We start from the raw sequence: 53,365 nt of genomic DNA, 5'->3' as shown, positions 1-53,365 counted from the left end.
GGTCACGCGGCTGATCAAGTCTGGCGAAACTTGCAGGCCATAGACGTCCTCAAGATGAGCACGGATGTCGCGGACGGTCAGACCGGCGGCGTAAAGCCCGATAATCTTGTCATCCATCCCATCAATGCGGGTCTGCCCCTTCTTCACCAGTTCAGGCTCGAAGCTGCCGTCTACTACCCGGCAGGCGATTGCAAAGCAATCTGCCGAGAGGGCCGGTCCCGCGGCACAGCGATAGGCAGTTCGCAGTCTTGCCCCTTCAATCTCTTGGCAGATGAGCCGTTGCGACGGTTGGCCTGATCAGGCGGGGCATCCTTGCCGTCTTCATAGCCCAGATGTGCCGTCAGCTCAGCACCGAGCATCCGCTCCATCAGCTTGATCTTGAGCTCTTTCATTAGCCCGGCATCGCCAAGCAGGTCTTCAGGCCGCTCGCAGCCCTTCAGTAGTTCGCCCAGCAGTTCCTTGGATATGGTCATCGTCCTTGCTCCTCTCAGGAAGCATGGACCAGTTCGCAGTTACACAAAAGATCGGACACTCTCTTGGGCCGGGATGGTAAACCTGTTGTAGCTAAAGCAGTTCGGTCAGCACCGTCGAACTCCGCTCCAACGTCCGATGCACCGGGCATTTATCCGCGATCTCCAACAACCGCTGGCGCTGTTCCTCACTCAAATCCCCTTCTAACCGGATACGCCGCCGCCACGTGTCAATCTTCTCCGCAGCCCCGGTGCCCGCGTCCTGCGCATGGACCTTGTCATGGCAGACATCCACGCTGACACCCGTCAGCGGCCAGCCCTTGCGCCGCGCATACATGCGGATCGTCATTGACGTGCAAGCGCCCAAGCCCGCAGACAAAAAACCATAGGACGACATGCCGCGATTGGTGCCGCCATAAGCCATCGGCTCATCCGCCAAAGCGTGGTGGTGGGGGCCTGCGTTCACGTCTTGCAAGAACCCATCGGCGTCGGCTTCGGTCACGCGCACGATCCCCTCCGGCGCGCCGGGGGGCGGGGCGGGGGATTTCAGCGTCATATAGCGATCCGCCCATGTGGCGATGATCTCTGCCGCATATTCGGCATCGCCCGCGCGGGTGATGAGGTGGTCGGCATCGTCCAGCGTGACAAAGCTTTTGGGATGTTTCGCGGCCAAGAAAATCTGGCCCGCGTTGTCGATGCTTACAATCTCATCGCGCGGGGCATGGAGCACCAGCAGCGCGGCTTTCAACTTGGCGATATCAGGGGCGAGGGTGGCGCCCTGCACATCGTCGATAAAGCCCTGACTGATGGTGAAAGGCCGCCCGCCAAGATTGACTTCGGCGCTGCCATTGGCCGAAATCTCGGGCAGGCTCTCGGCAAAATTATGGGTGACATGGGCCGGATCGAAGGGCGCGCCGAGTGTGGCGACCGCTTTGACATGGGCCAGTTGCGCTGCGGCTTTCAGCACCGCCGCTCCGCCCAGAGAATGACCGATCAACAGCGCAGGCGCCATGTCGCGGCTCGATAGATAGCTGCAGGCAGCGATCAAGTCGTCGACGTTGGAGGAAAAAGACGTGTTCTCAAATTCACCGCCCGAATGGCCCAGCCCGGTAAAATCAAACCGCAGCACGGCGATGCCCATCGCCGCCAACCGCCCGGCGATACGCCGCGCGGCGGGGATGTCCTTGCCACAGGTAAAGCAATGCGCAAACAGCGCGGTCGCCAGATGCGGCCCTTCGGGCATGTCCAGCCGGGCGGCCAGTTCCGTGCCATCCGGGCCGGGGAATGTGATACGTTCAGTGGCCATGGGGCGCTCCAGTTTGGGGTGCGTCAAAGGTGACATGTTCTGCCGGTGGATCAAGGGCCGCGGCTCTCTGCTCACCCAAGCGTTACGTGAAAGCACTGGCCGTGATCCCATTTGCCCCGGCTTGTTGCTTTGTATACCACTTGGAAAAACATCTGTTGGAGAAACCACTTGGCACAGCCTCCCAAATCGCAATTGCACCCTGCCACCATCGCGGCCCAAGCCGCGGGCGCCGTCGATCCCGCCTCGGGCGGGGTGGTGCCGCCGGTGCAATTTGCCACCACCTATCTGCGCGATGAGAACTACGAACTGGTCAATCCCGACAACGTCTATCTGCGCTCTCACAATGAAAACACCCGCGTGGCGGAGCGTATTCTGAATGCGCTCGAAGGGGCCGAAGGGACGTTGATCTTCCCCTCGGGCATGGCGGCCATCGCGGCGGTCTTCCGGACCGTGCCCAATGGCGCGAGCGTGGTGGTGCAAAGCCAGATTTACTGGGGCACGACGAAATGGATTCGCGATTTCTGCACCCGTCGGCAGATTGCGCTGCATGAGGTGGACGCGAGCGATCTTGATGCCTTTGCAGCACTTTGCAGGGCCGAAAAGCCTGACCTGTGTTTGATCGAGACCCCTTCGAACCCATGGCTGCGGATCACCGATATCTCTGGGGCCGCCGCCGCCGCGCATGAGGTCGGCGCGACGCTGGTGGTCGACAGCACGGCGGCCTCGCCCGTGCTGAGCCACCCGCTGGAGCATGGCGCGGATATCGTGATGCATTCGGCCACCAAGGGGATCAACGGCCATTCCGACGTTTTGGCCGGCTCGCTTGCCACCAATGACGCAAGCGCGCCGCGCTGGCAGATGATCCGAGATGACCGGAACGAGGCAGGCGCGGTGATCGGCCCGATGGAGGCGTGGTTGCTGGCGCGCGGCATGCGCACCCTGCCGCTCAGAATGCGCGAGATGTCTCGCAATGCCATGACATTGGCGGAGTTTCTGGCGGATCATCCGCAGGTCGAACAGGTGATGTATCCCGGCCTGCCGGACCATCCCGGCCACGCCCTTGCTGCGCAGCAGATGAGCGGGGGCTATGGCGGGCTGTTGTCATTTGTCGTCAAAGGCGGGGCGGGAGCGGCGCTGAAAGCGGCAGGGCGGTTGGAGCTTTTCCACCGCGCCACGTCGCTTGGCGGGGTGGAAAGCCTTGTCGAGCATCGCCACACGATTGAGCCGCACACCGGGATCCCCGAAGGGCTGCTGCGGCTCTCGGTCGGGATTGAGGATGTCGAAGACCTTGGTGCTGATCTGGGGCAAGCGCTCGGCCAGTAACCTCATTGGCCGCGGGCCTCCGCGGCCAATCTCGCCCGAGGCACGATGTTGTGCCCGTCCCGGTGCGCGAAAGATAACCGCTAGCTTTCAGACCAAGCCTGCAGCTTCTTGATCACCCCATCGGTCAGCGATTGCAGATCGTCTTGCACCGCCAGCGCGGGGCAGGGCCGATCCAGCCGCGCGGCGATATCGCCCATGCGGAACCCGTTGGCATTGTCGAGGTTTTCCAATTCCTCCCATGTCACCGGCACGGCGACCGGCGCACCGGCGCGCGCGCGCAGGGAATAGGGCGCGATGGCCGTAGACCCGCGTTCGTTGCGCAGCCAATCGATGAAAATGCGGCCCTTGCGCTTGGCCTTGGACATGGTCGCGACATAGCGATCAGGGTTCTGCGCCGCCATGACATGGGCAAAGGTCTTGGAGAACAGCTCGACCGTCTCCCATCCGCGTGTCCGGCGTAAGGCCAGCCAGACGTGCACGCCCTTGCCGCCGGTGACGATGGCACCCGACTGCAGGCCCAGAGCCGCCAGCGCGTCGCGCAGCTCAAAGGCTGCCGCGCGGACGTCGGGCCAGTCCAGCCCCTCATCGGGGTCAAGGTCAAAGACCAGCCGGTCGGGGCGGTCCAACCGGTCGACCCGCGCGCCCCAGATATGATATTCCAGACTGCCCATCTGCGCCGCCGCGATCAGGCTTTTGGGCCGCGTGGCATAGAGGTAATCCGCTGCATCGCCATCGCTTTGTTCAATCGACACCCGCGACAGCGCATCAGGCATCCCGCCACTGTCGTGTTTTTGAAAGAAACATTGCCCGTCGATCCCCGAGGGGCAGCGGAACAGCGACAGAGGGCGATGGCCCATGAGTTCAATCATGCGCGGGCCGACACGCGCGTAGTGCCGCGCCACGTCACCCTTGGTGCAACCGGCGTCGGGGAAAACCTTGCGGTCGGCGTTGGTGATCTTCACGCCGCCGATCTTGCTGTCATCGCCCATCTTCGGCTCCTCCTGCGGTTCCTCCAATGTCACTTGGGCGGCGTCCTTGTCCTGACGCAGGCCCAGAAAACTGCCGTGGCGGATCACGCCATCGGCGGTGAACTCGGTAAAGTCGACCTCGGCCACCAGATCGGCCCGGACCCATTTCGCATCCCGCGCAACCTCGGCTGGCACGTCGCTGGCGGGCGGGGTTTTGCGGGCGGTCATGGCACGGGCAAGATCGGCCATCACCGCTTCGGAAAACCCCGTGCCGACACGGCCTTTATAGCGTAATTCACCCCCCTCATGACTGCCCAACAGGAGCGAGGCAAAGGCGCGGCCCTTTTTGTCAGAGGGGGAATAGCCGATGATGACGAATTCCTGCCGCCGGGTGCATTTGACCTTGAGCCAATTCTTGCTGCGTCTGCCGGAGTAGGGCGCGTCGATACGTTTGCTGATGATCCCCTCGGCCCCGGCTTTGCACGCGCGGTCAAAGACTTCGGGGCCATGACCCACAACATGTTCGCTCAGCCGCAATGGCCCGCCCGCTGGCACGCCGGAAAGCAACTTTGCCAGACGCGCGCGGCGGTCTTTTTGCGCCTCGCTCCGGAAGTCATCGCCATCAAGCGACAGCAAATCGAAAGCGTAAAAAACCAGCGGATGCCCCTCTTTCAGCGCTTTTTGCAGCGATGAAAATGCAGAGCCGTTGATCTTGGCCGCCATGACTTCTCCGTCCAGCAGGGCGCGGTCGCAGGGCAGCGGATCAAAAGCATGACCAAGTCCGTTGAATTTGTCGGTCCAATCCTTGCCCGAGCGGGTATAGAGCCGCGCACCGCCCTTGCCGAGAGAGACCAGACAGCGGTAGCCGTCAAATTTCGTCTCATGCATCCAATCCTCGCCCTCGGGCGCGTCGGAAACGAGCGTGGCAAGCTGTGGTTTGACAAAGCTGGGGTTCTTGCCCCTGCGCTTGGGCTCTGGGTCCACGACATCTTTCGCGGGGGCATCCTTGGCGATTTCCGCCATGGTGCGGCCTGTGGTGATCGACCGGGCGGTGCCCTTGGTCAGCCCCTCTGGCACATCGCGGGCATAGTCGTCGCGTTCCTTGATCAGCAGCCAGTTCTCCCGCTTTTCCTGGCCCCGCATCCGCACCAGTGTCCAACCGCCCTGCATCTGTTGGCCTTGCAGCGTGAATTTGAGCTTGCCGTCCTTCAACCCCTTGGCGACATCGCCCTGCGGCATCCAAGTGCCCCGGTCCCAGAGCATCACCGTACCGCCGCCATATTGCCCCTTTGGGATCGTCCCTTCGAACCCGCCGTAGTCAAGCGGGTGATCCTCTGTCCGCACGGCAAGACGCTTTTCGGATGGGTCGGGAGAGGGGCCTTTGGTGACGGCCCAGCTTAGCAGCACCCCCTCCCATTCAAGACGAAAGTCATAGTGCAGGCGGGTTGCGTCATGTTTTTGGACAACGAAGCCTTGGCCCCCGCCGCTGCCGATCTGGCCACGGGGTTCGGCTGTCGTCTCGAAATCACGCTTGGCGTTATAATTGGCAAGCCTGTCGGGGGATTTGGCCATCACGAGGCCTTCTTGCGCGGCGCCTTCTTCTTGGCGCCGGATTTACCGCCCGCTTCCTTCAGGCTCTCTTTCAACGCGCCCATCAGGTCTATGACATTCTCGCCCTCGGCAGGGCCGTCATCCCCGGTTTGCACGCGCGGGGTTTTCTTGTTCTTCACCTTCGCATCCAAAAGCTTTTGCATCGCCTCGGCGTATTTGTCGGTATAGGCGGAGGCGTCGAAGGGGGCTGTTTTCTTGTCGATCAGCGATGTCGCCACATCGAGCAGGTCTTTGTCAGTCTTCTCATCTTCGATATCGGTGAAAATCTCATCCGCTTCGCGCAATTCATCGGCGTAGTGCAGCGTCTCCATCAGCAGCCCGTCGCCACAGGGTTTGACGCAGGCCAGATATTCTTTGCCGCGCATGGTGACCTGCCCCAAACCGACCTTGCCCGCTTGGCGCAGCGCGTCGCGCACCACGCGGTAGGCATCTTGGGCCAGATCGTCAGAGGCGGTGATGTAATAGGGTTTGTCAAAATATAGCGGAGAGATTTCGCAGGCGTCGACGAATTGCACCAACTCAAAGGTCTTTTTTGTCTCCAGCTTGATCTCATCGACCTCATCAGGATCGAGCAGGATATATTCGTCGCTGCCGACCTCATAGCCTTTGACGATATCCTCGGCCTTGACCGGCCCGATGCCGGGCACGGATTTCTCATAGCGCACCCGCTTGCCCGAGGGTTTGTGAATCTGCCGAAAAGAGACCTTGGAACTGGTCTTGGTGGCCGAGAATATCTCGACCGGGATCGACACCAACGACAGGCGAAGCTGACCTTTCCAGAGTGCGCGCGGTGCCATTGGGTCCCCTCCTATTTACCCTTGGCGCGGCCCAGCCTGTCGGCCTTTACCGCGTCGCGGTGGCCCATCGGTTCTTCTGGACCGGTGGTGCTGTCCTTACGGGTCTGGGCTTCCATTTCGGAGTTGAACTCGGCCCCCAAGAGCACGATGAAGGCCGAAATCCACAGCCACATCAGCAGGATGATCGCCCCGGCCATGCTGCCGAAACTCTCGTTATAGCTGCCGAAGTTGCTGACGTAGATCGAAAAGCCGACAGAGGCGACGATCCACAGGATGCAGGCGATGACAGAGCCGGGGGTGAGCCATTTCCACTCTGCATCATCGCGGGCGGGGCCATAGCGGTAAAGCACGGCCAGCGCGAGCGTTGTGAGCGCGGCAAGCAATACCCAACTGCCATAGGTAAGCAAAGTCTCAACCCAATCCGGCAGGGCGAGGAAGGCGACTACCGCAGGCACCGCCAGTGTCGCGGCAAGACCCAAGAGCAGCACACCGATCAACATCACAGTGAGGCCCAGTGTCCAGATCAATTTGGTGACGAAACCACGGGTTTCATTCTCATCATAGGCCACGTTGAGACCTTCCATCAGGCTGCCAACGCCCTTGGAGGCAGAGTAGAGCGCAAGACCCAGACCGATAAGAAAGGCCCAGCCGAGCCCCGTCTCTTCCGATCCGGTCACAGCAACGGCCTGATCGAGAATGATGGTGGCGGCTTCTTTGGGGATGAGGTTTGTCAGTGCTTCAAGCTGGGCGGTGACCTGAGCAGGCTCCATCACCAGCCCGGCCAGCGCCATCAGCGCGGTAACAGCGGGAAAAATCGCCAGCAGCGCATAAAAGGCGACACCGGCGGCAACGAGCGACACGTGATCGGCGGCGATTTCGTCCTTGACCCGAAACAGGATGTCTTTCCATCCGGGGGCCGGTATCTCCATCGGCGTTTCCGCTTCACGTCCGCGCGCCATAATCGTACCTCTGACTTGCAATTATTGTCGTAAAAAAGGAGCCCACCCCCGGATGCCGGGAGCGGGCAATGGTATCGCTTAGCTCTTCACGTCGCCGAGCTTTTGCTTGTCGGCTTCGTTTTTGGCAGCATCTGCAACGCGCTGACCGCTTTCCTTGGCCTTTTTCACGGCGGCGTCGGCGGCGGTCTCTTCGTCGGCTGCGGCGTCGGCGTTGGCTTTCGTCTCTTTCAAGACTTTACCTGCCTCATCCGTCGCGGCCTTGGCCACTTTGCTCAGCTTGTCACGCTCTTCCACATAGATACGCTCGGCTTCGTTAAAGAGCGCATCGCTGTGCTCGCCCAGATAGGCGTCTTCGGTGCGGCTGCGGGGCAGGGCGGCACCGATGGCGGCACCCACTGCGAGAGCCAATGCACCAGCGACCATCGGATGCTCTTCGAACATGTCCGAGGCACGCTCACCGCCCTGACGGGCATAGCGGCCACCGGCATTCCACGCATCGACGGCACGAGCACGGGCCATCACGATGCGCTCACGCGCTTCGGCGGTCATGTTCTCGGTGCCTTCCGACAGACGGTCGCGCAGCACATGGGCGCGCTCGTTGGCAGCATTGGCGCTGTCACGCACGCTATGGGCGGCGCCACTGGCGGTGCTGCGGATGCTGTCTACGGCAGAGCTTGCACCATAAGACGCGCGGTCACGGGCATAGCGGGCACCGCTGGCAACCGACGACCCGGCAGAGCGGGCACGACCAGCAGCCGAGCTTGCAGCGCCTTTGACGCTACCGGCGGCGGAGCCTGCGGCACCGGACACACCACTCGCGGCGGAGCCTGCGGCCCCCTTTACGCTACCAGCGGCAGAGCGGGCACGGTCGCCCAAGCCACGGCTGTCATCGTCGTCATGGTGCACGTCACGAGCCCATGCGGGTACATTGTCACCTGTGCCTCGCTCGGAGCCATAGCTGGACGCGTAGGCGCTTGCAGGGGCTGAAGAGCGGCGTGCGTCGCGCACGGCGGGACGGTTTTCGGTGTTGGTCACCGGCACCGGCACGGGATGTGCGCGGTCGCGGTCCAGCCCTTCGTAGCCACGGCGGTCACGGCTGTTGCCGCTGCCGAACATCATCCACGCCAGACCAGCACCCGTCAGCGCCAGAGCAACTGGGTTGCGCTTGGCCGCGTCAGAGATGGAGCGACCCCAGTCGCCGCCATGTTCGCGGAACTGGTCAGAAAACTGACGCGCGATGCCTTCGACCGAGAAGCGGTCTTGCAAATCGTCCAGCGTGTCGGCCAGACCGGCGCGCTCCCGTTCGATTTCGCGTTCAATTTCTTCGGGGTTTCTGGAGTCATTTGTCATCGTAGACCTCCTTCATGGTTGCTGCGTCACGCTTGACGTTTTTGGCGGTGCGGGTCGGCGCAAGGCTGCTGAGTTTCAGATCATTGGTGCCTTTCTGGACCATCACATAGGCGACGATGGCCAGAAGAACGCCGACGATCACGGCGGACCAGCCAGCGGCGATGCCAGCTTCGGTCAGGGCGGCGACGAGAGCGGCGCTCAGCACATTCAGTGCAGTGAGGGCCACGACAACGGCGCCGACGATCAGCCCAATGGCCACGCCCGCATGTTTCAGGTTCTCGTTCACTTCGGCGCGGGCCAGATCGACCTCTTTGCGCATCAGGGAACTGACGTGGGAGAGTGCTTCGGTCAGCAGGCTCCCGGCGGATTTATTGCTTTCGGTGGTCATGCTTTCTCTCCTGTTACGACGTTGGGCGCGGCAGGCTGCGGGGTCGGCTGTGCGGCGGTGCGGCCGGGCACGGTGCTTGCGGCGCCTGTGGGCGGCGTGCCGGGCATGGGCCGGTCGATACGGTCGTCGTCGTCATATTCGACGCCGCTGCCGCCATAGCCGCCCTGAGGCCGGTCGCTGGACGCTTTGGCAAAGCGGGTCGCCACAAAGCCCAGAAGGGCAGCGCCACCAAGGAAGACCAGCGGGTTGCGCTTGGCAAAGCCATTGAGGTCGCCCATCATCTCGCCCAGATCTTTGTCGCGCATCGTGTCGGAAACATCGGCAAGGCCATCGGCGAGTTGGCTAAAGCTGCGCTCCTGCGGGGAACCGCTGCGCAGCTCATCGGCTGCGGTGCGCAATGCGGATGCGAAGCCTTTGACTTCGTCGGCGGCGGTGTCACGCGCTTGGTAGGCATAGTTGGTAGCTTCGGCAGATACAGTGTCGGCCACGTCCCGGGCCTGTGCCTTGGCGCTCTCGGCAGCACTGCTGGCGGCAGCGGCGGCTTTGTCTTTTGCAGCGGTCGCCTGCTCTTTTGCGGCGGCGCTTTGGGTCTGTGTGTTTTTGTCGTCGGGCATGGTGACCTCCTTTAAAATACGAGATTCAGGATCGCGAGAACGACCACGATCAGGCCGATGAGGTAGAAAATTCCGTGCATGGGTCCCTCCATTCGTCTGCAGTAATTATCTTATCTACAGTCCAACGACTGACGCTGCGGGCGGTTCCCCAGACGGGCCAAAAGATTGCAGGGAACCCGTTGACCTGTGGGAATTAAACGGGCTCAGAGGCCCGCCGAGCCCACAAACGCAAGCGGCGCGCCCCAAGGGGACGCGCCGCGGCTTAACAAAGGTTAAGTGGCTCTTAGCCGTCGATGCGGCTGGCCATGATGGCGATGGCCTTTTGATAGACGCCCGCCGCGTTCCATGCCTGAATGACGCGGAAGTTCGGCTGCCCCTCCTGATAGCCAGCCCCCGGCTGCCAGCCTTTCTGGCGCAGGAAATTGGCGGTCGAAGCCAGCGCGTCGACTTCGTTATAGAAATCCACGCGGCCGTCACCATTGCCATCGACACCATAGGTCAGCGCGTTGCCGGGCAGGAATTGGGTGTGGCCAAGCTCACCGTGTTTCGCGCCTTGGGTGTTGGGCGTGATCGCGCCGCGGTCCACCAGCTTCAAGGCACCGATGGCATGGGGCACGAAAAAGTCGGAGCGGCGGCAATCATAGGCCAGCGTGGTGATCGCCGAGACGACCGCGCTATTGCCCATGAAACCGCCAAAGCCTGTTTCCATCCCGTGAATCGCCAGCAAAACCCCCGCGGGCACGCCATAGCGCTGCTCAAGCGCGTTAAAGAGCCCCGCGCTGCGGGCTTTACGCTTGCGGCCTTGGGCTACAATCGTATCCGCGCCACGCACCTGCATGAACTTGGACAGGGAATACTTAAAGGATTTCTGGTTCCGGTCAGCGGCGATGGTCCCATTGGCGTAGCGGGCGCTGGCCAAGGCATCCAGTCCGCGCTGGCCTACTCCGGCGGCGCGGGCCTCTTGGGCGAAAGCGCCTTTCCAGGCCTCAAAGCCATTGGCCGTATTGCCGCATTGGGCTGCCAATGCGGGCGCGGCCATAAAGGTGCAGATGGCCGCGGTGGTGGTGAAAAGTGATTTGAACATGAGTTTGACCCTCTGCGTCTGTGTGCCGATCAGAGGTTAGCCCATATGGACAACGGTTCAACTGAGTTGAAGAAGGAAAGGTAAAATCTTTGACCCTCAGCGCGGCAGCAGGGCGCGGACATATTCGATCGCAGTGCCTGCCCAGGCATTGACCTGCGGGGCACTATCTTGGGCAAAACTCGCCCCGCCGAACAGCAAAGCGAAGGTCACCAGAAACATCAGCCCTTTTCGGCTGCGTTTGGCGCGGCGGTGCTTGCCTTCCGCGCGTTTTGCGCGCTGTTCAATGCGGGTCAGCCGCTCGTTGAAGGTCGTCGTGGAAGTCGCCATCTTATCTGCTTCCTTTGCAGGGTCTCGTTAAAGATTGCTTAGGTCCTGTGGCCCTTTTATGGCGATGGTGGGGCGGGTTGCGGTCAGCCGCCCAGAAAATAGGACGCGCCCGCAAATCCCGCGATACCCGCCCCAATAAAGGCCAGCAACATCAGCAGGCCGTCACGGTAGAGCAGCGCCAGCCCGAAGATTGAGATCACGATCATCGGGGCCGAGGTGGCAAAGGGCACCACCTCAAGCGGCGGGACGGAGAAGCAAAGGCAAAGGATGACGACACAGGCGACCTTTTGACCGGTGGGGCCCGCAAAGCGGGACAGCCGGGCATGCAACTTGTCGTCGATCCATTCGGACACGGGCCGCAGCCACTCAACCGACTTTAACACCTTTTCGGATTTCAGAGATCGTTCGCGCAGCCAGTTCGGGGCCCAAAAATGCTCATAGCCCAGCAGCAGCCGCAACGCGAGGATGCCGACCAACAGCGCCAGAACGGTTGGGAAACCGGGAATGCCGCCCAAGGGGGTAAGCTCCATCAGCGGAATGACAGCAAGGGCAGGGCCGTAGCCCCGTTGGTCTAGCGCGTCGATCAATTGGCCGACTTCAACGGTGTCTTTCCCCTGGGAGGCGTCTTTCAGCTCGTCAACAACATCCGTCAGCGCCGTTGAATCCTCGGCCATGATCCGCACCCCTCTCTCGCTGCTCTGCCAAGCCAACGCGGCACGGGAGGCTCTGTTCCGGGGGGGGGGGCCATGCAAAAGGGCGCGGAATGAACCGCGCCCTTTCTAATTTCTCCAATCGCCCGGTAGGGCGGGGATGGATCAGCAGCTGTAGTACATGCCGAATTCGACGGGGTGTGGGGTCTGTTCGAATTTCAGAACCTCTTCCATCTTCAGCCCGATATAGCCTTCGATCTGGTCGCGGGTGAACACGTCACCGGCCAGCAGGTAGTCCATGTCCTTGGACAGTTCGTCCAGCGCTTCGCGCAGCGAACCGGCCACTGTCGGGATGTCCGCCAGCTCTTCTGCGGGCAGGTCATAGAGGTTCTTGTCCATCGCCTCGCCCGGATCGATCTTGTTCTTGATGCCGTCAAGGCCAGCCATCAAGAGGGCCGAGAAGGCCAGATAGGGGTTCGCCGCCGGATCGGGGAAACGGGCCTCAACGCGCTTGGCTTTGGGGCTTTCGGTCCATGGGATACGCACGCAGCCCGACCGGTTGCGCGCGGAATAGGCGCGCAGAACGGGGGCTTCAAAACCCGGGATGAGACGCTTGTAGCTGTTGGTCGTCGGGTTGGTGAAGGCGTTGAGCGATTTGGCGTGGGTCAGAATGCCGCCGATGAACCACAGCGCTTCTTGGCTGAGGTCGGCGTATTTGTCACCTGCAAACAGCGGCTTGCCGTCTTTCCAGATCGACATGTTCACGTGCATACCAGAGCCGTTGTCGCCAAAGATCGGCTTGGGCATGAAGGTGGCCGACTTGCCATAGGCATGAGCCACGTTGTGGACCACGTATTTGTATTTCTGGATTTCGTCCGCCTGCTCGGTCAATTCACCAAAGATCAGACCCAGTTCGTGCTGGCAGGACGCAACTTCGTGGTGGTGCTTGTCGACCTTCATGCCAAGGCGCTTCATCGTCGAAAGCATCTCGGCGCGCAGGTCTTGGGCTTCGTCCACCGGGTTCACCGGGAAGTAGCCGCCCTTGAGGCCCGGGCGGTGACCCATGTTGCCCATTTCATAATCGGTGTCGGAGTTCCACGAGCCGTCGGATGCGTCAACTTCGTAAGATACCTTGTTGATCTGGTTCGAGAACTTGACGTTGTCGAAAAGGAAGAACTCGGCCTCGGGGCCAAAGTAGGCATTGTCGCCGATGCCGGAGGAGCGCAGATAGGCTTCGGCTTTTTCGGCGGTGCCGCGGGGGTCACGCTCATAGCTTTCGCCGGTGTCTGGCTCGGCGATGGAGCAATGCAGACAGATCGTGGTTTCTGCATAGAAGGGGTCGACATAGGCGGTGCTGACGTCGGGCATCAGCTTCATGTCGGAGGCTTCGATGCTTTTCCAACCTGCGATGGACGAGCCGTCGAACATGAAGCCTTCTTCGAGGAAATCTTCGTCGACCAGATCGCTTACGATGGTAACGTGCTGCAAGGCGCCGCGGGTGTCAGTGAAGCGGATGTCGACATATTCGATGCCTTCATCTTTGATTTTGCTCAGGAATTCCTGGGTATCCATCGTGTAGGTCCTTTATGGTCTATTCGTAGTCTGGGCCCGAAGGCCGATGTCAAAGTGCGTCTGAACCGGATTCACCGGTACGGATGCGAATTGTTTGTTCTACAGGGGAAACGAAGATTTTGCCGTCACCGATTTTCTCCGTTTTGGCGGCGTCGACGATGGCCTCAATAGCGGCATCGACCTGATCGTCATCCAATACCACTTCCACCTTCACTTTGGGAAGGAAATCTACGACATATTCCGCACCACGGTAGAGTTCGGTGTGGCCTTTTTGACGGCCGAAGCCTTTTACTTCAATCACGCTGAGGCCTTGAACGCCCACATCTTGAAGGGCTTCTTTGACTTCGTCGAGTTTGAACGGCTTGATGATGGCTTCGATCTTTTTCATAGTATTCCCCTGACAATTCCCGCGCATTTATGCTCTGGTTTCGACAGAGCATCCTGCCCGCGTAACGTCCAGCGCCGGGCAGGGGGTAACATGGCGCGGCGGATGCATTTGCCAAGGGGCGCTGAGAATTTGGGCGCTACGCCTAAAAAATAGGCGGTGATGAATCGGACTCGGACTGTACCTTCGTGTGGTGCTTGCTAGAACCCTATGCATGACCATTTCCGAGATCACCCGCGAGAGCCTTGATGTTGCACTGTTGCGCAAGCAGCCGGGGCATAAATACGACCATGGTCATGCATTGATCCTGTCCGGCGGGCCGGGCCGGACAGGTGCCGCACGGATGGCAGCGCGCGCGGCACTGAGGATCGGCGCCGGGGCTGTGACATTGGGCGTGCCGCCCGCGGCGCAGCTTGAAACAGCGATGCAGGTCACGGCGGTCATGCTGCAAAGGGTGCCGGATGGCGCGGCGTTGTCGGAGGCGTTGAAAGACAGGCGGATCAACGCGCTTTGTCTTGGTCCCGCCTTGGGATTGGGGGCACGTGCGGCGGAAATGGTCAAGGCCGCCCTTGCCGCGCCCCATGTTGTTCTGGACGCCGATGCGATCACCCTACTGTCACAAGACGCTGATCTGCGCGCCGCCCTTCACCCCGGTTGCGTCCTGACCCCCCATATGGGAGAGTTCGCCCGGCTGGCCCCCGATTTGGCGGAGGCCGCCAAGGCTGAGGGGCAGGGCGCCAAAGCGCAGGCCGCCCGGGATGCGGCCGCGCGATTTGGGTGCGTGATCTTGCTGAAAGGGCCCGAGACGATGATCGCTACACCAGAGGGGGATCTGCGGCGTCACCGTGCGACCCAAGACCGCGCGACGCCGTGGTTGGCCACTGCGGGGGCGGGCGATGTGTTGGCGGGGCTTATTACCGGCATGCTCGCGCGGGGGATCGCACCGGTAGAGGCGGCCACCCTCGCCACATGGATGCATGCGCAGGCGGCGTTACAGCATGGGCCGGGGTTGATTGCTGAGGACCTGCCGGACGTGATGCCACAGGTGTTGCGCGACTTGGGGGTCTAAGCGGCGTGCAGCACTGCGCCGCGGGCGCGGGCGGCATCGGCGGTGCCAAGCTCAAGCCCATCGGCATAGATGATATGCGGGCCGTTGCAGAAAATCTGGATCAACGTCGTCTCTTCCTCACCCAGATCGGTGATGAATTCCTCGTCGACCAATGCGCGCGCTGCGACCAAGGCGCGTTCGGAGTTGAAAAGCGCCCGCGCGCGCCAATCGCGCACCAGCAGCATCTGATCCCCGGCGAGTTGTACATCGCGTTCGGGCCGCGTGTGGCCCAGCGATCCTGCCGCCAGCGCGATGCGCCGCACCTTGCGGGTCGTGCGTTGAATATGAAGGATTTTGGCAAAGCCACTGTCGCGCGTGATGACCCGATCCCCGACCGAGAGGAACTCAACCGGGATTTCACCGTCCAGCGTCAGAATTAGGGCGCCCTGCACAAGACCGGTGTCCAGCGCAGCAAATGGGGAAAACTGCCCCCCACGGCGATCGTTGTCGCCTACGCACCCGACCGTATTCGGTTTCATGGGCGTCTCTTTCTATTGTACCTGCCTCAGGTATCACCAACCATATGCAAACATCTGGTTAATGTCTTGTGCTTTTTTGCTCTCGCATCTGCCGCGCGGGTTTGCTAATCAGCGCGGGCACCGGTTGGTGCAGTGCGGGTGTGGCGGAATTGGTAGACGCACCAGATTTAGGTTCTGGCGCCTATGGCGTGGGGGTTCGAGTCCCTTCACCCGCACCACCTCCCCTCCTAAATGACGGATATTGAAGGCTTTTCGCGGACGCTTTCGTTCAGCCCAGAACCGTCAACCAAAGCCATACCGTCAAGATCGAACTGCCCGTCGCGATCAGCACCGAGCTTGCCGCGACACGGCGCGCGCGGCCGTACATATTGGCGAAAATATAGGCGTTGAACCCCGGTGCCATGGCCGCCGTCAGCACGCCGGACCGGAAACCGGCCTCCGGCAGGTCAAACATGGTGCCAAAGCTCCAGACCAGCGCGGGATGCACCAACAGGGCGATGGCGCAGACCATGAGGATCGCTTTCATGTCGCCTTCGGGCTTGTATTGCAGCAGCACCCCGCCAAGCGCGAACAGCGCCGCGGGCAGGGCGGCGCGGACGATGAGCGACAGCGCGTCATCCACCACACCGGGGATCGGCAAGCCGCTGAGGTTGACGGCAAATCCACCAAGAATCGCAATCACCAGCGCGTTGCGGAACATCGCGCGGCTGACATTGCGCAGCAACGACAGGCCCGATTGCCCGCGGTTGCGCACGAATTCCATCACCGTGATGCCCAAACCATAGCAAAAGGGCGCGTGGAACGACAGGATCGCATAGTTCCCGGCCAGCGCCTCGGGCCCATAGGCGCGTTCGGTGATCGGCAGGCCCAAGAGGATCGAGTTCGAAAACAGGCAACAAAACCCGATCGCCACACTGTCCTCCCAATCGCGGCGGAAGAGCACCCGCGCGCCGAGGATGCCAAGTGCAAAGCACAGCGCCGCACCGCCGTAGAAACTGCTCAGAAGACGCGGATCATAGCTGCTGGAAAGGTCAATGCGGGCAATGGCTTGGAACAACAGGCAGGGGATGGCGAAATTCTGGGTGAATTTCATCACCCCGTCGATGCCAGAGACGGGGAACAGCCCGCGCCAGACCGCCACGTAACCAAAGCCGATGACCAGAAAGACCGGCAGAATAACGTCTAAAAGAGTTTGCACTTAAAAGGGGCCTTTTGGGGGCGCGGCGGGGCGCCGACCCTTAGGCCCGCGCCCGGCGTTGCCTAATTTGAATGGGGAAGCGGGAAATGAAGGGTCAGCCCGTCATAGGCCGGTTGAATATGATCCGGCGTTTCTGCGGCGACGGTGCGGTAATCAAGATCGTTATGCATATTGGTCAGAACGGCGGTTTGTGGGGCCACGCGGGCGACCCACTCCAACGTCTGTGCCAAATGGCTATGGGTCGGATGCGGGTCACGGCGCAGCGCATCGACGATCCAGCAGCGCAGGTTATCCATCATCGGCCAGCAGTCCTCGGGAATGGCCGAGACATCGGGCAAATAGACGATATCGTCAAAGCGAAAGCCAAGCGCGTCGATATTGCCGTGGGTCACGGTAAAGGGCGCGAATTCGAGCGTGCCGCCGGGGCCGTCGATGCGGACTTCGCCGGTGATATCATGCATGTCGAGAATGGGCGGATAGCTCGACCATTCGGGCTGCACGAAGGCATAGCCAAAGCGCTCAATCAGCGCGTCCCGCGTGGGCGCATCGGCCCAGACCGGCAGCCGCGCGCGCATGTTCATCACCACCATGCGCAGGTCATCCAGGCCGTGCACGTGGTCCGCATGGGCGTGGGTGTAGATCACCGCATCAAGCCGCCCGACGCCCGCGTCGAGAAGTTGGCTGCGCATGTCGGGGGAGGTGTCGATCAGAACGGTGGTTGTGCCCGCATCCGTCACCCGCTCCACAAGGATCGAGCAGCGGCGGCGGGCATTCTTGGGTTCATTCGGGTCGCAGTCCCCCCAGTGGCCGCCGATCCGCGGCACGCCCCCGGAAGAGCCGCAGCCCAATATGGTCACCCGCAGGTCAGCCATCAGCGCGCGGGCTCCCAAGCGGCGGCTTTCGTAAAGAGACGCTCGAAATTCGCCTGCGTGCGGGCCGCGAAATCGGCGTAGTCGAGGCCGAAGGTCTCAGCCGCGCGCCGGGCGGTATGGGCGGTGAAGGCAGGCTCATTTGGCTTGCCCCGATGCGGGGGCGGCGCGAGGTAGGGCGCGTCGGTTTCCACAAGGATACGGTCGAGCGGGGCGGCGGCGAAAATATCGCGCAGCTCCTGCGATTTGGGGAAGGCGGTGATGCCGGACATCGACAGGTAGAACCCCAGATCAAGCGCAGCACGCGCCAGTTCAGCGGAGGAGGAGAAGCAATGCATGACACAGCAATAGGCACCTTGCGCATGTTCCTCGCGCAGGATGCGGGCCATGTCGTCATCCGCATCGCGGGCGTGGATGATCAACGGCAGGCCACTTTCCCGCGCGGCCGCGATATGGATGCGGAGGGAGGTCTTTTGCACCTCCGCACTCTCGGCGGTGTAGTGGTAATCAAGGCCGGTCTCACCGATGCCGACCATCTTGGGGTGGCGGGTCAGGGCGAGCAACTCATCGACCGAGGCGAGCGGCTCTTCGGCGGCGGACATCGGGTGGGTGCCCGCGGCGTAGAACACCGGATCATGCGCTTCGGCAATTGCCCGCACGCTCGGCTCGTTCTTCAGCCGGGTGCAGATGGTAACCATCCGTGTGACGCCAGCTTCACCTGCGCGGGCGATGACGCCGGGCAGGTCGGCGGCAAGGCTCTCGAAATCGAGGTGGCAATGGCTGTCGGTGATGTGGGGCGTGTCGGTCATGCTGTCCTTTCGGCTATCGCGGCGCCGTCTGGCCTATCTGCCGCAGGGTATCTAGGACCAGCGCGGCAGGGTCAAGGTTCACCGCCAGCCCGTGGCGGGCGCGGTCGGATATCTGTTGCGCGGCATCGGCCCAAGCGCGGCCCTGTGCGGGACTGGGCGAGAGACGTTGCAGCACGGCGATCTCATCGGGGCAGGCGGCTCGCGCAGGCGGCGCACCAGTGGCCCCGGTACGTGCCAGACGGACCAACAGCAGGTCGAGCAGGGTAAAAAGCAGGTCGAGCTTGGCTTCGGCCCCGCGCTGTGCTGCGGCTTCGGCCAGCTTGATGGCGCGGCCCCGGTCGAGTTGCGGCAGCGAAGAGATCAGCCCCACAAGATCGGCATAGGTTTTGACCCCGCCCATCAGCGACAGGCGCAGCGCGCCGCCGACCGACCCACCGGAAAGCTCGGCCAGCGCTCCGGGGTCGCCCTCGACCTCCACCCCCGAGCCGGCCAACGCCTCGGCCATCTGGTCCGCGTCAAGCGTGCCAAGCCGCAGCGTCCGGCAGCGTGAGCGGATGGTGGGCAACAGGCTGGAGGGTTGATGGCTCAGCAGCAGCAGGATCGCCCGCTCTGGCGGTTCTTCCAGCATCTTGAGCAAGGCATTGGCGGCGTTGGGGTTCATCTCATCCGCGTCGTCGATGATGACCACGCGGCGGCCCCCGTCGGCGGCGGACATCTGGAAGAAGCCGTTCAAAGCGCGGATGTCATCGACGACGATCTGCTTGCGCATTTTCTTTGTGTCGGGGTTCAGCGTGCGGGTGACGGATTTCAGCCCCGCTTCGGCCCCGGCGGCCACGCGGCGGGCGACAGGATGCTCGGGGTCGATCTCAAGCGTGTCAGTCGGGGGCAGATCGAACATGCCGCCATCGGGGTCGGGCGTGGCCAAAAGGAACCGCGCGATGCGCCATGCCAGCGTCGCTTTGCCCACACCGCGCGGGCCGGTCAGCATCCAAGCGTGGTGCAACTTTCCGCTGTTAAAGGCGTCGAGAAAGGCAGCCTCGGCTGCGCTTTGGCCGATCAGGTTCGGCGTGTCGCGCGGGTGGCGGGCACCTTCCACACGGTCTGGCTGGGGGGCGTCGTCTGTCATGGTCTCGGTCTAGCATGTTTCGCCGCAGAGGGAAGCGGGCAGGGCGATCACCCCAAATGGGCGGTCACGGTCGTGGTCACATCACGCGCAACGCTGTCAATATCGCGGCCCCCGTCGATCACTTGGAAACGGTCGCTGAATTCTTCGGCAAGGCTTAGAAAACCGGCCCGCATCTTCGCTTGGAGTTCCACGCCGAAATCCTCAAACCGCTCCTCCGCCGTCTGGCGCGAGAGGGCACGCTCCAGCCCATTGGCCGGGTCCATGTCGATCAACAGGGTCAGGTCAGGCTCTACGCCGATCATCAGCGCATGCAGATCGTCCACCATCTGCCGCAGATCACCGCGCGACAGGCCCTGATACATCCGCGTGCTGTCAGCAAAACGGTCGCAGATGACGATCTTTCCTGCCTCCAGGGCGGGGCGAATGGTCCGCTCCAGATGGTCGCGGCGGGCGGCGGTGAAAAGCAGGATTTCGGTCTGAGCCGACCAGCGGTCGGGATCGCCTTGCAACACCAGCGCGCGGATTTCCTCGGCCCCCGGGCTGCCGCCCGGTTCGCGGGTCAGCACCACATCACGGCCCTGCGCTGTCAGATGGTCTGCCAAAAGCCGCGCTTGGGTGGATTTGCCGGACCCGTCGATGCCTTCGAACGTCACGAAGAGGCCCGGCGCGCGGGCCTTCTCTGCGCTGGTCACGAAGCTTCCGCTTCCACGTCAGGGGTCGCCTGCGGCCCCGCGTTAAGGCGGTTCATCAGATGCAGCGCGGCGGCGGTCATTTTAACCATGAACCCCCCCGGCGCGATGGAGGCGGAGGCCACCAGCGGCACACGCATGGCGGGCAATTCGCCCCGGTCGACCACCAGTTCGCCCAATTCGTCGCCCTTGCTGATCGGCGCTTGGAACGGGCCGGTGTAGATTACCTCGGCTTCGATCTCATCCCCGCCGGTGACGGGCACGAGCATCGACAGATCGTCCTTCAGTTCCAGCCCGACCGATTGGGTCGTGCCAAGGGCCACAGGCGCCTCGGCGATACGGCTGCCCGCCGCGCCCAGATCGCGCTGTGTGAACTGACGGAAGGCCCAATTGACCACCGATTCAGCCTCCTGCGCGCGGGCAGCGGCGCTGTCGAGGCCCGACAGCACAAAGATCACCCGGCGGTCCCCCTGTTTGGCAGAGCCAACAAGACCATAGCCCGCTTCATTGGTGTGCCCGGTCTTCAGCCCATCAGCGCCGATGCCGAGACCCAGCAGAGGGTTGCGGTTGCTCTTGTTCTGTGGCGCGCGGCCATCGAAGGCGAACTCGCGCTCGGCAAAGAGCGGGTAGAACTGCGGGTAGTCCGAGATGATCCGGTTCGCCAGCAGACCGAGGTCACGCACCGACATCAGATGCCCCGCCTGCGGCCAACCGTTGGAGTTGGCGAAGGTCGAGTTGGTCATCCCCATCTGCTGCGCGCGCTGTGTCATCAGCCGGGCAAAGCCGTATTCCGTGCCATCTGGGCTCAGCGCCTCGGCGATCACGGCAGAGGCGTCGTTGCCCGAGAGCACGATGATGCCTCGGATCAGGTCTTCGACAGAGACGCGGTCGGTGGTGTCGAGAAACATGGTCGAGCCGCCATAGGACATGGCATGTTCGGACACGGGCAGTTTTTCGACAAGGTCGAGCCCGCCGTTCTGCTTGCCGCGTTCCACGGCCTCAAAGGCCATGTAGAGCGTCATCAGCTTGGACATCGACGCTGGCGGCAGCGGCTCATCCGCGTTTTTGGCCAGCAGTACGGTGCCGGTGGTCTGGTCCAGCACATAGGCGGCGGTGGCGCGGGTATCGAAGGCGGCGGCAGGCTGGAACGTCAGCACCAGCGCCACGGCGGCAGCAAAAAGGCGGATCATAGGAAGCATTTCCTCCGGTTTGTCAGTTCGACACGGCGTAGGCGTCGGTAAAGCCCTCAGCTTTGACCTTCTTGAGAAGGGCGTCGAGTTCGGATTGGCTGGTGGCGGGGCCGATCACCACGCGCCAGAAGGGTTTGTTGTTGATCGCGCTTTGCTTGACGGTGGGCACCATGCCGGCGCCGCGCATCTGTTTGGCGGTGCGGGTGGCATTGGCCTCAACGCTGAAGATGCCCAGTTGCACGAAGGGTTTGGACAGTTTGGCACCGCTCGCCGTTCGCGCCGGTTTCGGGGCCGCAGGGACTGGCGGTTTGGCCGCCGGGGTGGTGCTGGCTGTGGCGGTGGCCGCAGAATTGGCCGCTGTGCTGGCCGACGCCGTCGCGGCAGGCTCCAACGCCGTGGCCGTCACGGGGGCAGGGGCGGCAAGCGTGCCCGCAGCATCGCCGGTGTTTTCCGCCTCAAAGCTTTCCTCAGAGGCGGCGCTTTCCTCGCGGCGCAAAGCGGTCACGTTCAGCGGGGCCGGGGCGCCCGCCAGAATGCCAAGTGCTGCGGCAGCGTCCGAGGAAATCTGCAATTTCGGGCCGGGCAGTTCCCGCTCACGGCGGAACAGCGCGCCGATCACGAATTTGCCGTTGGCCTCATTGCGCACGATTACGCGCTCAGGTTCGGTTACGTCCGGGTGCGCGACCCAGACACCGCCAAGCGAGGGGCGACCGTCCCACAGACCCTCATCCGTGGCCGAGAACACTTCAGGCGCTTCGACATCGCGCTCGACCAGTTTGGTCGAGGTGCTGCGCGGGGCGCTGGCACCCTCATTCGCGCCGAAGGGAAGTTTGAAATCGCCGCCTTCACAGCCAGCCAGCAAACCAAGCGCCAGAATGCCCACGCCCAAGCCCGCTGCGCGGCTTTTCTTGATGCGCAACGGTTGATTGTCCCTGCTCATGCCTTCGATGTCCTTGCCTGCTGTCGTCGCGCGCCGCGACCCATGTCCCGCGAGAATGTCGCGCCGTTGGATCGGCACGCCCTTCGCCCCCCTGAAAGGGGCTTTGGCGCAGAGTAACCCGACCGAGCGGCCCTTGAAAAGGCCGCGCAGGGCAGATCGGCGAATTTCCCCAAGGGGCAGCAGGGGTCTGGCCGCGAAAATGTGCATTTGCCGAATCAATCAGGGCGCACTAGGAGGAGCGTGCTGCGGAGGAGTGGCAGAGTGGTCGAATGCACCGGTCTTGAAAACCGGCGTGCGTGAGAGCGTACCGTGGGTTCGAATCCCACCTCCTCCGCCACCACATTCATAGCGCGGCCCCTTACAGATAGTACCGTCGTGCCGCCCAGCGGGCGAGCGCTTCGACCGCGGTCCACAGCAGCAAGGACAGCGCCGCCAGCACGATCAACGCCGCGAACATCAGAGCAGTTTGGCCGCGGCCATTGGCCATGAGCATCAGATGCCCCAAGCCGCGGGAGGATCCGACCCATTCGCCGATCAGCACGGCGAGGGGGCCGTACACCACCGCGAGGCGCAGGCCCGAGATCAGGCCGGGCACCGCATGGGGCAGGCGCAGCAGCAGCGTTTCGCGCCAACGGTTGGCGCCGGAGAGACGCGATAGATCGCTCAGGCCCGCAGGCAGCGCCATCAGCCGGTCGAAGAGAGCAGAGGCGATGGGGAAATAGGTGACAAGCGCGATGGTGACGATTTTGGACGTCATGCCGTAGCCAAGCCAGAGGGTGATGACCGGGGCGAGGGCGAAGACAGGCACGGCTTGGGCCACCACCAGCATCGGGCGCAGCAACCAGCGCGCGCGGCGCGAAAGGGTCAGCAGCATCGCCGTCTCAATCCCCAAAAAAATCCCCACGCCCAACCCAAGTGCCAGATTGCCCGCCGACCACAGCGCATTCTGCCACAGCAGCGCGGCATTCACGCCCAGCGCCTGCACGACAAGCCATGGTCCCGGCAGGATGAAGCGCGGCACCCCGCTGAGGGTGACCACAAGCTGCCAGATCGCCAGAGCAAGCGCAAAGCATACCGCGCCGCGCCATAGTCTATGCCCCACATGCGCCATCAGGCGACCTGCGCGGGTGCGGCCAGCCCCATCCGGCGGAGGAGATCGGCTTGGGCTGCGAGGGTTTCAGGCGCGTCGATCTCGCGCGGTGGACGCGCTTCGGGCAGGCTGCAGGGGGTGATCCCTTGGCGGCTCACGACCCACGCATGATCGGCCAGCCGTAGGGCTTCGGCAGGGTCATGGGTAATCAGCACGACAGTCCGCCCGCAAAGCAGCCGCGCCGCCAAGTCTTGCATTTTAAGGCGGGTCACCACGTCGAGGGCAGAGAAGGGTTCATCCAGCAGGACAACGGGGCGATCTTCGTAGAGGGTACGCGCAAGGGCGACGCGCTGGCGCTGACCGGCGGAAAGCTCGGCGGGTTTGCGGCCCCCTTCGGCGGCGAGACCCACTTCGGCCAAAAGCGCAGTGGCGCGGTCAGGAACCGCGCGCTCTCCACGCAGGCGGGCGGGGATGGTGACATTTTCCATGGCGCTCGCCCATGGCAGCAACTGATCATCCTGCGCCATCATCGCGACGCGGGGCGCGAGGGGCCGATCGTCATCGGCTGCGATGCGCCCGTTTAGACGGGCGGCAGAGGGCAGGCCCGCCAGAAGGCGCAACAGCGACGTTTTCCCAACGCCGGAGGGGCCGAGCAGCACGTTCCATTGCCCGGCCCTGAAGGTGATATCGAACCTGTCGATCAAGGGGGCAGCGGCCCCCTGCAGCGCACCCGACAGATGAATCGCAGGCGCCGTCATGGTGCGGCGGGCGCAAGCGCCATGCCCCAGAAACCAACCTCAAGCCGGGTCGCGGTATTGAAACGCTCTTGCAGGGTTTTGGCGCGCGGCAGTGTTTTCCATTCCGCGCTCAGACGCCGCCGCAATGCGCCGTCGATCAAAGCACCAACATCCCGGCAAAGCGCTTGGTAATCTTCACCGCCATAGACGGCGCACCAATCGGCATAGGGGCCATCATTGCCCCGAAGGCTCAGCCCAATCTCACCATAGCCCAACATACAGGGCGCAAGTGCGGCCATCAGATCAAGGAAATCACCGGAATAGCCCGCCTCTAAAACATAGCGTGTATAGGCGAGGTTGCCCGGTGCCTCTGCCGTGGCTTCAAGCGTGGCGCGGTCGATGCCTTGGCGCGCGCAGGTTTCCACATGCAGTGGCATCTCTACATGAACAAGCGCATGAACCGTAGCACTGGCTGCGGCCATCTCATCCAGCGTTTCCGCCTTGGCTGCGGCCAGCGCCCATGCGCGGGCGAAATGGATCAGAAACACATAGTCCTGCCGTAGATAGTGCAGATAGCTGGCCTGTGGCAGCGTCCCCGCGCGCAGCTCTTCGACAAAGGCATGGCGGATGTAGTCCCGCCACGCCTCTCCGGCGCCGCTGCGCCATGCGGCAAAGGCATCGCCGTAGTCGGGTGCCGTCATGGCTTGGCCTGCGCGGTGACATCGACCACCAGATCAGCGGCGGGGATCACGGTCTCGACCACACCGCTTTCCTGCATGAAAGCCTCGAACCGGTCGTAGCGCCCATGATCCACGGCGGCGGGGCGGGTGGCGAAACGCGGCCATGTGTCTTCCCATGCGCGGGTGTTCAGCTCGTTGCGCAACTCGGCATCGGAGGCAAAAAAGGTCTCGCCGCTGGCAGCCGGATCGTTGACGATATCGGCCGCGGCACGTTCGGTGGCACGCAGGAAGCGCGCGATCATCTCGCGGTCCATATCCTCGGCATGGGCGACATAGATCAACTCGTCATAGGCGGGCACGCCTTCGGCCTCGGGATAAAAGCAACGGCCCTCATGGCCTTCGATCTGCATCTGGTTCAACTCGAAATTGCGGAACGCGCCAATCACGCCGTCGACCTGACCCGACATGAGCGCGGGCGAGATCGACCAGCCAATGTTGATCTGTTCAACCTCAGAGGGGGCCACGCCATGGTGGTTCAGCATCGCGTCCAACAGCATCTCTTGCACGCCTGCCACGGCGAAACCCACTTTCCGGCCCTTGAGGTCGGCCATCTCTTTGACCGGCCCGTCGGCGCGCACCACGAGGCAGGTCAGCGGGGTCTCGACCAAGGTGCCCACGCGGCGCAGGTCCAACCCCTCGCGCTGGGCGAGATGCAGTTCCGGCTGGTAGGAGACCGCCAGATCGACCCGGCCTGCCGCCACCATGCGCGGCGGATCGTTCGGGTCAGCGGGAGAGATCAGTTCAACCTCCAGCCCCGCTTCGGTGAAATAGCCCTTTTCCTCGGCCAGAATGATCGGCCCGTGGTCGGGGTTGATGAACCAATCCAGCATGACTGTCATCTTGTCTTGGGCCAAGGCCGGGGCGGCGATCAATGTCAGGGCGAGGGGAGTAAGGATGTGTTTCACGAAGGGCTCCATTTTGTGGTTTTGTTCAAGAAAGGGTCAGGCACCGGGCAGGGCCAGCAGGGCGATTTCTCCCGGCCAGCGTCCGCGGAGGGTGTTGGCCGCGTGATGCGCGCGCAGGCCGGTGCGGCAGGCGAGCACGATGCGCGGGATGTGGGGGGGCAACGGCAGGTCCGGCAGCGCCTCGGGGGGGACATGGCGCGCTTGGGCTGAGAAGGGCGCGGGCGCTTCGGCGCGCAGGTCAATGACCATATCGCGCGGGGCGATCTGGCTTTCGGCGATGAAATTTTCGGACGACGCAGGTTCGGGTGCGCCATCAAAGCGAAAGCCCGACATCCGCCATTGTACAGCGTCCCAAATCATTAACTGCCCGAGCGGAGAAGGCGACAGCCCCAGCAGCACCGAGAGCGCCATCTGCGCCTGCGCCGCGCCGATCACCCCCACCACGGGGCCCAAGACGCCCGCCGTGGCACAGGTGGCCGCCGTCTGCGGCAAATCAGGGAAAACCGCGCGGAGAGAGGGGGCAGGCCCGCAAAAGCCGCCAACATAGCCCGACAGCCCAAGCGCCGAAGCCGAGATCAGTGGCTTGCCTTGCGCCAAAGACAGATCCGAAAGCGTTAGGCTGGCGGCGAAAGTGTCCGCGCAGTCGAGGGCAATATCGCACTCCGCCAGTAATCCGGGGGCGTTGGCGGGGGTAAGCCATTCGGCACGCGGGGTGAGCGTCACCTCCGGGTTCAGCGCCGCCATCGCCTCTGCCGCGGCGATGACCTTGGGCCTGCCGATATCGCTCATTTGGTAGAGAGGTTGGCGGTGCAGGTTACTCATCACCACCACATCGCCATCGACCAATGTGATCTGCCCAACACCGGCCCCGACGAGATATTGCAGCACCGGCACCGCCAGCGCTCCGGCGCCGACGACGAGCACATGCGCGGCGGTAAGCCGTTCCTGCCCCTCAGCACCGACCTGCGGCAGAATGGTCTGCCGGGCGTAGCGGCTCATGCCGTTACCTTGAGCCATTCGCGCATCCGCGCTTCGGGGTCGGCATTCAGCGTGATATCCGTGACCGCCGCCACTGTATCGGCCCCGGCGGCAAAGGCCCCCGGCGCGCGGGCGACGCTCATCCCGCCGATGGCGCAAAGCGGGATATCCCCGATCCGCGCCTTCCATTCGGTCAGCCGGTCGAGGCCCTGTTCGGTCCATTTCATCTTTTTCAGAATGGTCGGATAGACCGGACCAAGGGCGATGTAGTCGGGGGCGAGGGCCAGCGCGCGGTCAAGTTCGGCGTGGTCATGGGTGGAGAGGCCCAGTTTCAGCCCCGCGCGGCGGATCGCGGGGATGTCGGCTGTGTCCAGATCCTCTTGGCCCAGATGCAGCCACTCGGCCCCCAGTTCGATCGCCAGTTGCCAGTGGTCATTCACCACCAGCAGCGCGCCGTGCTGGCGGCAGAGGTCGAGCGCGGTGGTGATCTCATCGCGCAGCAGGTCATGGGGCGCGTCTTTGACGCGCAACTGCACCAGCTTGACGCCCAAGGGCACCGCCCGCGCAACCCATGCAGCACTGTCAAAAACGGGATAAAAACGCGGCAGGGTCATAGCCAAGCCTTTCCGATGACGGGGGTGGAGGGCACCGCCATATCGCGCTGGCCCATGGGGCCGGAGGCGGCGGCAAGCGCCCCCGCGCGGCAGGCCAGCGCAAAGGCCTCGGCCATGGCAGCGGGGTCGCGGGCTTCGGCGACGGCGGTGTTGAGGAGCACCGCGTCGAACCCCATCTCAAGCGCCTGCGCGGCATGGCTGGGCAGGCCGAGGCCCGCGTCGATCACCATGGCCACCTCCGGAAATGCCGCCCGCAGGCTGCGCAGCCCGTGCAGGTTGTTCAGCCCCAGCCCTGACCCAATCGGCGCGCCCCAAGGCATCAACACCCGGCAACCCGCATCGACAAGCCGCCCGGCCAACACCTGATCTTCGGTGGTGTAGGGAAAGACCTCGAACCCATCGGCGCAAAGCGCCTCGGCGGCCTCAACCAAGCCGAAGGGGTCAGGCTGCAGGGTGTCGGCATGGCCGATAACTTCCAGCTTGATCCAATTGGTCCCGAAATACTCCCGTGCCATCTGTGCCGTGGTGATCGCCTCCCGCGCCGAATGGCAACCGGCAGTGTTGGGCAGCAGATGCACGCCGAGCCCGCGCACCATATCCCAAAACGCCTGACCCGCGCCCTGTTCGCGGCGCAGCGAAACGGTTGCGACCGGGGCGGCACTTTGGCGAAAGGCGGCCTCCATCACCGCGGGCGAGGGGTAGCGCGCGGTGCCCAGCATCAGCGGCAGGGGCAGGGTGGTGCCGTAGAAATCGCGCATCGCTCAGCCCCCCTGCATGGCGCTGAGCACTTCGAGCTGGTCGCCGTCACTGAGCGTCGTCGCGCCCCGCGCGCCTGCGGGGACGAAATTGCCGTTGAGTGCGGTGGCGACCTTGGCTTCGCCCCAGCCAAGCTCCACCAAGGCCGCGTTAAGCTGCGTGGCTGTGACCTCACGCGCTTCGCCGTTCACTTCAATTTTCACGAAATAAATCCCCCGTTGTCGCTGTTGCAAGAAAGGCTGCGGCCTGTTCTGCCAAGGCCGGTGCCATGAGGAACCCGTGCCGAAACAATCCGTTAAGATGCAGCACTGCGCCGCGTTGCACGATGCCGGGAAGGTTGTCGGCAAAGGCGGGGCGCAGGTCGGCGCCCATCTCAATGATCTCGCCTTCGGCAAAGCGCGGGTCGAGCGCATAGGCCGCCGAGAGCAGTTCCAGCGCCGAGCGCGCGGTCATTTGGGCGCGACTGGCGCTTTCGATCTGGGTCGCGCCCAGCATGTAAATTCCGTTCCCGCGCGGCACGACGTAAAGCGGGTGGCGCGGGTGCAGCAGGCGGATCGGGCGGGTGAGGGTGATCTCAGGCGCGCGCAGCAAGATCATCTCACCGCGCACCGCCCGCAGACCGGGTAGGTCGGCGCTGGCGGCCATGCCACGGCAGTCGATCACCGGGCCTGTGACCTCCGAAGGGGTGAGGGGCGTGGTCTCGACCTTCACCCCTTGGGCGGCGAGCGTTTGGGACAGATCATGCAGCGCTTGGCGCGGGTTCAGATGCGCTTCTTCGGCAAAGAACAGCCCGCGCCGATGACGCCCTGCGAGGTCCGGTTCTAGGGCCGCGATGGCCTCGGCATCGCAAGTGCTGTGGCTTTTGGTCCGGTCGGCAAACCGCTGGATCTCAGCGCGGTCCCGTTCCGGGGCGAGGACCAGCGTGCCCCTGTGGGTGACCTCGGTGATCTCAGACCAGAGCGCCGCGGCACGCCGCCCGTTGGTCACCACCGCAGGCTCGCTCAGCGCGCCTTCGCAAAAGGGCGCGAGCATCCCGCCCGCCCACCATGAACAGCCATGCGGCCCGGGCGTGCCTTTGCGGTCGACCAACCGGGGCCGCAGCCCCTGCGCCAGACAGGCCCGCGCGGCCCAAAGCCCCGCAACGCCTGCGCCGATGATGGTGACGTCACTCATGGGACCAAACCGCGTGGAAGTGGTGGACCGGACCGAGGCCGCTGCCGATGTTGAGGGTGTCGGCAGCAGTAATGGCGCGTTGCAGATAGGCGTGGGCCACCTGTACGGCGTCTTGCAGTGTCTGCCCCCGCGCCAGCCCCGCGGCGATGGCGGCAGAAAGGGTGCAGCCGGTGCCGTGGGTGTTGGCGGTGTGCTGGCGGGGCGCGGAAAGGCGCAGGGTTTCATCTGCGGTGATCAGCAGATCGACGCAGGTTTCCCCTGTACCATGCCCGCCCTTCATCATCACTGCGCCGGGACCGGCAGAGAGCAGGGCGCGGCCCTGTTCCAACATGGCGGCCTCATCGGTGGCTTCCGGCCTGTCCAGCAGCCGTGCGGCCTCGGGCAGGTTTGGCGTTAGTACATGGGCCAAGGGGAGCATCCGGTCACGCAGGGTCGCCACCGCCTCAGCAGAGAGCAGCGCATCGCCGGATTTCGCCACCATCACCGGGTCGAGTACCACAGGCGCGGCGCAGCCCGCCAGTCCCTCGGCCACGGCGGTGATCGTTTCAGGATCGCCCAACATGCCGATCTTCACCGCACCGATTGCCAGATCATCAAAGACTGCCGCCATCTGTGCCCGGATCATTTTGGGGGAGATCATCTCAACCCCGGTGACCGCGCGGGTGTTCTGCGCGGTCACGGCGGTGAGCACGCTGGCCCCGTAAACGCCAAGCGCGCTGAAGGTCTTCAGATCGGCCTGAATCCCCGCCCCGCCGCCGCTGTCGGACCCCGCAATCGTCAGTGCTTGAAACGCCATTTGGCCCCCATGTGTTAGATGGGCCAAGGGCGTGTGGATACGGGATAAACGACGGGCCGCATGGGGCCGATGCTTGGTTCCGTTCCCTACGCCGGTACGACCCGGATCAGGTTCGATGGGTCGGTTTTCACCTCTCAGCCTTGCGGCACCCCAACGGATTGCGGGCAGGCTAGCGAGGCGGGCTGGCAGGGTCAACTGGTGATGGTTAATTTATGAGTTGTCTTTCTGTATCAACTATTTGCGAGTCACACTTCATCAAATACATGAAGATTCGTTAATGAAAATCCCGCGACTTCGGGATCACCCGCGCATCGCGCGGATGGCTATGCATCGCCACCTGACCGGGCAGCGGATGGGTCGGGTGATCGCCCCGCGTGGTGATGCCGGGCATCGGTGCATCCGACAGCGAAGCAAGCCTGTCAGAGCGGTCCTCAAGCCGGTCGGCCACCACATGGATCACCCGCCCGTCGGTCTGCACGTGCCCTTCGACCACCAGCAGCCGCGCGGCCATGATCGTGGGGCGGTAAAGCTTGAACATATTGGGCCAGATCACGAGGTTCGCCACGCCGCATTCATCCTCCAGCGTGATGAAACAGACCCCCTTGGCGCTGCCCGGCTTTTGCCGCACCAGCACCAGCCCGGCGAGCTTGACCCGCCGCCCGTGGCCCATTCGCCCCAAATCGCGGGCCGAAGCAAACCCCTGCGCGGCGAGGCTGGAGCGGTAAAAGGACATCGGATGCGCCTTCAGCGACAGGCGCAGCGTTTGGTAGTCGGCCACGACCTGTTCGGCCTTCGGCATCACCGGCAAGGTGACCTCCGGCTCCGGCCCCTGAGACGCGGCCTCCGCATGGTCAAAGATCGGCAAGGCGGGCGCGTCGCGCAGCCCTTGCGCTTGCCAGAGCGCTTGGCGTCGGTCGATCCCCATGCTGCGCATCGTGTCGGCGGCGGCAAGCTGGCGGATCGCCTTGGCATCGAGCCCGGCGCGAGACTTGAGGTCTTCGACATCCGCGTAAGGCGCCTCGCGCCGGTCCATGATCCGCGCGGCGGCCTTCTCTTGCAACCCGTCCACCATGCGCAGCCCCAGCCGCAGGGCAAAACCGTCGCCGCAGGGCTCCAGCGTGCAGTTCCAGTCGGAGTAATTCACATCAACCGCGCGCACCTCGACCTGATGCTCGCGGGCGTCGCGCACAATCTGGGCGGGCGCATAAAATCCCATCGGCTGGGAGTTCAGCAGCGCGCAGGCAAAGGCCGCCGGGTAGTGGCATTTCATCCAACTTGAGACATAGACCAGCTTGGCAAAACTCGCCGCATGGCTCTCGGGGAAACCATATTCGCCGAACCCCTTGATCTGGTCAAAACAGCGCTGCGCAAAGACCGGGTCATAGCCGCGTTTGGTCATCCGGCCCACCATCTTGTCTTGCAGCTTCTCGATCGTCCCGCGCGAGCGGAAGGTGGCCATGGCCTTGCGCAGCTCATTGGCCTCGGTCGGGGAAAACTGTGCCGCGTCGATGGAGATTTTCATCGCCTGTTCTTGAAAGATCGGCACGCCCAGCGTCCGGCTGAGGATGCTGAAGAGCTCATCCTGCGGAAATGCCGGGCCGGGGGCGGGATAGACGACGCTCTCCATCCCCTGACGGCGGCGCAGATAGGGGTGGACCATGTCGCCTTGGATCGGGCCGGGGCGGACGATGGCGACCTCGATCACCAGATCGTAAAAGACCCGCGGGCGCAGCTTCGGCAGCATCGCCATCTGCGCGCGGCTTTCGACCTGAAACACGCCCAGACTGTCGCCCCGGCAGAGCATGTCGTAGGTCGGCCGCCCGGTGGCGTCGTCCTCGTGATCCTCCACCGGGACGGTGGCCAGTTCCAGCGGGCGGTCGTAATGCGCCTCGATCAGATCAAAGCATTTGGCGATACAGGTGAGCATGCCAAGGGCGAGGATATCGACCTTGAAGATTTGCAGCGCGTCGATGTCGTCCTTGTCCCACTCGATGAAGCTGCGCTCGGGCATGGCGCCGTTGCCGATGGGCACGATCTCGGTCAGGGGGCGCTCGGTCAGGATGAAACCGCCGACGTGTTGGCTCAGGTGGCGCGGCATGCCGATCATCTGGGAGGCCAGTTTCAGCACCATGCGCAGATAGGGGTCGGAGAGGTCCAACCCCGCCTCGCGGGCGCGGTCATCGTCCATCTGGCCCTCGAAACTGCCCCAGATCGTGCCCGCGAGTTTTGAGGTCACGTCTTCCGACAGCCCCATCGCCTTGCCGACCTCGCGAATGGCCGAGCGTGGGCGGTAGTGGATCACCGTGGCGCAGAGCCCGGCGCGGTGGCGGCCGTATTTGCCGTACATGTATTGGATGACCTCTTCGCGCCGCTCATGCTCGAAATCCACGTCGATGTCGGGCGGCTCATCGCGTTCCTCGGAAAGGAACCGCTCGAACAGCAGGTTGTGCACCGCCGGGTCGACCGAGGTGATGCCGAGGCAGAAGCAGACGGCGGAGTTGGCCGCCGAGCCGCGCCCTTGGCAGAGGATCGGCGGCTCAGCTTCCTCGCGGGCAAAGCGCACGATGTCGTAGATGGTCAGGAAATAGCGGGCGATCTTTTTGGCGGAGATGAGCGCGAATTCCTTCTCGATCGTCTTGGTCACCGCCTCGGGCACGCCTTGCGGGTAGCGGCGGGCGGCACCCTCCCATGTCAGCCGCGCCAATTCCTCCATCGGGCTGCGGCCTTCGGGGACGATCTCATGCGGGTATTCGTAGGCCAGATCGGTGAGGCGAAAGGTGATCCTGTCCGCCAGCCGGCGCGTCTCGGCGATGGCATGGGGCCAGTCGGCGAAGAGGCGGGCCATGGCCTCGGGCGATTTCAGGTGCCGCTCGGCATTGGCGGCCAAGAGATAGCCCGCTTTCGGCACGATCACGCCTTCGCGGATCGCCACCATCACGTCTTGCAAGGGCCGCCGGTGGCGCGCGTGATAGAGCACGTCATTGGTGGCCAAAATCCTCAGCCCATGGGCGCGGGCCAGTGCATCTAAGCGGTTGATCCGCGCCCGGTCATCTCCGCGATAGAGAAAACTCGCCCCGATATGGTGCATCTCCGGCAGCGCTTTCACCAGACGCGGCAGGCCAGCGGCAAAGACATCAAGGTTTTCGGGTGGCATCACGATCAGATGCAGCCCCTCGGCATGCCCCTGCAGCATCTCCAGCGTCAGATGGGTCTCACCCTTTTGTTGCCATTCGCCGTCCACCGATTGCATCTTGCCCGCCGACAGCAGGGTGGAAAGCCGCGCATAGGTGGCGCGGTCTTGCGGGTAGGCGAGGATTTCCGTGCCACAGAGCAGCACCAGACGCGCGCCGATCAGGGGGCGGATATGGGCCTTTTCCGCCTCCACATGCAGCCGCACCACGCCCGCCAGCGTGTTGTGATCCGCGATGCCGAGGCTGTCGTAGCCGTGGTGATAGGCCATCTCGATCAGATCCACGGCGTCGGAGGCCGCGCGCAAGAAGGAAAAGCAACTGGCCAGCCCAAACTCCACGTACTCCGCCCGCGGCGGGGCGGCAAAACCGTCTTCGCCCAGCGTTCGGCGTTTATGTCCTTCTTGCTCGGGCATCAGGCGAAAAGCCCATGCAAAAACCAGCGCGGCTCGGCCCCGCGACCGTCATAGATCACCCCCTCGCGGTAGAGCCAGAAACGCTGTCCGCCCTCGACCTCCACCTTGTAGTAATCGCGCAGCCGGGTGCCGGGGCGGTCGCGCCACCATTCGGGCGCGATGCGTTCCGGCCCGGTGTGGCGCGTGGTTTTATAGGTGACGCGCCGCCAGTTGAACTGCGAGGGCGGGCCTTCGGGCACGGCATAGATCACGCGCACTTCCTCGGGCGGAGTTAGCAGGCGCAGGGGGCGCTCGCGCAGCAAGGCGGGTGCGGCTGTAGGCGTGCCGTGCAGGGCGTCGACACGTTGCTCCACCCGTTCGGGCTTATGGGTCTCGCGCCACTGCGGCCAGTTGACCTTGTCCGCGCCCAGCTTCGCGGCGAGCCGGTCGAGCAGCCCGGCCACATCCGCCGAAGGGTCGCGTTTGCCGTCGAGGTGGTCTTGCATCAGCGGCAGCGGTTCGCTGGTCAGCGCCTCCAGCGTCAGCAGGTCAAAGCCGAAGCCGCTGTCGATGTTTTCCAGTTTGCCGTCGAACAGCCTGCGCAGATGCGCGGGGTCACGGCTGGCCCGCGCCGTGGCGACCCCAAGCGCGCGCCAATCGCCGTCGATGCGGTAGATGGTCAGGCGCAACCGCCGCGCGCCAAGCTCGGCGCGGGCCAGAAGGGTGCAGAGGTCATCGACCAGCGCGGGCAGATGCGGGGCGGGGTCGATCACCGGCTCAGGCAGGCGACTGCGGGTCATGAAGTGGCGGTGGTCCGGCGGGGCGTTCAGCGGGTCGGGGGCCTTGCCGAGAGCTTTGTCCAGCAGGATCAGCGGGTTGCGATCGGGCTTGAGGCTGGCAAAGCGCCGCATCAGCGCGGCGCGGGGCAGATCGCTGAGCGCGCCAATGGTCTTGAGGCCAAGCCGGTCCAAGAGCCGTGTGGTCTGGGCATCCAGCCGCAGGGCGGCGACGGGCAGGGGGGCGAGGGCGGCGCTCACATCCTCGGCCCCGCAGAGCTGCGCGCCGGAGCCGAAGCGTGCCAGTGCCTGCGCGGCACCGGGTGTGGGGGCCATGGCGCAGCGCGCGGTCAGCCCCTGTAGCGCAAAACGGCTGCGGATGTCGCGCAGCATCGCGGCCTCTCCGCCGAACAGATGGGTGCAGCCGGTCACGTCCAGCAGCAGGCCATGGTCCTGATCCCGCGCCGTCCAAGGGCACCAGCGCCGCGCCCAATGCACCAGCCGCTGGATCAGCGCCTCATCGCCCTCCAGATCCGCAGGCTCGACATGCAGATCGGGGTGAATGGCCTGCACATCGACCACCCGCGCGCCCGCCTCGATCCCGCGCATCGTGGCGGCAGCGCTCAGCCCATGGACCACCGGCCCATGGGTTCCGTCGCGCGACAGGACGACCGGCACCTCATCCCCCGGAACGCTGCGGTATTGGGCTATCACCCGGCGCCACCGCTCCATCGTCAGCATAGGGAACCAGACGGAGACGATCCGCGGCGCGGGGGCTTTGGCTTTTGTCGGGGTCATGGGCAGCCACCCAACGTCCCGGCGCATGGCCACGCGCGCGAAACAGCTCTAAATCCCAGCGGGCCGCGCCGGGGGCCTGCGCATCGTATGGATGGGCCTGTGAGGGCAGCGAGGAAATGCGCCACCGCATCCGCGCCGCACTCAAGCCGCCGGGATCGCCGCTGCGAATGAGATAGAGCGGCACGTTTGAGGCCTCGGCCCGAAGCGAGAGCCGTTTGGTGGCGGTGAAATCCAGCACCTCCGGTCCGCCGTGCACCTCGCCGATCACGGCCGAGAGACCCGCACAGGCAGCCCCTTCCTCCATCGTCCAGAGCACGTCGCGCGGATGGCTGACCGTGACCAGCAGCACCGGCTGTTCTAGCCCGAAGTCGCGCAGGCTGGGCGTATAGGGCGCCCCATTCTCGCGCCGCGACAGAAAGTCCTGCACCCAAAGCACCGGCCCCTTGCCACGCGGCAAGAGCGACAGCACGAAGGCACTGGCCGGGGCCGTGGCGAAGGCCCCCGGAAAGACATCCGTCAGCGGCGCATGCGTAGCCAGAACCCCCGGTTCGGGGAGTGTCGACGGCAGCCGCCGCGGCAGGGTAAGGACCTGCCCATATGTAGAATCGGTTGTCATGCACGACTCCATATGTTCACATTTTGTTCTATTCATAAACGATGAACTGCGGTTCTGTCAAAGATTTGAGCGGTGCCGCGAAGCCCTTGCCGGGGCGCGGAAAAACCGCATCTACTGGGCCTAGGGCGGCGACAGGAGACGAAAATGTGCAATCTTTATTCCCTCACCAAGGGGCAGGACGCGATCCGCGGCTGGTTCGACGGGATCGAGGACCGCGCGGGTAATCTGCCGCCGATGCCCGGCATCTACCCCGATTACCCGGCCCCGGTGGTGCGCCACGGCGATGGCGGTCCGGTGCTGGAGATGATGCGGTGGGGGATGCCCTCTCCGGTCTTCGCGCTCAAGGGCAAAAAGACCGACCGCGGCGTGACCAACATCCGCAACATCGCCTCGCCGCATTGGCGGCGCTGGCTGGGGGCCGAGCATCGCTGCGTGGTGCCCTTCACCGCCTTTTCCGAACCGCTGAACCGCCCCGGAGAGCGCTCGCGCCCGGTCTGGTTCGCGCTTGGCGAGGACCGTCCGCTGGCCTTTTTTGCGGGCGTTTGGACCGAATGGACGAGCGTGCGCAAACTGAAGGACGGCGAGACCACTGATACCCTCTATGGCTTTCTGACCACCGAAGCCAATGCCGAGGTCGGGGCCGTGCACCCCAAGGCGATGCCGGTGATCCTGACCACGCCCGATGAGGTGCAGGCGTGGCTGACAGTTGAAACGGCCGAGCTGCCCAGCCTGCAACGCCCCTTGCCGGACGGCACGCTCCAGGTCATCGACCCCGAGGATTAAGCCGCCTCTGCCATCATCCGCGCCGCCATCGCCAGATCGGAGCGGAACTGCGCCGTGGCCTCTTCGCGCAGCGCCGGATCCGGCACGCGCAGCAGATAGGACGGGTGCAGGGTGATCAGCACCGGGATGCCTTCTGGCCCCGTCTCGATCGTGCCACGGCGTTTCAGGATGCCCGTGCCCTTGCCCGTCAGGCTTTGCGCCGCTGTGGCGCCCATGGCGAGGATCAGCTTGGGCTGCACCTGCGCCACCTCGGCGTTCATCCACCAGCGGCATTGGTCGATTTCTGGCGTCTCAGGACGCTGGTGAATGCGGCGTTTGCCGCGGGCGGTGAACTTGAAGTGTTTGACGGCATTGGTGACGAAAGCCGCCTCGCGGTCGAGGCCGGCCTCTGCCGCCACGCGGTCGCACATCTGCCCGGCAGGGCCCACAAAGGGACGGCCCGCGAGATCCTCCTGATCGCCGGGTTGTTCACCGACCACCATCAGATCGGCGCGGTTTGGCCCTTCGCCCGGCACGGCTTGGGTCGCATGGCAATGCAGCGGGCAGCGGGTGCAGGCGCGGATCGCGGTGGGCAGGTCCTCCATCGGGCCGTCCCAAGCGGATGAGAAGGCCGAAAGCTGCGCCTGCACCCGGTCCATCCGCACCGGCGGCAGGGTGGGTGCTGCTTCGGCCATGGCACGGGCGCGGGCCGGGGCCTCGGCGATCATCTGTGGGATGAAGGCGGCTTCGGGCATGTTCTTCCAGTATTTCTTGGGCATCTCGGATTGCATCGCCTTCACCATCAGGCGGGCGGGGTTAAAGATGTTCTGGAAGTAGGTGATCCAAAGCTGCTCGCCCGCGTCTTCGGGCAGGTCGGGTTTTTCGTGGCCCTCTTGGAACGTGAGTTTGCCGTTCTCGAAGATCGCCGAGACATCGGGCGTCAGGATGCGCCAGTCCATATCGGAAAACCGCCGCACGAAGAAATCCGCCGTCGGCTCCACCGTGTGATGCGTGGGCTCGAACCACGCGGCGAAGCTGCGGCGCGGGGCGTCGGGCGCGCCGATCTCGCGGAAGCGGACGAAGGCCTTCATCTTGTGCTGGCAGCGGCGGACGTTCTTCTCCATCCCCCGCAGCACGGCGAGGTCGGCATCGCCCCGGTCGGACATCAGATGCGGCGCGTCCTTCACGCGCCAGAGGAAGGCATAGAGCCGCGCGAAACGTTCGGGATCGCTGTGCCAGACGGCCGTTTCCGCCATCGAGACGAAGCTGCGCGGCACCGCGACGCGGCCCGTGGCGGTGGGGGCGGCCTCGCCGCCGAAAAGATCGGGCACGGCGGCATGGTCGCCCCAGAGGATCTGCTCGGGCGGGATACCGGCGGCCAAAAAGCCGCGCGCCGCCTCGCGCCATGCCTTCGCGGTACCGATCGGGGGCAGGGAGACACGCTGCATCAGAACAGGGTCAACTGTTCGGGCGGCGGCGCGAAGCGCGCGCGCAGGTCGGCGCTGTCGGTGAGTGTGCCGGGCGACCAGCCGCCTGCCGTTACAAAGGCGCGGGCCTTTTTCATCGACGCGCCCATGCGGGTCAGGTCTTCGTAGCGCAGGGACCGGTGGCGGCGGGCGGCGAGGATGCGGGCCACCGTTTTGACGCCAAAACCCGGCACCCGCAGCAGCATCTCGCGGCTGGCGCGGTTCACGTCGAGCGGGAAGTGCTCGCGGTGCACCAGCGCCCATGCGAGTTTCGGATCGACCTCAAGGTCGAGATTGCCGTCGCGGGTGACGGAGGTGATCTCGTCCAGCTGGAAATCATAAAACCGCAGCAGCCAATCGGCCTGATAAAGCCGATGTTCGCGTTGCAGGGGCGGGCGGATCAGCGGCAGTTTGGCGGAACTGTCGGGGATTGGCGAGAAGGCGGAATAGTAAACGCGCTTCAGCTTGTAGCTGGAGTAAAGCCGGGTCGATTGGCCCAGCACTGTGGCGTCGTTCGACCCATCCGCGCCGATGATCATCTGCGTTGACTGGCCAGCAGGCGCAAAACGGGGCGGGCGCTTGCCAGAGAAGGATTTCTCTTTGCTCGCCTCCTTGGTCATCCGCACATTCGCCATGGCCCGGCGGATCTGCTCGGGCTTCTTCTCGGGCGCATATTGCTGCACCGCGCTGTCGGTGGGAAGTTCGACATTGATCGACAGTCGGTCGGCGAGACGGCCTGCTTCCTCGATCAACTCAGGGGAAGCATCGGGGATCGTCTTGAGGTGGATATAGCCGCGAAAATTCTCTTCGTGCCGCAGTTTGCGGGCGATCTGCACCATGTCGGACATCGTCGCATCCGGTGAGCGGATCACGCCGGAGGACAAAAAAAGCCCTTCGATATAGTTGCGGCGGTAGAATTCGATGGTGAGCTTGACCACCTCATCCACGCTGAACCGCGCCCGGTCGACGTTGGAGGACACGCGGTTGATGCAATAGCTACAATCGTAGATGCAGAAATTGGTCATCAGGATCTTGAGCAGACTGATGCACCGCCCGTCGGGGGCGTATGCGTGGCAGATGCCGCTGCCTTCGTTTGAGCCCAGCCCCTTGCCATCGCGCGAGTCGCGTTTGGTCGAGCCGGAGGAGGCGCAGGAGGCGTCGTATTTCGCCGCGTCGCTGAGAATCGCCAGTTTTTGATCGAGTGTCTGCTTTGCCATGCGTTCTATATATGTTCTCATGGCTAGGGTGTCATTAAACTATCTTAATGCCGCGACAATCTGCGCAGGGCACCGCCTGTGCGACGGCGCGGGCAGGGGTGAGAGTTTAAATTGACGTAGCGAAATCTTGTCGCTACGAATTACATGCAGATACATATTATGCATATGCATGCGAGAGCACCGGGGCAAAGATCGCGGGCTTTTGATCACAACTGGGAGACGATCATGAAAACAACAACTACGCTCAGCGCGGCGCTCTTTGCCGTCAGCACCCTTGCCACCACCAGCACCGCCAGCGCCGACGAAGTGACGCTGCGCGCCGTGTCGGCCTTTACCCTTGGCACCGCCTTTAGCCGCGAGTTTGAATCCTTTGTCGAATGGATCAACGAGAACGGCAAGGGGGTCGTGCAGATCAATATGGTCGGCGGGCCGGAGGCCGTGCCGCCCTTTGAATTGGGCAACGCGGTGCAATCTGGCGTTGTCGACATCGCCAATAACACCACGGCCTATTACCCCAACCTGCTGCCCACGGGCGACGCGCTGCATCTGGCGGAAAACACCATTCAAGAGCAGCGCGAGAACGGCTGTTATGAACTGGTCGACCGCATCCACCAAGAGCAGATGAACGTCAAATACCTCGGCCATGGCGGCGACGGGATCGGCTATCACCTCTATCTGACCAAGCCGGTCGAAGGGCCGGACCTCAGCGGTCTGACCATCCGCACCACGCCGGTTTATCAGGCGATGTTCACGCAACTGGGCGCCAATCTGGTGCGCACCGCGCCGGGCGAAGTCTATAGCGCGCTGGAGCGTGGGGCGATTGACGGTTACGGCTGGCCCTCGCAGGGTGTGCTTGATCTCGGCTGGGACGAGCAGACGAAATACCGGGTCGACCCGAGCTTTTACAACGTCGACGTGAACCTGCTGGTGAACCTCGACACATGGAATGGCCTGACCGACGAACAACGCGCCAAACTCGAAGAGGGCGCGGCTTGGATGGAGGAGCTTAACAACGACAATGCCGACCGCAACGCGACGGAATACGCCGCACAGGCGGATGCGGGGATCGAGACGATCACCTTCAGCGACGCCGATGCTGAAGCTTGGACCAATGCCGCGCGCGATGCCGGTTGGGCGGCGGTCGAAGAGGTCGATGCCGATCTTGCGCAGCAGATGCGCGCCTGCATGACCAAGTGATCGCCCGATGATCTCAACATTGTTTGACCGGACACTCCGGGGGCTGGCCGTTTTCTCGGCCGGTATCCTCGGGGTGATCGCGGTGTTTATCGCGATCAACGTGGTACTGCGCAATCTCGGCTTGCCGGTGGTCTATGGCGCGCTGGATGCAATCCAATATGCGTTGATGATTGCCACCTTTCTTGGCGCGCCTTGGGTGCTGTCGATTGGTGGGCATGTGAAGGTTGATCTGATCACCAGCAACCTGTCGCAGCGCACCGCCCATGCTTTGACCCGCCTGACCAGCGCCATCGGCGCGGTGACGGCGGGGGTGCTGGGCTGGTACGGGCTGCAGGCGGTGCTGGCCTCTGCCGCCCGCGGATCGATGATCCGCACGTCTTTCGTGATCCCGGAGTGGTGGATGCTGGCCTTTGTGCCGCTGTCGCTGGCGCTTTGCACGATCATCTTTATTCGTCGTCTGCTCTATCCGGAAACGGCCGAGCGTAGTTTGAGTGGTCTTTGAGATGGATTGGGGCCTGACACTGACCTTGATGCTGGGCGGATTGGCGGTTTTGCTGCTGATCGGTCTGCCGGTCGCCTTTGCCTTTATCGCCGTGACCACCGTAGGCGCCTATTTCGTATTGGGCGGAGACCGCGGCATTCTGCAACTGGCACGCAACTCGGCGCAATCGGTGGCGAATTTTCAACTCGCGCCGATACCGCTTTTTATCCTGATGGGGGAAATACTCTTTCAAACCGGGGTCGCGCACCGGGCCATTGACGCGATCGAGCGGGTGGTGACGCGCATCCCGGGCCGCATGTCGGTCGTCACGATCTTTGGCGGCACGATTTTTGCAGCCCTTTCCGGCTCGACCATCGCCAATACCGCGATGCTGGGCGGCACGCTGCTGCCGGGGATGCTGAAACGGGGCTATCACCCCTCGATGGCGATGGGGCCGATCATGGCCTCGGGCGCAATTGCGATGTTGATCCCGCCCTCGGCACTGGCGGTTCTGGTGGGCTCGCTCGCGGGTATTTCCATCGCCGGGCTGCTGATCGCGGGGGTGCTGCCCGCGTTGCTGCTGGCGGTGCTTTTCGTGGCCTATGTGGTGGGGCGAAGCCTTCTGGACCCGAAGGTCGCGCCGCCCGATGCCTACGAAGAAATGCCGCTGCGCGAACGTTGGACGCCCTTCGTGATCTATGTGCTGCCGCTGTCGGTGCTTTTCGCGGTGGTGATCGGTTCGCTGCTCGCTGGCATTGCCACACCTACGGAAAGCGCCGCCCTTGGCAGCATCACCGCTGTGATCATCGGGGCGGCCTATCGCGCCCTGAGTTGGGAGAAGATGGGCCGCGCGCTGATGGAGACGCTGAAGCTGTCGGTGATGATCCTGTTCATCATTGCGGCCAGCCAGACCTTTGCGCAGGTGCTGTCCTTTTCAGGCGCGACCAATGGGCTGATCAACGCAATCAACGCGGTCGATCCGACGCCGCTGATGGTGCTTTTGGGGATGATCGCGATCCTGCTCTTTTTGGGGTGCTTCATTGATCAGGTGTCGATGCTGATGGTCACCGTGCCGGTCTTCGTGCCCTTGGCGGGTGCGATGGAGATCAACGAGCTGACCCTCGGCGTGGTCTACCTGCTGACGATGGAGATCGGCCTGCTGACGCCGCCCTTTGGGTTGCTGCTGTTTGTCATGCGCGGGGTCGCACCTGCGGAGATACGCATGCCGCAGATCTATGCCTCGGTCATGCCCTTTCTGTTGATCAAGATCTTCGTGCTGGCGCTGGTCGTCTGGCTGCCGGGTATCGGCACATGGTTGCCCGGTTTGATGGGCCGCTGAAAATTGGGGCGGCGCGCCTCAGCGCCGCCCCGCAAGCTATTGCCTTAATTCGACATTTGCCGACTGTGCCGCCGCGCGCGGGCTTCGGTTGGCTTGCATTACCCCGCGTGATGCGGTTGTAATCCCGCAAGGAGGCAGTCGGCTTTCCCAAGAACAACACGCGAGGAGCACCGTGATGGCAAACCCCCTTTATGACACTCTGTTTGGCCGTCACGCTGGCAAAACGACGGCCTTTCTGCATCTCGAAGGCGGGGTCGTGCTGACCCATGCAGGCTTTCTGGGCCGGGCTGCCCGTTTTGCCCATGTGCTGACCGAGTTGGGGGTGAAGTCCGGCGACCGGCTGGCGGTACAAATCGACAAATCCGCCGATGCGCTGGCGCTCTATGCCGCCTGCGTGCAGGCGGGGGTGATCTTTTTGCCGCTCAACACCGCCTATACCGCAGACGAAGTGCGCTATTTCGTGACCGACAGCGGCGCCGCGGCCTTTGTCTGTCAGCCCGCGCGCCGAAATGAGATGGCCCCGGTGGCCAAGGCCGCAGGCTGTCAGCTTGAGACCTTGGGCACGGAGAACGATGGCAGCTTTGCGGATCGTGCGACCTCGGCCTCCGATAATTTTGAGACTGTGGCACGGGACGCCGATGACCTTGCGGCCTTCCTCTATACCTCGGGCACCACGGGGCGCTCTAAGGGGGCGATGCTGACGCAGGCGAACCTTTTGTCAAACGCGCAGACGCTGGCCGATCTGTGGCGTTTCACCGCGCGGGACGTGTTGCTGCATGCGCTGCCGATCTTTCACACGCACGGGCTGTTCGTGGCGACCAATGTGACGCTGGTGGCGGGGGGCGCGATGATCTTTATGCCCAAGCTCGACATCGACCGGTTGATCGACCGGATGCCCCATGCCACCGTGATGATGGGGGTGCCGACCTTCTACACCCGGCTTTTGGACGACGCGCGTTTCACCCGTGAGACGACGGCGAACATGCGGCTGTTCATCTCCGGCTCGGCCCCGCTGTTGGCCGAAACCCATGTCGATTTCGAAACCCGGACCGGCCACCGTATCCTAGAGCGTTACGGCATGACCGAGACCAATATGAACACCTCAAACCCCTATGAAGGCGAGCGCCGCGCGGGCACCGTGGGCCTGCCGCTGCCGGATGTGGAGTTGAAAATCACCGACCCCAAAACCGGCGCGACCCTGCCGGACGGAGAGATCGGCAGCATCGAAGTACGTGGCCCGAATGTCTTCAAGGGCTATTGGCAGATGCCCGAGAAAACCGCCGCCGAACTGCGCGAAGATGGCTTTTTCATCACCGGCGATCTGGGGCGGCGCGATGCGGATGGCTATGTGAGCATCGTTGGGCGCGACAAAGACCTGATCATCTCGGGCGGCTATAATATCTACCCTAAGGAGGTCGAACTGCTGCTCGACGACCAACCGGGCGTGTTGGAGAGCGCGGTGTTTGGCGTGCCGCATCCCGATTTCGGGGAAAGCGTGGTGGCGGTGTTGGTGGCGCGCCGGGGCGCGGAGTTGGACCTTGCGCAGATCGCCGGGGATGTGGCCGGATCGCTGGCCAAGTTCAAACGACCCGCCAAGCTGATCGTCCTGCCGGAATTGCCGCGCAACACGATGGGCAAGGTGCAAAAGAACGTGCTGCGCGACACCTACCGGGACTTGTTTCAACCGGGGTAGGGGCGCCCGAGGGCCATTCTAGCGGGCATAGGGGCGGCGGTATCGCCATCCCACGGGGCAGGACTGCGGTGTAACCTGCGACAATCTGGCGTTTAATGCCCGGTTTCGCTTGAGGTGCCGGGAAAATTTCTACAAAACGTGGTGACCTTTCAGTCCGCCAGATCAGGAGTTCGCGTGTCCCTCTTCCTTATCGTTGCCTTGCCCTTCTTGGGCGCATTGTTACCCGGACTGATGAATTCCGCAGGGCGTCAAGCCTGCGCCGGGGTGACCTTTATGGTGACCCTCGTGGCGCTGGTGGGGTTGCTGACCCATCTGCCTGCCGTGCTGGCGGGCGAATTGGTCACCGCGCGGGTTGACTGGATCCCGCAGCTTGGCCTGAACCTGACCTTGATGCTCGACAGTCTTGGGTTTTTCTTTGCCTGTCTGATCCTTGGCATCGGTCTGTTGATCATCGCCTATGCGCGGTCTTACCTGTCACGCGACGATCATATGGGTGAGTTTTTCACCTATCTGCTGCTGTTCCAAGGCGCGATGGTCGGCATCGTTCTAAGCGATAACGTGTTGATCTTGCTGATCTTCTGGGAGCTAACCTCGCTGTCGTCCTTCCTGCTGATCGGCTATTGGAAACACCTGCCCGAAGGCCGTCAAGGCGCACGCATGGCGTTGACCGTGACGGGCATGGGCGGCCTTGCGATGATCGGTGGCATGTTGCTGCTGGGTCAGATCGTCGGCAGCTATGACCTGAGCGTGATCCTCGACAACCGCGAGATGATCCAAGCCTCGCCCCTCTATCTGCCCGCGCTGATCCTGATCCTCTTGGGCTGTTTCACCAAATCGGCGCAGTTCCCGTTCCACTTCTGGCTGCCCCACGCGATGGCAGCACCAACGCCGGTCTCGGCCTATCTGCACTCCGCCACCATGGTGAAGGCGGGGATCTTCCTGATGGCGCGGATGTGGCCGGTGCTGTCTGGCACGCCGGAATGGTTCGTCATCGTCACCACGGCGGGGCTTATCACCATGGTGCTGGGCGCGGTCATCGCGCTGTTTAAACATGACCTCAAGGCGCTGCTGGCCTTTTCGACCGTCAGCCACCTTGGTCTGATCACCATGCTTTTGGGCACCGGCACGGCCTTTGGCGCGATGGCGGCAGTGTTTCACATCCTGAACCACGCGACCTTTAAGGCCGCGCTCTTTATGTCGGCGGGGATCGTGGATCACGCGGTGCATACCCGTGACATCCGCCGTTTGGGCGGGCTGCGGCATCTGATGCCTGTGACCTTTGTCATCGCCACGCTGGCGGCGCTGTCGATGGCGGGGATCCCGCTGCTCAACGGCTTCCTGTCGAAAGAGATGATGCTGGAAGAGACCCTGCACACGAAGCTCTTTGACATGCCGTGGCTGGTGCCGGGGCTTGCGACCTTTGGTGCGCTCTTCTCTGCCGCCTATAGCTTCCGGCTGATCGGCCATACCTTCCTTGGCAAAGAGCGTGACGACTATCCCGACCATCCGCATGACCCCAAGCCCGGTCTGTGGCTGCCGCCTGCGTTGTTGATCATCCCCGTTGTGGTGATCGGCCTCGCACCGTTTCTGGCTGAGCCTTTCGTCAAGCTGGTGACCGCTTCGGTTCTCGGCGGCGCGGCAGAGATGCCTTCGACTCATCTCAAAATCTGGCAAGGGCTGGGTCCGGCGCTTTATATGTCGATCATCGCGGTTGTCGGTGGCCTGATCCTACTGGCGCTTTTCACCCCGCTTCTGCGTGTTTGGGATGCCACGCCCCGGCCCGAGGCCAAGTCGATCTTTGACCGCATCATCGCGGCCTTTGTCGGCCTGTCGCAGGCGATGTCGCTGCGTCTGCACAACGGGGCGTTCTCGCGCTATGCCGCGATCATGGCGGTGACCGTGGTTGTAGTGGGCTATTACGCTTGGGCCACCGGCACCGTCGGGGCCGCGACCCGTGCGTTGCAGCCGACCAACGCAGTGCAGATCGCGGGCTGGCTGATGCTGGTGGCGGCGGCCTGCGGGCTGGTGTTCCTGCATCGCAACCGCCTGTTATCGCTGATCCTGATCGGCATCGTGGGGCTGATCGTCTCGGCCGGTTTCGTCTTTTTCAGCGCGCCTGACTTGGCGATGACCCAGCTGACGGTCGAGGTGGTGACGATCATCCTGCTGCTCTTGGCGCTGAACTTCCTGCCCAACCGCACACCGATCGAAAGCAGCGTGCTGCGTCGGACGCGCGACGTTGTGGTCTCCCTCGCGGCGGGGGCGGCGACGATGGCGCTGTCCTATCACTACCTCCTGCGCGACACTGTCGCGCCGAGCATTTCTGAATTCCACCTTGCCAACTCCTACAAAGGCGGCGGCGGCACCAATGTGGTGAACGTGATCCTCGTCGATTTCCGGGGCTTTGACACCTATGGTGAGATCATCGTTCTGGGCATCGCTGCCTTGCTGATCTACGCCCTGACAGAAACGCTGCTGTCTGGCCCAGTACGCGCACGCCTGCTCAACCGCAAACCAGACCAGCCGCGGGCAGGGGACCGGCACCCGATGATGATGGTGGTGATGACCCGCGTCATCATGCCCGTCGTGCTGATGGTTGGTTTCTATATCTTCCTGCGCGGCCATAACGAGCCGGGCGGCGGGTTTATCGCCGGTCTGATCGTCTCCATCGCCGTGGTGATGCAGTATATGGCCAGCGGTTTTGCCTGGGCCTCGGCGCGGCTGCGCTATCCCTATCACGGGATCATCGGCACCGGCGTCTTGATCGCGGGGCTGACGGGGATCGGATCGTGGCTCTTTGCCAAACCCTTCCTGACATCGGATTTCACCTATGTGCGCATCCCGCCCTTCGACAAGTTCGAACTTGCAACTGCCGCGCTCTTTGATCTTGGCGTGTTCCTTGCCGTTGTCGGGGCGGTGATGCTGTCGCTCGAAAGCTTCTCGCGGCTGGCCCGCCGGGCGCATGTGCCTGAGGCCGATCACCCGATGGACATCGACCCATCGCGCGAAGACACCACCAAGGCGGAGGCATAAACATGGAACTTCTCGTCGCATCCGCCATCGGCATTCTGACGGCCTCTGGCCTCTATCTTGTGCTGCGCTTGCGGAGCTTTCCCGTCATCATGGGCACATCGCTGCTGACCTATGCGGTGAACGTATTTCTGTTCGCCTCAGGCCGTCTGACCGTGGGCGCGCCGCCGATCCTCACGGATGCCGCGCGCTATACCGATCCGCTGCCGCAAGCGCTGGTGCTGACCGCCATCGTGATTTCATTCGGCATGACCGCCGTGGTGGTGATGATCGCGCTTGGCGCCTATCTGGGCAACAATGACGACCATGTCGACGACCCGCTGACCGATATCAAGGCGGAGGACCGCACATGACCCATTGGCTGATCCTGCCCATCGTGCTGCCCGCATTTATTGCGCCCTTCATCATTTTGGCCGCACGCTACCACATCACCATCCAACGGGTGTTGTCGCTGTTCGGGGCGCTCGCGTTGGTCGCCGTGGGGCTTGGCCTGTCGGTCGAGGCGGCGAGCGGCGATGTCATGCTCTACCGTCTCAGCGATTGGGCCGCGCCCTTTGGCATCGTGCTGGTGGGCGACCGTCTGTCGACGCTGATGGTCACGCTGACGGCGGTGCTGGCGCTCTTCGTGCTGCTCTATGTCATCGGCTCGAAATGGGACGAACGCGGGCGGCATTTTCACGCGCTGTTCCAGTTCCAGCTGATGGGGATAATGGGGGCCTTCCTGACGGGCGACCTTTTCAACCTCTTCGTCTTTTTCGAAGTGCTGCTGATCGCTTCCTACGGGTTGATGATCCACGCCGGCGGCACGCCGCGGCTGCGGGCCGGGGTGCAATATGTGCTCTATAACCTCTTGGGCTCGACGCTGTTTCTCTTTGCGCTTGGGGCTATCTATGCCGAGACGGGAACGCTCAACATGGCCGATCTGGCGCAGCGCGTTGCCCTGATCGATACCGGCGCGACCGTGGGTATCCGCATCGCAGCGGTGCTGCTCTTGATGGTCTTCGCGGTCAAAGCTGCCGTGGTGCCGCTGCACTTCTGGCTGCCGTCGAGCTATGCCGAAGCACCCGGCCCTGTGGCGGCGCTTTTCGCGATCATGACCAAAGTCGGCGCCTATGCGATCATCCGCGTCTATACGCTGATCTTCCCGCCAGACCTTGCCGCCACGGCGGACCTGCACACAACATGGCTGCTGCCTGCCGCGCTGCTGTCGCTGGCGCTTGGCATGATCGGCGTGCTGGCGGCCAAGCAGTTGGACCGAATGGTCGCCTTTTCGGTGATTGGGTCGATGGGCATGGTGATGATTTCTATCGCTCTGTTCACGCCCGAAGGGATCGCCGCGGCGCTTTATTATATCGTGCATTCGACGCTGGCCGCAGGCGCGTTGTTCCTGATCGCCGATCTGGCGCGGGCGGGTCGGGACAATCTTGATCTGACGGCGCAGCCGCAGGTGGCGGGGGCCAAGCTGACCTCGGCCCTGTTCTTTGTCGCGGCTATCGCCATGGTCGGCGTGCCGCCGCTTTCGGGTTTTCTGGGCAAGTTGCTGATCATGGATGCTGCTGCCGAGAATGATTACTGGGTCTGGATCTGGGCCGTGATCTTAGGCGCGAGCCTTTTGAGCCTTGTCGGCTTTGGTCGCGCGGGCAGCGTGGTCTTCTGGAAATCTCGCAGCGTCACGCCGCAAGAGGGGGCCACCCCCGCCGAGGCGCCCTCGGCGCTGAGCTATGTGGCCGTGGGTGGCCTGCTGGCCCTTTTGGTCGCACATACCCTGTTGGCGGGCCCCGCCACACAATATGCCACGGCGATCTCGAACCAATTGTTCGGGCCGGAGCGTTACCTGAGCACCGTGCTGGAGACCCCCGGCAAGCTGTCGGACGGCAAAGAGGAGGCACATTGACATGATGCGACCGATCCGTTGGCTTTTGCCGCACCCGTTTCTGACCCTGCTGCTCACCGTTGTGTGGATTCTGCTGCAAAACAAGTTCAGCGCAGGCATGCTTGTTTTTGGCCTGATCCTCGGGATCGTGATCCCGGTGCTGACCGCGCGTTGGTGGACCGACCGGCCCCAAGGCATTCGCCCGCTGCGCATGATCGCCTATGTGATCTTGGTCCTGTGGGATATCATCATCGCCAATATCCAAGTGGCGTGGATCATCCTGACCAAATCCAACGCCAGCATGTCGCCCGCCTGGGTTGTCGTGCCGCTGGACCTGAAAGAACCCGAAGCGATCACGATTCTTGCGGGCACCATCACCCTGACCCCCGGCACCGTTTCGGCGGATCTGTCGGACAACGGGCGCTACCTGCTGGTACACGCGCTGGACGCCACTGACCCCGACGCCGTGCGCGATGAGATCAAAGACCGCTACGAACGCCGCTTGAAGGAGATTTTCGTATGACCCAAGCGACCGACCTTTTGACCCTTGCGCTTTATGGTGCCCTGACCTTGGTCGCCATCGCGCAGTTCATGGCGATGATCCGACTGTGGATCGGCCCCGGCACCGGGGACCGCATTCTGGCGCTGGACACGATGTTCATCAATGCCATCGGCATCATCGTGCTTTTGGGCATCCTGCAGGGCACGCAGATCTATTTTGAGGCGGCGCTGATCATCGCCATGCTGGGTTTCGTCTCAACCGTGGCCTATGCCCGGTTCGTCTTGCGCGGAGATATCATCGAATGAGCCCCGATATCATCGCCACCTATTTTATCATCGTGCTGCTGGTGATCGGCAGTTTCTTCGTGCTTGTCGCCGGGATTGGCTTGCTCAAGCTGAACGACCCGATGACCCGCCTGCACGCGCCGACCAAAGCCGCGACGCTGGGGATCGGGGCCTATCTGCTGGCGGCGATGGTGAGTTCGTTTCTGTCTGGAACGGGGTCGCTGCATGAACTGCTGATCATGGCCTTCATCTTTGTCACGGCTCCGGTTTCGGCAAATTTCATGGCCAAGGCGAATATCCACCGGCGCGATTGCCTGCCGCATCCGCCGGAACTGCCGGATGGCGATACGTGGGCCACGCTCAACGTGCCGGAAGAAGACCGCGAGATCGAAGAGACTTCGCCCAACGCCTGAACCACGGCAGCAAGGGTCGGATTCATTTCAAACTGTTACGATGGTGGAAACCTTTTCCTGCCAGCATAGGTTAATGGGCGGCGCCGCCCAACCGAAGCTGACCGAAAGGAGCCCGCCATATGCGTTTGACCGCGATCCTCTTGATGTTGTTTCTGCCCTTCGCTGCAGCGGCCCAAGACCGTGTGGCGATGGTGATTGGCATCTCTGCCTATGAGGATGCCGCCCCGCTTGACGGGCCGCGCGCCGATGCCGCGCTGCTGACCCAAACGTTAGAGGGGCAGGGGTTCGATGTTACCACGCTAATCGACACGGATAGCGCCACGCTCAAGCGGGAACTCTCTGACTTTGCCTTTCAGGCCGAAACGGCGGATATCGCCTTGATCTACTACGCGGGTCGCCGCGTCGCCTCGGGGGGGCAGAGCTATCTGATCCCGGTCGATGCGCCCTTGGCCCCGGCCTCGGCGCTGCGGCAACAGGGGGTGGCGCTGCCTGCGCTGCTGCGTGCGGCGGGCAAGGCGCGACAGATACGGCTTGTTTTGCTTGATAACTGCCATGCCGCCCCGCGCCAGTCGACCGCCCCGCTGCCGCCGCCCGAGCCGCGTCTTGGCACGCTGGTCGTCACCTCCGGTGAGGTGGGCGCCTGTGACAAGGGCGGTGAAAACGCGGGCCTTTTCGCGGCCACATTGGCCGAGGTTTTGACCGAGCCGGATGTCGAAGTCGGCGCCATGCTGGACGGATTTCGCGCCACGCTGCGCAGCCGTAGCGGCGGCAGCCTCTCCGCCCGGCGCTTTGGGCGGCTGACCCCGACGCCAGCTTTCATCGCAGAGACGGACAGCGCGGATGCGGCCCCGCAGACATGGGGGGATTTGGACCCCGCGCAGAGCCAGCGCTTGGCCGAATTGGCGCGGCAAGGGGACACCCGATCCCAACTTGGTCTTGCCGCCCTGCAAAGCGACCCTGACGATCCGCGCTATGACCCGCAAACCGCTGCGGCCCAACTGATGCGGGCAGTAGAAACCGGCTCTGCCGAGGCGCGGTATCAGCTTGCACAGCTTTATGAAGAAGGACGCGGCGTCGCTCAGGATGAGGCCCGCGCCATGGCCCTTTATCGCGACGCCGCCGAGCGGGGCCATGCCGGGGCGCTGAACGATCTGGGGTTCATCCATCTACAGGGGGAATTGGGGCAGGAAACCGATTCCGATCTGGCGTTGGACTATTTCCGCCGCGCAGCCGATAGGCGACACCCAGCGGCGATGTTCAACTTTGCCGCGATGATCGACGATGGCAAAGTGCCCGGTCGCGGGGCGGCGGATGCGGCACTCTATCTCTATCGCGCGCTGCGGGCGGGGGACGGCACGCTGCTGGGGCTGATGCAGGATGAGCCCAAACTTTTCAACAGCGAGACCCGCAAAGCCCTGCAACGCAAACTTTCGGATTTCGGATTTTACGACGGCGCGATTGACGGGCTTTACGGCGAGGGAACCCAAGCCGCGATCCGTGCGGCATTTGGGATGAAAGCGGCAGAGGGGCAGGGAGAAGCCCCTGAAACCGTTGAGGAAACGCAAGGGGCCGACACCCCCGAAGCGCCCCCGTCAACGCCCGCCACGCCCGTGGCTGCGCCTGCTCAGACACCCGCCGCCCCCGCAGAAGAGCCCCTAAAGATTGACGCCGAACCCGAGCCCGGCGCGGATGAAAATGTCACCCCGGTTCTACGCCCGAAACAGGCCGCGCGGGAGTGAGTTTTGAAACAAGTGGTATTGCTTTTTGCCCTCCAGTAAGTTGGCGAAATTAATCCGGTTGCAATATCGCGGCCGATGGCTTTTGATTGGCGCATCAGTCAATAAAAACTTCTCTGGGGAGAACACCAATGAAAAAACTGCTTATGACATCCGCTCTGGCGACGGTCGCCGCGTCCTCGCTGGCTGCTGCAGAATGCAACGAAGTCACCTTCTCTGACGTGGGTTGGACCGATATCACAGCGACCACCGCCGCCGCCTCTGTCGTGCTGGACGCGCTCGGCTATGATACCGAGACCAAGATCCTTGCCGTGCCGGTGACCTACACCTCTATGGCCTCTGGCGACATCGACGTGTTTTTGGGCAACTGGATGCCCACCATGGAAGGCGACATCGCGAAATATCGCGAAGAAGGCAGCGTCGACACCGTGCGCGCCAACCTTGAAGGCGCGAAATACACGCTGGCTGTGAACAAAGCCGCCGCCGACATGGGCATCAAGACCTTCGCCGACATCGCCGCCAACGCGGATGCGCTGGAAGGCGAAATCTATGGCATCGAGCCCGGCAATGACGGCAACCGTCTGATCCAGTCGATGATCGACGAGAATGCATTTGATCTGGGCGAGTTTGAGGTCGTTGAATCCTCCGAGCAGGGGATGCTGGCCCAAGTCCAGCGCGCCACCCGCAAAGAGGAGCCCGTCGTCTTCCTCGGTTGGGAACCGCACCCGATGAACGCCAACTTCGATCTGACCTATCTGGAAGGCGGCGATGACTACTTCGGCCCCGATCTGGGTGGTGCAACGGTCTATACCAACACCCGCGCCGGTTTTGTTGAGGAATGCCCGAACCTTGGTAAATTCCTGAACAACCTCGAGTTCACGCTTGAAATGGAGAATGAGATCATGGGCGCGATCCTTGATGACGGCGAAAAGCCGGAAGAGGCAGCCGCCGCTTGGATCAAAGCGAACTCCGACGTGCTCAGCACTTGGCTGGACGGTGTGACCACCGTCGATGGTGGCGACGCGATGGAAGCTGTCGCTTCGCTGAAGTGATCATCGCGATATGATGGAAAAGACCCGCCCCAGATCGATGGGGCGGGTCATTCTCATGCGCAATTCTCCAAGCCTGAAGGACTGACATGGACTGGCTGACAGAAAACAAGATCCCCGTGGCCGATGTGGCCGAAGACGCGCTGGATTGGCTGCAAACGAACGGAGCGTGGTTCTTTGACGGGCTGTCGGACCTGATGGAACGGCTGATCGACGCGATCCTCTGGGTGCTGCAAACCCCGCACCCGCTGATCCTCATCGCCGTGTTTGCCGCGATCACATGGGGCATTCAACGCAATTGGAAAACCGTGGCCTTTGTGGTGCTTGGTTTCCTTTTCATCCTTAACCAAGACTACTGGGAAGAGACGATGGAGAGCCTGACGCTCGTGCTCTCGGCCTGTGTGGTCTGTATGGGCGTCGGCGTGCCGATTGGCATCGCCGTGGCGCATCGGCCCCGGCTTTATGCATGGGTGGCCCCGGTCTTGGACCTGATGCAGACGCTGCCGACCTTCGTCTATCTGATCCCCGCGATTGTGTTCTTCGGTATCG

Annotated in this window: 50 protein-coding genes, 2 tRNA genes, 2 pseudogenes and 1 riboswitch; of the genes and pseudogenes, 18 read left to right on the top strand and 36 right to left on the bottom strand. The window is 63.2% G+C overall.

Going from position 1 to position 53,365, the window contains the following annotated elements:
• Together A3722_RS25300 and A3722_RS10715 are read right to left on the bottom strand one after the other, a co-directional pair.
• Positions 1–473, bottom strand: a pseudogene (locus tag A3722_RS25300) (transposase); the annotation flags it as partial.
• 91 nt (positions 474–564) lie between these two features.
• Entirely contained in the window at positions 565–1,776 is a 1,212-nt protein-coding gene (locus tag A3722_RS10715; RefSeq protein WP_067623506.1) for a bifunctional alpha/beta hydrolase/OsmC family protein, read from the bottom strand.
• A 168-nt stretch (positions 1,777–1,944) separates the two neighbouring features.
• Between A3722_RS10715 and A3722_RS10710 the strand changes: the two genes are divergently transcribed.
• Complete coding sequence (locus tag A3722_RS10710; RefSeq protein WP_067623510.1) at positions 1,945–3,099, top strand: trans-sulfuration enzyme family protein; 1,155 nt, start codon at positions 1,945–1,947, stop codon at positions 3,097–3,099.
• An 80-nt stretch (positions 3,100–3,179) separates the two neighbouring features.
• Here A3722_RS10710 and ligD read toward each other — a convergent pair whose 3' ends face one another.
• The 11 genes from ligD to A3722_RS10655 all read right to left on the bottom strand — a co-directional run bounded on the left by ligD (position 3,180) and on the right by A3722_RS10655 (position 13,807).
• Entirely contained in the window at positions 3,180–5,639 is a 2,460-nt protein-coding gene (gene ligD, locus A3722_RS10705) for a DNA ligase D (RefSeq protein WP_067623513.1), read from the bottom strand.
• Positions 5,639–6,475 (bottom strand): non-homologous end joining protein Ku, encoded by an 837-nt coding sequence (gene ku, locus A3722_RS10700; RefSeq protein ID WP_067623516.1) that lies wholly within the window; start codon positions 6,473–6,475, stop codon positions 5,639–5,641. Before ku ends, ligD begins: the two co-directional genes overlap by 1 nt.
• An 11-nt stretch (positions 6,476–6,486) precedes the next feature.
• Complete coding sequence (locus tag A3722_RS10695) at positions 6,487–7,434, bottom strand: YihY/virulence factor BrkB family protein (protein WP_067623518.1); 948 nt, start codon at positions 7,432–7,434, stop codon at positions 6,487–6,489.
• A 78-nt stretch (positions 7,435–7,512) separates the two neighbouring features.
• A complete protein-coding gene (locus A3722_RS10690) occupies positions 7,513–8,784 on the bottom strand; it encodes a DUF3618 domain-containing protein (protein WP_067623521.1) in 1,272 nt (423 codons plus the stop codon).
• Positions 8,774–9,172: a phage holin family protein gene (locus A3722_RS10685; RefSeq protein WP_067623525.1), complete on the bottom strand. Its 399-nt coding sequence runs from the start codon at positions 9,170–9,172 to the stop codon at positions 8,774–8,776. The genes A3722_RS10690 and A3722_RS10685 overlap by 11 nt, the downstream gene beginning before the upstream one ends.
• Complete coding sequence (locus tag A3722_RS10680; protein ID WP_067916121.1) at positions 9,169–9,786, bottom strand: hypothetical protein; 618 nt, start codon at positions 9,784–9,786, stop codon at positions 9,169–9,171. Before A3722_RS10680 ends, A3722_RS10685 begins: the two co-directional genes overlap by 4 nt.
• A gap of 283 nt (positions 9,787–10,069) precedes the next feature.
• Complete coding sequence (locus A3722_RS10675) at positions 10,070–10,870, bottom strand: lytic murein transglycosylase (protein ID WP_067625783.1); 801 nt, start codon at positions 10,868–10,870, stop codon at positions 10,070–10,072.
• A gap of 96 nt (positions 10,871–10,966) precedes the next feature.
• Positions 10,967–11,197: a hypothetical protein gene (locus A3722_RS10670; protein ID WP_067625781.1), complete on the bottom strand. Its 231-nt coding sequence runs from the start codon at positions 11,195–11,197 to the stop codon at positions 10,967–10,969.
• Between the two features lie 83 nt (positions 11,198–11,280).
• A complete protein-coding gene (locus tag A3722_RS10665) occupies positions 11,281–11,871 on the bottom strand; it encodes an exopolysaccharide biosynthesis protein (protein WP_067625778.1) in 591 nt (196 codons plus the stop codon).
• 141 nt (positions 11,872–12,012) lie between these two features.
• Positions 12,013–13,419, bottom strand: coding sequence for a type I glutamate--ammonia ligase (gene glnA / locus A3722_RS10660; protein WP_067625776.1), 1,407 nt, complete (start codon positions 13,417–13,419; stop codon positions 12,013–12,015).
• 49 nt (positions 13,420–13,468) lie between these two features.
• Complete coding sequence (locus A3722_RS10655; RefSeq protein WP_067266338.1) at positions 13,469–13,807, bottom strand: P-II family nitrogen regulator; 339 nt, start codon at positions 13,805–13,807, stop codon at positions 13,469–13,471.
• Between the two features lie 211 nt (positions 13,808–14,018).
• Here A3722_RS10655 and A3722_RS10650 point away from each other — a divergent pair, with 211 nt between their 5' ends.
• Positions 14,019–14,873: an NAD(P)H-hydrate dehydratase gene (locus A3722_RS10650; protein WP_067625773.1), complete on the top strand. Its 855-nt coding sequence runs from the start codon at positions 14,019–14,021 to the stop codon at positions 14,871–14,873.
• Here A3722_RS10650 and A3722_RS10645 read toward each other — a convergent pair.
• On the bottom strand, positions 14,870–15,391 hold the full coding sequence (locus tag A3722_RS10645) for a Hint domain-containing protein (RefSeq protein ID WP_067625769.1): 522 nt from the start codon (positions 15,389–15,391) through the stop codon (positions 14,870–14,872). The genes A3722_RS10650 and A3722_RS10645 overlap by 4 nt on opposite strands.
• A 134-nt stretch (positions 15,392–15,525) precedes the next feature.
• On the opposite strand from A3722_RS10645, the gene A3722_RS10640 reads away from it, so the two are divergent.
• Positions 15,526–15,609, top strand: a tRNA-Leu gene (locus tag A3722_RS10640).
• 50 nt (positions 15,610–15,659) lie between these two features.
• Here A3722_RS10640 and A3722_RS10635 read toward each other — a convergent pair.
• The 7 genes from A3722_RS10635 to A3722_RS10605 all read right to left on the bottom strand — a co-directional run bounded on the left by A3722_RS10635 (position 15,660) and on the right by A3722_RS10605 (position 22,212).
• Complete coding sequence (locus tag A3722_RS10635) at positions 15,660–16,589, bottom strand: AEC family transporter (protein WP_067625766.1); 930 nt, start codon at positions 16,587–16,589, stop codon at positions 15,660–15,662.
• Positions 16,590–16,651: 62 nt separating this feature from the next.
• Positions 16,652–17,461, bottom strand: coding sequence for an MBL fold metallo-hydrolase (locus A3722_RS10630; protein WP_067625796.1), 810 nt, complete (start codon positions 17,459–17,461; stop codon positions 16,652–16,654).
• Positions 17,461–18,267 (bottom strand): TatD family hydrolase, encoded by an 807-nt coding sequence (locus A3722_RS10625; protein WP_067625763.1) that lies wholly within the window; start codon positions 18,265–18,267, stop codon positions 17,461–17,463. Before A3722_RS10625 ends, A3722_RS10630 begins: the two co-directional genes overlap by 1 nt.
• Positions 18,268–18,280: 13 nt before the next feature.
• Entirely contained in the window at positions 18,281–19,393 is a 1,113-nt protein-coding gene (locus A3722_RS10620; RefSeq protein ID WP_067625760.1) for a DNA polymerase III subunit delta', read from the bottom strand.
• Between the two features lie 47 nt (positions 19,394–19,440).
• Entirely contained in the window at positions 19,441–20,085 is a 645-nt protein-coding gene (gene tmk / locus A3722_RS10615) for a dTMP kinase (protein ID WP_067625757.1), read from the bottom strand.
• Entirely contained in the window at positions 20,082–21,272 is a 1,191-nt protein-coding gene (locus A3722_RS10610; RefSeq protein WP_067625754.1) for a D-alanyl-D-alanine carboxypeptidase family protein, read from the bottom strand. Before A3722_RS10610 ends, tmk begins: the two co-directional genes overlap by 4 nt.
• Before the next feature lie 22 nt (positions 21,273–21,294).
• Positions 21,295–22,212 (bottom strand): SPOR domain-containing protein, encoded by a 918-nt coding sequence (locus tag A3722_RS10605; RefSeq protein ID WP_067625793.1) that lies wholly within the window; start codon positions 22,210–22,212, stop codon positions 21,295–21,297.
• A gap of 247 nt (positions 22,213–22,459) precedes the next feature.
• Between A3722_RS10605 and A3722_RS10600 the strand changes: the two genes are divergently transcribed.
• A tRNA-Ser gene (locus A3722_RS10600) sits at positions 22,460–22,549 on the top strand.
• A 21-nt stretch (positions 22,550–22,570) separates the two neighbouring features.
• Here the strand turns inward: A3722_RS10600 and A3722_RS10595 are convergent.
• From A3722_RS10595 to A3722_RS10535, 13 genes are all read right to left on the bottom strand, one after another.
• The gene (locus A3722_RS10595; protein ID WP_067625751.1) at positions 22,571–23,323 is read right to left on the bottom strand and encodes an ABC transporter permease; all 753 of its coding nucleotides are present in this window, start codon (positions 23,321–23,323) and stop codon (positions 22,571–22,573) included.
• The gene (locus tag A3722_RS10590; protein WP_067625748.1) at positions 23,323–24,060 is read right to left on the bottom strand and encodes an ABC transporter ATP-binding protein; all 738 of its coding nucleotides are present in this window, start codon (positions 24,058–24,060) and stop codon (positions 23,323–23,325) included. The genes A3722_RS10595 and A3722_RS10590 overlap by 1 nt, the downstream gene beginning before the upstream one ends.
• On the bottom strand, positions 24,057–24,740 hold the full coding sequence (locus A3722_RS10585; RefSeq protein WP_067625742.1) for a TenA family protein: 684 nt from the start codon (positions 24,738–24,740) through the stop codon (positions 24,057–24,059). Before A3722_RS10585 ends, A3722_RS10590 begins: the two co-directional genes overlap by 4 nt.
• Positions 24,737–25,684, bottom strand: a complete 948-nt coding sequence (locus A3722_RS10580; RefSeq protein ID WP_067625790.1) for an ABC transporter substrate-binding protein — start codon at positions 25,682–25,684, stop codon at positions 24,737–24,739. Before A3722_RS10580 ends, A3722_RS10585 begins: the two co-directional genes overlap by 4 nt.
• A gap of 36 nt (positions 25,685–25,720) precedes the next feature.
• On the bottom strand, positions 25,721–26,683 hold the full coding sequence (locus tag A3722_RS10575) for a HesA/MoeB/ThiF family protein (protein WP_201722010.1): 963 nt from the start codon (positions 26,681–26,683) through the stop codon (positions 25,721–25,723).
• Positions 26,680–27,276 (bottom strand): thiamine phosphate synthase, encoded by a 597-nt coding sequence (locus A3722_RS10570; RefSeq protein ID WP_067625738.1) that lies wholly within the window; start codon positions 27,274–27,276, stop codon positions 26,680–26,682. Before A3722_RS10570 ends, A3722_RS10575 begins: the two co-directional genes overlap by 4 nt.
• On the bottom strand, positions 27,273–28,034 hold the full coding sequence (locus A3722_RS10565; protein WP_067916119.1) for a thiazole synthase: 762 nt from the start codon (positions 28,032–28,034) through the stop codon (positions 27,273–27,275). Before A3722_RS10565 ends, A3722_RS10570 begins: the two co-directional genes overlap by 4 nt.
• 3 nt (positions 28,035–28,037) lie before the next feature.
• Positions 28,038–28,235 carry a sulfur carrier protein ThiS gene (thiS, locus tag A3722_RS10560; RefSeq protein ID WP_067628286.1) on the bottom strand — a complete coding sequence of 66 codons (198 nt, stop codon included), beginning with the start codon at positions 28,233–28,235 and terminating at the stop codon, positions 28,038–28,040.
• Positions 28,225–29,205 carry an FAD-dependent oxidoreductase gene (locus A3722_RS10555; RefSeq protein WP_067628283.1) on the bottom strand — a complete coding sequence of 327 codons (981 nt, stop codon included), beginning with the start codon at positions 29,203–29,205 and terminating at the stop codon, positions 28,225–28,227. The genes thiS and A3722_RS10555 overlap by 11 nt, the downstream gene beginning before the upstream one ends.
• Positions 29,198–30,001, bottom strand: a complete 804-nt coding sequence (thiD, locus tag A3722_RS10550; protein WP_067630834.1) for a bifunctional hydroxymethylpyrimidine kinase/phosphomethylpyrimidine kinase — start codon at positions 29,999–30,001, stop codon at positions 29,198–29,200. Before thiD ends, A3722_RS10555 begins: the two co-directional genes overlap by 8 nt.
• Before the next feature lie 66 nt (positions 30,002–30,067).
• Positions 30,068–30,164, bottom strand: a riboswitch (TPP riboswitch).
• Positions 30,165–30,275: 111 nt separating this feature from the next.
• Positions 30,276–33,605, bottom strand: coding sequence for an error-prone DNA polymerase (locus A3722_RS10545; protein WP_067630837.1), 3,330 nt, complete (start codon positions 33,603–33,605; stop codon positions 30,276–30,278).
• Positions 33,605–35,092, bottom strand: coding sequence for a Y-family DNA polymerase (locus A3722_RS10540; protein ID WP_067630880.1), 1,488 nt, complete (start codon positions 35,090–35,092; stop codon positions 33,605–33,607). Before A3722_RS10540 ends, A3722_RS10545 begins: the two co-directional genes overlap by 1 nt.
• The gene (locus tag A3722_RS10535; protein ID WP_067630839.1) at positions 35,040–35,774 is read right to left on the bottom strand and encodes an ImuA family protein; all 735 of its coding nucleotides are present in this window, start codon (positions 35,772–35,774) and stop codon (positions 35,040–35,042) included. The genes A3722_RS10540 and A3722_RS10535 overlap by 53 nt, the downstream gene beginning before the upstream one ends.
• Positions 35,775–35,918: 144 nt before the next feature.
• Here A3722_RS10535 and A3722_RS10530 point away from each other — a divergent pair, with 144 nt between their 5' ends.
• Positions 35,919–36,557 (top strand): SOS response-associated peptidase, encoded by a 639-nt coding sequence (locus tag A3722_RS10530; protein WP_067630842.1) that lies wholly within the window; start codon positions 35,919–35,921, stop codon positions 36,555–36,557.
• On the opposite strand, the gene A3722_RS10525 is transcribed toward A3722_RS10530, so the two are convergent.
• Together A3722_RS10525 and A3722_RS10520 are read right to left on the bottom strand one after the other, a co-directional pair.
• Positions 36,554–37,984, bottom strand: a complete 1,431-nt coding sequence (locus A3722_RS10525) for a UdgX family uracil-DNA binding protein (RefSeq protein WP_067630844.1) — start codon at positions 37,982–37,984, stop codon at positions 36,554–36,556. The two genes, A3722_RS10530 and A3722_RS10525, sit on opposite strands and share 4 nt — an antisense overlap.
• A complete protein-coding gene (locus A3722_RS10520) occupies positions 37,984–39,219 on the bottom strand; it encodes a putative DNA modification/repair radical SAM protein (protein ID WP_067630847.1) in 1,236 nt (411 codons plus the stop codon). Before A3722_RS10520 ends, A3722_RS10525 begins: the two co-directional genes overlap by 1 nt.
• A gap of 225 nt (positions 39,220–39,444) precedes the next feature.
• Between A3722_RS10520 and dctP the strand changes: the two genes are divergently transcribed.
• From dctP to A3722_RS10455, 13 genes and pseudogenes are all read left to right on the top strand, one after another.
• The gene (gene dctP, locus A3722_RS10515; RefSeq protein WP_067630849.1) at positions 39,445–40,416 is read left to right on the top strand and encodes a TRAP transporter substrate-binding protein DctP; all 972 of its coding nucleotides are present in this window, start codon (positions 39,445–39,447) and stop codon (positions 40,414–40,416) included.
• Positions 40,417–40,423: 7 nt separating this feature from the next.
• Positions 40,424–40,918, top strand: a complete 495-nt coding sequence (locus tag A3722_RS10510) for a TRAP transporter small permease (RefSeq protein WP_067630853.1) — start codon at positions 40,424–40,426, stop codon at positions 40,916–40,918.
• Between the two features lies 1 nt (position 40,919).
• Positions 40,920–42,236, top strand: coding sequence for a TRAP transporter large permease (locus A3722_RS10505; RefSeq protein ID WP_067630856.1), 1,317 nt, complete (start codon positions 40,920–40,922; stop codon positions 42,234–42,236).
• A gap of 175 nt (positions 42,237–42,411) precedes the next feature.
• Positions 42,412–43,929, top strand: a complete 1,518-nt coding sequence (locus A3722_RS10500; RefSeq protein WP_067630858.1) for a malonate--CoA ligase — start codon at positions 42,412–42,414, stop codon at positions 43,927–43,929.
• A gap of 174 nt (positions 43,930–44,103) precedes the next feature.
• The gene (locus A3722_RS10495) at positions 44,104–46,962 is read left to right on the top strand and encodes a monovalent cation/H+ antiporter subunit A (protein WP_067630861.1); all 2,859 of its coding nucleotides are present in this window, start codon (positions 44,104–44,106) and stop codon (positions 46,960–46,962) included.
• A 2-nt stretch (positions 46,963–46,964) separates the two neighbouring features.
• The gene (locus A3722_RS10490; RefSeq protein WP_067630864.1) at positions 46,965–47,312 is read left to right on the top strand and encodes a Na+/H+ antiporter subunit C; all 348 of its coding nucleotides are present in this window, start codon (positions 46,965–46,967) and stop codon (positions 47,310–47,312) included.
• Positions 47,309–48,853: a monovalent cation/H+ antiporter subunit D gene (locus A3722_RS10485; RefSeq protein WP_067630867.1), complete on the top strand. Its 1,545-nt coding sequence runs from the start codon at positions 47,309–47,311 to the stop codon at positions 48,851–48,853. The genes A3722_RS10490 and A3722_RS10485 overlap by 4 nt, the downstream gene beginning before the upstream one ends.
• Position 48,854: 1 nt before the next feature.
• Entirely contained in the window at positions 48,855–49,355 is a 501-nt protein-coding gene (locus A3722_RS10480; RefSeq protein WP_067630869.1) for a Na+/H+ antiporter subunit E, read from the top strand.
• Positions 49,352–49,639 carry a K+/H+ antiporter subunit F gene (locus tag A3722_RS10475; protein WP_067630872.1) on the top strand — a complete coding sequence of 96 codons (288 nt, stop codon included), beginning with the start codon at positions 49,352–49,354 and terminating at the stop codon, positions 49,637–49,639. Before A3722_RS10480 ends, A3722_RS10475 begins: the two co-directional genes overlap by 4 nt.
• Positions 49,636–50,031 carry a monovalent cation/H(+) antiporter subunit G gene (gene mnhG, locus A3722_RS10470; protein WP_067630875.1) on the top strand — a complete coding sequence of 132 codons (396 nt, stop codon included), beginning with the start codon at positions 49,636–49,638 and terminating at the stop codon, positions 50,029–50,031. The genes A3722_RS10475 and mnhG overlap by 4 nt, the downstream gene beginning before the upstream one ends.
• Positions 50,032–50,150: 119 nt before the next feature.
• Positions 50,151–51,770 (top strand): caspase family protein, encoded by a 1,620-nt coding sequence (locus tag A3722_RS10465; RefSeq protein ID WP_067916116.1) that lies wholly within the window; start codon positions 50,151–50,153, stop codon positions 51,768–51,770.
• Between the two features lie 128 nt (positions 51,771–51,898).
• The gene (locus tag A3722_RS10460; protein WP_067626914.1) at positions 51,899–52,819 is read left to right on the top strand and encodes a choline ABC transporter substrate-binding protein; all 921 of its coding nucleotides are present in this window, start codon (positions 51,899–51,901) and stop codon (positions 52,817–52,819) included.
• A gap of 86 nt (positions 52,820–52,905) precedes the next feature.
• A pseudogene (locus tag A3722_RS10455) lies at positions 52,906–53,365 on the top strand (choline ABC transporter permease subunit); the annotation flags it as partial.

The sequence above is a fragment of the Sulfitobacter sp. HI0027 genome (genome assembly GCF_001634775.1).
Taxonomy (GTDB): domain Bacteria; phylum Pseudomonadota; class Alphaproteobacteria; order Rhodobacterales; family Rhodobacteraceae; genus Sulfitobacter.
The sequence above is the reverse complement of the archived record's forward strand: the minus strand, read 5'-3'. Positions and strand labels throughout refer to the sequence as shown.

Coding starts and splice junctions, on each gene's coding strand:
- A3722_RS10680 (WP_067916121.1), bottom strand. CDS start 9,786: ATGCCCGACGACAAAAACACACAGACCCAAAGCGCCGCCGCAAAAGAG.
- A3722_RS10460 (WP_067626914.1), top strand. CDS start 51,899: ATGAAAAAACTGCTTATGACATCCGCTCTGGCGACGGTCGCCGCGTCC.
- A3722_RS10685 (WP_067623525.1), bottom strand. CDS start 9,172: ATGACCACCGAAAGCAATAAATCCGCCGGGAGCCTGCTGACCGAAGCA.
- A3722_RS10605 (WP_067625793.1), bottom strand. CDS start 22,212: ATGAGCAGGGACAATCAACCGTTGCGCATCAAGAAAAGCCGCGCAGCG.
- A3722_RS10670 (WP_067625781.1), bottom strand. CDS start 11,197: ATGGCGACTTCCACGACGACCTTCAACGAGCGGCTGACCCGCATTGAA.
- A3722_RS10475 (WP_067630872.1), top strand. CDS start 49,352: ATGACCCAAGCGACCGACCTTTTGACCCTTGCGCTTTATGGTGCCCTG.
- ku (WP_067623516.1), bottom strand. CDS start 6,475: ATGGCACCGCGCGCACTCTGGAAAGGTCAGCTTCGCCTGTCGTTGGTG.
- A3722_RS10590 (WP_067625748.1), bottom strand. CDS start 24,060: ATGACGGCGCCTGCGATTCATCTGTCGGGTGCGCTGCAGGGGGCCGCT.
- A3722_RS10620 (WP_067625760.1), bottom strand. CDS start 19,393: ATGACAGACGACGCCCCCCAGCCAGACCGTGTGGAAGGTGCCCGCCAC.
- A3722_RS10675 (WP_067625783.1), bottom strand. CDS start 10,870: ATGTTCAAATCACTTTTCACCACCACCGCGGCCATCTGCACCTTTATG.
- A3722_RS10665 (WP_067625778.1), bottom strand. CDS start 11,871: ATGGCCGAGGATTCAACGGCGCTGACGGATGTTGTTGACGAGCTGAAA.
- A3722_RS10520 (WP_067630847.1), bottom strand. CDS start 39,219: ATGGCAAAGCAGACACTCGATCAAAAACTGGCGATTCTCAGCGACGCG.
- A3722_RS10715 (WP_067623506.1), bottom strand. CDS start 1,776: ATGGCCACTGAACGTATCACATTCCCCGGCCCGGATGGCACGGAACTG.
- A3722_RS10505 (WP_067630856.1), top strand. CDS start 40,920: ATGGATTGGGGCCTGACACTGACCTTGATGCTGGGCGGATTGGCGGTT.
- A3722_RS10480 (WP_067630869.1), top strand. CDS start 48,855: ATGATGCGACCGATCCGTTGGCTTTTGCCGCACCCGTTTCTGACCCTG.
- A3722_RS10630 (WP_067625796.1), bottom strand. CDS start 17,461: ATGGCTGACCTGCGGGTGACCATATTGGGCTGCGGCTCTTCCGGGGGC.
- A3722_RS10575 (WP_201722010.1), bottom strand. CDS start 26,683: ATGAGCCGCTACGCCCGGCAGACCATTCTGCCGCAGGTCGGTGCTGAG.
- A3722_RS10570 (WP_067625738.1), bottom strand. CDS start 27,276: ATGACCCTGCCGCGTTTTTATCCCGTTTTTGACAGTGCTGCATGGGTT.
- ligD (WP_067623513.1), bottom strand. CDS start 5,639: ATGGCCAAATCCCCCGACAGGCTTGCCAATTATAACGCCAAGCGTGAT.
- A3722_RS10545 (WP_067630837.1), bottom strand. CDS start 33,605: ATGCCCGAGCAAGAAGGACATAAACGCCGAACGCTGGGCGAAGACGGT.
- A3722_RS10610 (WP_067625754.1), bottom strand. CDS start 21,272: ATGATCCGCCTTTTTGCTGCCGCCGTGGCGCTGGTGCTGACGTTCCAG.
- A3722_RS10490 (WP_067630864.1), top strand. CDS start 46,965: ATGGAACTTCTCGTCGCATCCGCCATCGGCATTCTGACGGCCTCTGGC.
- A3722_RS10500 (WP_067630858.1), top strand. CDS start 42,412: ATGGCAAACCCCCTTTATGACACTCTGTTTGGCCGTCACGCTGGCAAA.
- A3722_RS10625 (WP_067625763.1), bottom strand. CDS start 18,267: ATGACCGACACGCCCCACATCACCGACAGCCATTGCCACCTCGATTTC.
- A3722_RS10690 (WP_067623521.1), bottom strand. CDS start 8,784: ATGACAAATGACTCCAGAAACCCCGAAGAAATTGAACGCGAAATCGAA.
- dctP (WP_067630849.1), top strand. CDS start 39,445: ATGAAAACAACAACTACGCTCAGCGCGGCGCTCTTTGCCGTCAGCACC.
- A3722_RS10595 (WP_067625751.1), bottom strand. CDS start 23,323: ATGGCGCATGTGGGGCATAGACTATGGCGCGGCGCGGTATGCTTTGCG.
- A3722_RS10555 (WP_067628283.1), bottom strand. CDS start 29,205: ATGAGTGACGTCACCATCATCGGCGCAGGCGTTGCGGGGCTTTGGGCC.
- thiD (WP_067630834.1), bottom strand. CDS start 30,001: ATGGCGTTTCAAGCACTGACGATTGCGGGGTCCGACAGCGGCGGCGGG.
- A3722_RS10485 (WP_067630867.1), top strand. CDS start 47,309: ATGACCCATTGGCTGATCCTGCCCATCGTGCTGCCCGCATTTATTGCG.
- mnhG (WP_067630875.1), top strand. CDS start 49,636: ATGAGCCCCGATATCATCGCCACCTATTTTATCATCGTGCTGCTGGTG.
- A3722_RS10465 (WP_067916116.1), top strand. CDS start 50,151: ATGCGTTTGACCGCGATCCTCTTGATGTTGTTTCTGCCCTTCGCTGCA.
- A3722_RS10655 (WP_067266338.1), bottom strand. CDS start 13,807: ATGAAAAAGATCGAAGCCATCATCAAGCCGTTCAAACTCGACGAAGTC.
- A3722_RS10510 (WP_067630853.1), top strand. CDS start 40,424: ATGATCTCAACATTGTTTGACCGGACACTCCGGGGGCTGGCCGTTTTC.
- A3722_RS10585 (WP_067625742.1), bottom strand. CDS start 24,740: ATGACGGCACCCGACTACGGCGATGCCTTTGCCGCATGGCGCAGCGGC.
- glnA (WP_067625776.1), bottom strand. CDS start 13,419: ATGGATACCCAGGAATTCCTGAGCAAAATCAAAGATGAAGGCATCGAA.
- A3722_RS10645 (WP_067625769.1), bottom strand. CDS start 15,391: ATGAAACCGAATACGGTCGGGTGCGTAGGCGACAACGATCGCCGTGGG.
- A3722_RS10650 (WP_067625773.1), top strand. CDS start 14,019: ATGACCATTTCCGAGATCACCCGCGAGAGCCTTGATGTTGCACTGTTG.
- A3722_RS10530 (WP_067630842.1), top strand. CDS start 35,919: ATGTGCAATCTTTATTCCCTCACCAAGGGGCAGGACGCGATCCGCGGC.
- A3722_RS10565 (WP_067916119.1), bottom strand. CDS start 28,034: ATGCGCGATTTCTACGGCACCACCCTGCCCCTGCCGCTGATGCTGGGC.
- A3722_RS10535 (WP_067630839.1), bottom strand. CDS start 35,774: ATGACAACCGATTCTACATATGGGCAGGTCCTTACCCTGCCGCGGCGG.
- A3722_RS10695 (WP_067623518.1), bottom strand. CDS start 7,434: ATGGCGCGCGGACGTGAAGCGGAAACGCCGATGGAGATACCGGCCCCC.
- A3722_RS10540 (WP_067630880.1), bottom strand. CDS start 35,092: ATGGAGCGGTGGCGCCGGGTGATAGCCCAATACCGCAGCGTTCCGGGG.
- A3722_RS10525 (WP_067630844.1), bottom strand. CDS start 37,984: ATGCAGCGTGTCTCCCTGCCCCCGATCGGTACCGCGAAGGCATGGCGC.